Here is a 55,981-nt window from a genome sequence, read left to right on the forward strand (position 1 = left end):
TGTAAGTATCCCGCATAATCGTGCCATTCACATTTAGAGCTCATCCGGCATAATCAATCTGCCAACGAAGGAGAGCGCTATGCGTAAAGCCCGTTTTACTGAGCATCAGATCATCGCTGTGATTAAGTCGGTTGAAGCCGGACGAACCGTTAAAGATGTCTGCCGGGAGGCCGGTATCTCTGAAGCCACCTACTACAACTGGAAATCCAGATACGGCGGCATGGAGGCTTCTGATATTAAAAAGATCAAGGATCTTGAGGACGAGAATCGGCGTCTCAAACAGATGTTTGCCGACCTGAGCCTTGAGAACCGGGCGCTGAAAGACGTTATCGAAAAAAAGCTTTAAAACCAGCCTTTAAGCGTGAGCTGGTCACTCATCTGATAACGACATTTGGACTCAGTATCCGTCAGGCCTGCCGGAGTCTGAACCTGAGCAGAACGGTTTACCATTACCGTCCGGATACCACGCGTGACGAACCTGTTATTGTCGCGTTGCAGGCAGTGGCAGAGCGATACCCACGATACGGTTTTCCAAAACTTTTCCAGGTTCTGCGGCGGCAGGGATACCCGTGGAATCACAAAAGGATCCATCGTATTTATTGTCTGCTGAAGCTGAATTTTCGCCGTAAAGGCAAACAACGGTTGCCGGTGCGTAATCCCTCGCCACTGGCCACACCGGAAGCGCTGAACCAGAGCTGGTCTGTCGATTTTATGCATGATGCTCTGGTCTGTGGCCGTCGTTTTCGCACGTTCAATGTCGTTGATGACTTTAACCGTGAGGCATTGTCGATTGAAATCGATCTGAATCTGCCAGCTTTGCGCGTGGTCCGTGTACTCGACAGGATTGCGGCAAATCGCGGCTATCCGGTCATGCTACGCATGGATAATGGTCCGGAATTTATCTCTCTGGCACTGGCTGAATGGGCAGAGCAACATGCAGTAAAACTGGAATTTATTCAGCCGGGTAAGCCGACGCAGAACGCTTTTATTGAGCGCTTTAACCGGACATACCGTACAGAAATACTCGATTTTTATCTGTTCAGAACGCTGAGTGAAGTGCGGGAAATTACGGAGAAATGGTTGTCAGAATATAACTGTGAACGCCCGCATGAATCACTGAACAATATGACACCGGAGGAATACCGACAGCACCATTATTTGGCCGGGATCTCAAAAAATGCATGGAACTAAAACGGGTCTATTTACACAGGAACCACGTTAGCTGGTTGCGGTGTATCAGCAAAGGCATACGCCGAAACAGCTAAAACAGCAAAAGAGGTGTCCTGGATGTTGGCCGACAGAATTGCAGGATTAAGCCTGAGTGACTGGGCAATCATTGTCGGTATCGCATGTACCGTTATCACCTGTGCAGTGAACTGGTATTTCCGCTGGAAAGAACGGGAGGATCGGCGCAATGGTTATGCCAGCAAAGTTGAAGAATAAACTGAGCGCAGCGGTCGTTGGTTTGATTCTTGCGGGGGCTTCCGCGCCCGTGATTCTCGATCAGTTTCTGGATGAAAAAGAGGGTAACAGCCTGACAGCATATCGCGACGGCGGCGGAATCTGGACTATTTGCCGTGGCGCCACGATAGTTGATGGTAAGCCAGTAGTTCAGGGCATGAAGCTGTCTGCTGAGAAATGCACCCAGGTAAACGCCATTGAGCGCGACAAGGCGCTGGCATGGGTTGAGCGAAATATCAAGGTACCACTGACAGAACCACAGAAAGCCGGGCTCGCATCTTTCTGCCCATATAACATCGGTCCCGGAAAATGCTTCCCGTCTACTTTCTATAAGCGAATTAATACAGGCGACCGTAAAGGTGCCTGTGAAGCGATCCGCTGGTGGATTAAAGACGGTGGCCGCGATTGTCGCCTGACCAAAGGCCAGAAGAATGGCTGCTACGGGCAGGTAGAACGGAGGGACCAGGAAAGCGTGCTGGCGTGCTGGGGGATAGACCCGTGAACAGAACCCTGATTTTTGTTGGGATTGTAGCGGTGACTATTATCGCGGTTCTCAGTGTATTACTGGCGCGCAGTAGCATAGCGCTGGAAAAGACTCAGAGTGATAACCGGGTTTTGCGCAGTGATAACGCGCTGCAAGCGACGGTAATAACCACTCAGGCTTTCAACTTCAACCGGTTTAATCAGGTTGCGGAAAACGCCAGTCGCTTAAATTCGCTCATTGATGCGGGTATCGAAAAGACCGTCATCGAATACCGGGAGATCCTTCGATATGAAAAAAACTGTGATCTACCTGTTCCTGCTGATGTCGCTGGCGGGCTGCTCAACTACGCGAACCGTTTACGTGCCAGCTCAATGTACTCCGATTCCGGGGACGCTGACGCAACCGGTGATAGTCCCGTTGCCTCCCGCGCGCTGACGTACTGCCAGGCCGTACTCTGGATTAAACCTCTTCTTGCAGCAATAGAGAAGGCAAACAACCAACTTGCAGGGATTAGAGAAATTGAAGAGATAAAAAGGCAGAGGCCGGTTGTAAGCGATGCGGTAATTAGAAAACATAAAAATAATTTTGCCCTATAGGATTATGTAAATTAATTGTAAGTATGTTTTTTAATTTCTCATTAATTAATGACATGGATGTGTTTGCGCGAAATAATAACCGCCTCGTTAATTTTTATGGTTTTTTTTAACTATACTATAACCACAGCGACTTGCTGGAGAATAAATTGGAGTTTTCCATGAACTTTTACTCAATGAACATATCTCCTGATCAATCTAAGAACAAGGATAGAAAAAATGATGATGAGGAAAAGAATAAAACTAAAAAAACACAAAAGTAAACATAATGCTTTGTTGTTTTCTTAGTAATTTAAAGGTGGTTTTATGACAGATCGTCCTGATATAGTTGATCCGATGCCTGAAGATTTACCCTTCCCTGGAGAAGATAAACCTATTTATCCAGATGACGGAGAACCCTCAGAGCCAAATGATCCCGAAATTGAAAGGGATTCTCCTAAATGATACGCATCATAATAAACCGTCGTAATCTAGGCGGTTTTTTATGTGTTGAGAATTCGATTAGAACTTCGTATAAATGAAATTTAAAAAATAAGCAATGTTGTTTATTTTTGCTACTTATGTGTTCTACGGTTTAAATGGCTCGGTGTGAGCCATTTATTATTTAACGCCGCCCAATCAAAAAACCAATTATAAACGCGGTTGTCGCAGCTACGGCGACGCACGTTATTGGATTGGACTCTATCTGACTCTTGATGTTATCTGTACTTGTTCGCACTGCATCCCCTGCTCTGGATGCGTATTTTCTTGCTGTATCATTAAATTTATGGTCAGGTGACTCCAGAGCCTCACCATAACTTTCCTCCAGCTCACCATGAATAATATGGTTTTTATCTTTTTTTATACCAAACATAAACTAAATCTCCAATAATTAGTGATCTATAAAGTATAGCAGTTAGAATAAATGCACATGGAAAACGCTGATAATGATTTGATATATATTGAAATGTTCTAATAATTTTATTTGATATATTTTCAGGAGCTATAGGAGATATGCTATGTGATATCTAACCTATAATCAAAGTGAATCGATTCCTTAAATTACCGGCATAATAGTTATGACTATTTTTTTGAGTAGTACTGTAAAAGGAAAAATCGTGACACAGGATGAATGGTTACATTCGTTAAATGAGTGGGAAGATGAAGGCGGTTCATATTCTCATACTGATGAATTTATTGAAGTTGTAAAGGACAGGAAAGGTGACTGGGTTGTGAAGAATCCCGATGATTATTCCAGCGCCTAATGAAGTGCTGTTACAATTACGGTGAAAAAGGAAATAATTTTCATTGCTAATCTTCGGGCTAATTCAGGGTATTGCTGTAGGTATGCATGACTATGATAAATAGTTATAATGTCAAATATACGAGAATAGTTGGTTAATAAATGAACTGATTGTGATATGGTGAACCACACTCATTTAAAGGTTAACCATCATGTCATATTTTGATAACGCAATGCGTCGCGTTGGCCTTGTAGCCAGCATGACTGTTATGTGTCCGATATGTGGGCATAATTCCACACAGTCCACCACGAAAGTACGACAGCAACAGGCGTTGCTTTGTCCTAAATGTAAATCGCTATTTGTCATTCACAACAAGTAGTTCGCAAGAGAAATAAACTCAAGCCTCGCAATTGCGGGGCTTTTCTATGCATATTGCACGCGTACATCAAAGAGATGTATTTCAGTTGGTGGGCCAGGGAAAACCGTTTACTCCTCGAGGTTCTGCCGTGCGACGAACTCACTCGTGAAAGGAATTGAAAATTAACGACACTCACCTGAGGCTGATTGCCCGGAAGGGCAGATGTCTGAATTTGCTGGTGTTATACCCCAATAGGATCCTGCTGGGCCTGCACATCCAGACAGTAGAAGAGCTGAAATTAAAGCGAAATATTTCACGATACTTTTCCTTAGAAATGAATAAATGCCGTTTTAAACCCTATCTATAACTATCTGATTACGTTTATATCATCAGAGGGTGCTGGATGGAAACTAAGAGTGAAGAAGGTACTCCCGAACAGACTGCCAGTCACTGGGCTAGGGGCAATGGCACAGAGTTTGGCGCATTTTGTTCATATAATTTGATAATCATTATAATTTTCGGGTCCTTTCTGGCAATCAGAGCTGTTACGGGGCGGCGACCGCGCAGATTCTCGCTATTTATGAAAATTTTCAGGCATTTGCCGTTTCCGTTCTTCTTCTCGCTAATTCATTGTTTTAACTGTAAACACCCCCTGAAAAGAAAGGAAATGATAAGCCTAAAAAACGGCTAAATAGCCAGAGGGCGTTTCCTTTCTCTGTTTTTGTGTATGGAGTGAGCTATGGAGGTCAACAAAAAGCGTCTTTCTGAAATATTTGGGGTCAGCGTGCGAACCATTCAGAACTGGCAGGATCAGGGAATGCCTGTAGCACGTGGCGGTGGAAAAGGTAATGAGGTCCTCTATGAATCTTCCGCGGCTATCGAATGGTTTTCCGCACGCGACGCGGCGATTGAGAATGAGAAATTACGGAAGGAGGTGGAAGACCTTCGTCTTGCATCGGAATCCGACCTTCAGCCAGGTACGATTGACTATGAGCGTCACCGCCTCACCCGAGCGCAGGCAGATGCCCAGGAACTAAAAAATGCAAAAGATTCCGCTGAGGTGGTGGAAACCGCATTCTGTACGTTCGTGCTGTCGCGGATGGCCGGAGAAGTAGCCAGCATTCTTGATGGAGTTCCTCTGTCGGTTCAGCGGCGCTTCCCGGAGCTGGAAAACCGACATATTGATTTCCTCAAGAAGGACATCATTAAAGCCATGAACAAAGCAGCTGCGCTGGATGAAATAATACCGGGGTTGCTGAGTGAATATATCGAACAGTCAGGTTAAGGGGCTGCAGCACTCTGCGCGCACGGGTCTACTTTCGCTGTACCGACCTGAGCCGCAAACGGCGGTTGAATGGGCAGACGATAATTACTATCTCCCCAAAGAGTCGGCCTACCAGGAAGGGCGCTGGGAAACGTTGCCGTTTCAGCGCGCGATCATGAATGCGATGGGTAACGACTACATTCGTGAAGTTAACGTTGTTAAGTCTGCCCGTGTTGGCTATTCAAAAATGTTGCTGGGTGTTTATGCGTATTTTATACAGCACAAGCAGCGAAATTCCCTTATCTGGCTGCCCACGGATGGTGACGCCGAAAACTTCATGAAGTCGCATGTTGAGCCGACGATTCGCGATATTCCGTCACTTCTGGCGCTGGCCCCCTGGTATGGCAAAAAGCACCGGGATAATACGCTCAGTATGAAACGTTTCTCCAACGGTCGCGGGTTCTGGTGTCTGGGTGGTAAGGCGGCGAAAAACTATCGTGAAAAGTCAGTGGATGTTGCCGGCTATGACGAACTCGCTGCTTTTGATGAGGATATTGAGAAAGAGGGTTCCCCGACGTTTCTCGGTGACAAACGTATTGAGGGCTCTGTCTGGCCCAAATCTATTCGCGGATCAACGCCAAAAACAAAGGGAACCTGCCAGATTGAGCGTGCTGCCAGCGAATCCGGGCATTTCATGCGTTTTCATGTTGCCTGTCCGCACTGTGGTGAAGAGCAGTACCTTAAATTCGGCGACAAAGAGACCCCGTTCGGGCTGAAATGGACACCGGGCGAACCCTCCAGCGTCTTTTACCTGTGTGAACATAATGCCTGCGTCATTAAGCAGCAGGAGCTGGATTTCACTGAAGCACGTTACATCTGCGACACCACCGGGATCTGGACGCGCGACGGTTTATCCTGGTTTTCATCAACAGGCACCGAAATCGACCCGCCAGACAGCGTGACGTTTCACATCTGGACGGCATACAGCCCGTTTACCACTTGGATACAGATCGTCAAAGACTGGCTAAAAACGAAAGGGGATACCGGAAAGCGTAAAACCTTCGTGAACACCACTCTGGGCGAAACATGGGAGCCTAAAATTGGTGAACGGCCTGATGCGGAGCTCATGGCCGAACGCAAAGAGTTCTTCGGCGCATCCGTACCGGAGCGTGTTGCTTATCTGACAGCCGGGATCGACTCCCAACTGGATCGATATGAAATGCGCGTCTGGGGATGGGGACCCGGTGAGGAAAGCTGGCTGATTGACCGGCAGATCATTATGGGCCGTCATGATGATGAAGCGACCCTCGTCAGGGTGGACGAGGCGATTAACCGAACCTATTCCCGAAAGAATGGCGTGGAAATGTCGGTATCCCGTATCTGCTGGGATATCGGCGGTATTGACCCCACCATTGTCTACAATCGCTCAAAAAAGCATGGTCTGTTTCGCGTGATCCCGATTAAAGGGGCTTCCGTTTACGGTAAGCCCGTCGCGAATATGCCGCGTAAACGCAACAAGAACGGCGTTTATCTGACGGAAGTGGGGACTGATACCGCAAAGGAGCAGATTTATAACCGCTTCACACTTCAGCCGGAAGGGAGTGAACCTCTTGCCGGTGCCGTGCATTTTCCCAATAACCCCGAAATTTACGATCTGGCTGAGGCACAGCAACTGACTGCTGAGGAGCAGGTTGAAAAATGGGTGGACGGGCGTAAGAAAATCGTCTGGGACAGCAAAAAGCGACGAAATGAAGCGCTGGACTGCTTCGTTTATGCGCTGGCGGCCCTGCGGATCAGTATTTCGCGATGGCAACTGAATCTTGATTCACTGCTCGCGAGCCTGCTGGAGGAAGAGGGGGGGCGGACCAATAACAAAACCCTGGCTGATTATGCCCGGGCATTATCTGGAGATGAATAATGGCGACACAGACTGATCTGGATGCCGCCCGTGCTGCGTTGCATGACCTCATGATGGGAAAGCGGGTGGCAACGGTGCAAAAAGACGGCCGGCGGGTTGAGTTCACTGCGACTTCAGTCAGTGACCTGAAGAAATACATTGCCGAACTTGAGTCACAGGTTGGCACCACTCCACGACGCCGGGGACCGGCAGGATTTTACGCATGAAAACACCTGCTTTGTTAGGACCGGACGGCAAAACCGCTCTGCGGGATTATGCCGGATATCACGGCGGTGCTGGTGGCTTTGGTGGTCAGCTCCGCGCCTGGAATCCACCGAGTGAAAGCGCAGATGCTGCGTTATTGCCTAATTTTTCCCGTGGTAACGCGCGCGCTGACGATCTGGTCCGCAATAACGGCTATGCGGCAAACGCGGTACAGCTCCATCAGGACCACATTGTCGGGTCGTTTTTCCGGCTCAGTTATCGCCCCAGCTGGCGTTTTCTGGGCATTGGGGAGGAAGAGGCCCGGGCGTTCTCCCGTGAAGTTGAGGCGGCCTGGAAAGAATTTGCGGAGGATGATTGCTGCTGCATTGATGCGGAACGTAAGCGTACATTCACCATGATGATCCGCGAAGGTGTTTCCATGCATGCGTTTAACGGTGAGTTATGTGCACAGGCCACCTGGGACAGTGATTCCACGCGTCTTTTCCGCACACAGTTCAAGATGGTGAGCCCAAAACGCATCAGCAACCCCAATAATGCCGGAGACACGCGAAACTGTCGGGCAGGTGTCAGAACAAATGACAGTGGCGCCGCGCTGGGATATTACGTCAGCGAGGATGGCTATCCGGGGTGGATGGCGCAGAAGTGGACCTACATACCGCGTGAACTGCCCGGCGGGCGGCCTTCCTTTATCCACGTATTTGAACCCCTGGAAGATGGGCAGACACGCGGTGCCAACGTGTTTTACAGCGTCATGGAGCAAATGAAAATGCTCGATACGCTGCAGAATACGCAGCTCCAGAGCGCAATTGTCAAGGCGATGTATGCCGCCACGATTGAAAGTGAGCTGGATACGCAAACCGCGATGGACTTTATTCTCGGCTCAGACAGTAAAGAGCAGCAAAGCAAGATGACCGGCTGGCTGGGGGAGATGGCCTCGTACTATACCGCGGCGCCGGTTCGTCTCGGCGGCGCGAAGGTGCCGCATCTGATGCCGGGCGACTCCCTGAATCTCCAGTCAGCGCAGGATACTGATAACGGCTATTCGACGTTTGAACAATCTTTGCTGCGCTACATTGCTGCAGGGCTGGGTGTGTCGTATGAGCAACTCTCTCGCAACTATTCGCAGATGAGTTATTCCACCGCCCGCGCGAGTGCTAACGAGTCATGGGCGTACTTTATGGGGCGTCGCAAATTTGTTGCCTCCCGCCAGGCCTGTCAGATGTTTTTATGCTGGCTGGAAGAGGCCATTGTTCGCCGGGTGGTGACATTACCTTCTAAAGCCCGGTTCAGTTTTCAGGAGGCGAGAAGCGCCTGGGGAAATGCTGACTGGATCGGCTCCGGGCGAATGGCCATTGACGGACTGAAGGAGGTGCAGGAGGCCGTCATGCTCATTGAGGCGGGGCTGAGCACCTATGAGAAGGAATGCGCCAAACGCGGGGAAGACTATCAGGAAATCTTTGCCCAGCAGGTTCGTGAAACGATGGAGCGCCGTGCTGCGGGACTTAAACCGCCAGCGTGGGCGGCTTCGGCCTTTGAGTCTGGACTGAAAAAATCGAATGAGGAGGGGACCGATGACGCCAGAGCTGCGTAATCTCCCGCACATTGCCAGTATGGCTTTCAATGAGCCGCTTTTACTTGAACCCGCCTATGCGCGGGTTTTCTTTTGCGCGCTCGCTGGTCAGTTAGGTATCACCCGTCTGACCGACACCGTGTCGGGCGTGACGCTTGGCGCAGAGCAGATGGCTGAACCGCTGGCACTCTTTGGTGATGATGAGGAAATGGGGCCAAAGCCGGCGCGAAGCTACCAGATCACTGATGGTATCGCGGTGCTGCCTGTTTCCGGGACGCTGGTCAGTAAAACCCGCTCACTCCAGCCGTATTCGGGGATGACGGGGTACAACGGCATCATCGCGCGCCTCCAGCAGGCCATCAGTGACCCGGGTGTAGACGGCATTCTTCTGGATATGGATACGCCAGGTGGAATGGTGGCGGGTGCTTTTGACTGTGCGGACATCATCGCCCGCATGCGGGATATCAAACCCATATGGGCGTTAGCCAACGATATGAACTGCAGCGCTGGCCAGTTGATTGCCAGTGCGGCATCGCGTCGGCTTGTGACGCAGACGGCCAGAACGGGATCCATCGGGGTCATGATGGCCCACAGCAATTACGGCGCCGCCCTTAAAACCAGCGGCGTTGAGGTCACGTTGATTTACAGCGGCGATCACAAGGTGGACGGGAACCCCTACGAGAAATTACCCAAAGAGGTACGTGCAGATTTTCAGGCGCGTATCGACGCTACCCGGCAGATGTTCGCTGAAAAGGTGGCAGGTTATACCGGCATGTCGATTCAGGCCGTTCTTGATACTGAAGCAGCTGTGTTTTCAGGCCAGGAATCAGTAGACAACGGCCTGGCGGAGCAGCTGGTCAACAACATGGATGCGCTGAACGTTATGCGCGATGCAATTAATAAACGAACGATGATTTCCCGAGGAGGAAGCATGAAAGGTACTACTGCATCCGCAGATACCACTCAACCAGCAGCATCTGCTGACCAGACCGTGACCACCGTTGACGCGCCTGCTGTGGTCGTTACTGACCCTGCCGCGGGCGCAACTGTTGATATCAGCAGCCAGGTGGCAGCGGCGGTCGCAGCCGAAAACGGCCGCATTATGGGGATCCTGAACTGTGAAGAAGCGAAAGGGCGTGAATCACAGGCGCGTGCGCTGGCAGAAACGCCGGGAATGACCGTGGAAAGTGCCCAGCGCATTCTTGCCGCAGCACCTCAGAGTGCTCTGGCGCGCACGGATACCGCGCTGGATCGTCTGATGGAAACCGCACCCGGCACCGTAACGGCAGGTAACGCTTCTGCTGAGGCGGGTGACGATTTGTTAAATACGCCTGTTTAAGAGGTCAACATGTCTAACACTGAACAATTTACTCACAATCAGCCCCTCGGGAACAGTGATCCGGCGCATACCGGTTATGCACCCGGTGAACTGACGAAAGCAGTACCGGCGATGACGCCTCTGATGCTGGATGCCACTTCCGGCAAGCTGAACGTCTGGGATGGCCAGCATGCTGGGGCTGCCTGTGGCATTCTGGCTGTTTCCGCGGACCAGAGCAGCACTGAGCTGGCATTCTATAAGTCCGGCTCTTTCCGTATTGAAGATGTGCTCTGGCCGGATGCGGTGACGGATGAACACATCAAACGCAACGCATTCGCAGGTACAGCCATCAGTATCGTCTGACATCCGACTTAACACTAACCATCATCCACAGAAGCCGCCATCGCGGCTTTTTTTACGGGAAAAATCTATGTCAATTTACACAACGGCCCAACTGCTGGCGGTCAATGAGAAGAAATTCAAATTCGATCCGCTTTTCCTGCGTATCTTCTTCCGTGAAAGCTACCCCTTCAGCACCGAGAAGGTGTATCTGTCGCAAATCCCGGGCATGGTCAACATGGCGCTGTACGTCTCGCCTGTTATTTCCGGCAAGGTTATCCGCTCCCGTGGTGGCGCAACGTCAGAGTTTACGCCGGGTTACGTCAAGCCCAAGCACGAGGTAAACCCGCAGATGACGCTGCGCCGCCTGCCGGATGAAGACCCGCAAAATCTGGCTGACCCGGCCTACCGCCGCCGTCGCATTATCCTGCAGAACATGAAGGATGAAGAACTGGCGATTGCTCAGGTGGAAGAGAAACAGGCTGTGGCTGCTGTTCTCAACGGTAAATACACCATGACCGGCGAAGCGTTTGAACCGGTTGAGGTGGATATGGGACGCAGTGCCGGAAACAACATCATCCAGGCAGGTGCTGCGGCATGGAGCACCCGCGACAAAGAAACCTATGATCCCACTGACGATATTGAAACCTATGCGCTGAACGCCAGCGGCGTGGTCAATATTATCGTCTTTGATCCGAAGGGCTGGGCGTTGTTCCGTTCATTCAAAGCGGTAAAAGAGAAGCTCGACACCCGTCGCGGTTCTAACTCTGAACTGGAAACGGCGCTGAAAGATCTGGGTGAAGCGGTCTCCTATAAGGGAATGTATGGCGATGTGGCCATTGTCGTTTACTCCGGGCAATACATTGAAGACGACACCAAAAAGAACTACCTGCCGGATTTGAGCATGGTGCTGGGTAATACCCAGGCGCGCGGTTTGCGCACCTACGGCTGCATTCAGGATGTTGATGCCCAGCGTGAAGGCATTAACGCTTCCACGCGTTATCCGAAAAACTGGGTACAGACAGGCGATCCGGCGCGTGAGTTCACCATGATTCAGTCTGCACCGCTGATGCTGCTGGCTGACCCGGATGCGTTCGTGTCTGTCAAACTCGCCTGATATTCATCTGTGGTCCTGCGGGGCCCTGTTCTGGAGTTGTTCTTATGACTGAAAAAGAAAAGTTGATTGCGCGGCTTAATGAGCTTGGCGCGCAGCTTGGTCGGGAAGTGAATACCAGTGGCACCATTCAGGAGCTCTCTATGCGCATTGCGGAGCTGGAGGAAGAACTGGATGAAGGCACGGATACCGATAGTGTTGAAAATGGTGGCGTGAGTGATGGTAGTGCATCCACCGGCGCCGTAGACCCCGTGCCGCCAGTGGATACTGTATTAAGCGATAGAACAGATGACGCGCTGACGGCAGTCGAAACGCTGGTCACGCTTCACATTGATGCGCTGCACGCGACCCGCGATGAACGGGTATCTATTGTGGAGGCGGGGACCGTGATCCGCGTGACAGAAGCGGATGCGGACAGCCTGGTTGCACTTGGGCTGGTCCGCGAGCACTAACAGGGGGCTGTGTGGCTGATTTCGATAACCTTTTTGATGCTGCAATAACACAGGCCGATGACACTATTCGGCAGGTTATGGGGACTTCTGCAACAGTAACGTCCGGCGCTATTTCTGGCGTCACGTTGAGTGGTGTTTTCGATGATCCGGAAAATATCGGTTACGCCACACCCGGCATCCGTGTCGAGGGGACCAGCCCGTCGCTGTTTGTGAAATCAGCAACGATTGGGCAGCTTGCACGGCTGGACTCGCTGGATATTAACGGAAAGCCTTTCTGGGTTGATCGTATTGGTCCTGATGACTGTGGCTCCTGCCATATCTGGCTTGGTACGGGTTCTCCTCCCGCAGCGACCCGGCGCCGTTAAGGGGGAACTATGTCTTTAAAAGGGCTTGAACAGGCTATAGCAAACCTGAACAGCATCAGCAATACGGCGGTTCCGCGGGCCTCGGCGCAGGCTGTTAACCGTGTCGCCACCCGGGCAGTCAGCCGAAGCGTTGCCGTTGTTTCGAAAGATACGCGGGTGCCACGCAAGCTGGTAAAACAACGCGCTAGGATAAAACGCGCCACGGCGAAAAAGCCGATGGCAATGATCCGCGTGAACCGGGGCAACCTGCCCGCGATAAAGCTCGGTACCGCCAGCGTACGGTTATCCCGCAGAAAACGGGACAAAAAAGGGGCCAATAGTGTGTTGCGTATTGGCCCTTTTCGTTTCCCCGGGGCCTTTATTCAACAACTGGAAAATGGTCGCTGGCATGTGATGCGACGGACATCCAGACCCCGCTATCCGATCGAAGTGGTCAGCATTCCACTGGCAGCGCCACTGACGACCGCATTTAAAGATGAGCTGCCGAAGCTCATGGAATCGGATATGCCTAAAGAACTTCGGGCATCCCTTAAAAACCAACTCAGGCTGATTCTGAAACGATGAAACACACTGATATTAGAAAGACGATTATTGATGCGCTGGAGAGCCATATTGGTAAAGACGCGCTCTATTTTGACGGACGTCCAGCAGTACTGGAGGAGGGGGATTTTCCGGCGGTCGCTGTCTTCCTGACGGATGCCGGGTATACCGGCGAAGAACTGGATGCTGATATCTGGCAGGCCACGCTGCATATCGAAATCTTTTTACCGGCGCAGGTACCCGATTCCGAGCTCGATGACTGGATGGAGTCACGTATTTATCCGGTGCTTGGCAATGTGCCAGGACTTTCTCTGCTGATCAATAACATGGTGCAGCAGGGGTATGACTACCAGCGCGATGACGATCTTGGGCTGTGGAGTTCGGCTGATCTGAAATATTCCATTACTTACGAAATGTGAGGACGTAATGACTACACCAAACCCACTGGCGCCGGTAAAGGGTGCCACCACCACGCTCTGGATTTATTCCGGATCGGGTAACCCCTTCGCCAACCCATTATCGGATGTTGACTGGACGCGCCTGGCAAAGATTAAAGACCTGCAGCCCGGTGAACTGACTGCCGAATCAAACGACGACACCTATCTGGACGACGAAGATGCCGACTGGACTGCTACCGCGCAGGGGCAGAAATCGGCGGGGGAGGCCAGTTTTACGCTGGCCTGGAAACCTGCCGAGAGCGGGCAGCAGGATCTGGTTCGCTGGTTTGATGACGGTACCGTGCTGGCGTACAAAATCAAATACCCGAATGGCGCCATCGATGTGTTCCGTGGCTGGGTAAGCAGCCTGGGTAAAACGGTGACGGCAAAAGACACCATTACCCGTTCTGTCAAAATCAGCAACAACGGCAAACCAGGTCTTGCTGAAGACAGCGCTGCTGCAGCGATTGCCGTAACCGGCGTCAGCCTGGATAAATCGACCACCACCGTTGCGGTTGCTGCCACCACCACGCTGAATGTCACCGTGGCGCCAGCCAGCGCAAGCGATCAATCTTTCCGGGCCACCACCACGGATGCAGGTAAAGCCACAGTGACTGTCGCCGGTACGGTTCTGACAGTAACCGGCATTGCCGCCGGAACCGCCGACATTATCGTGATGACCAACGACGGGCTTTTTGTCGCGACCTGTAAAGTCACCGTTTCCTGACTTCCGGGGCTGTGGCCCCGCTTTCTGGAGTAACCCATGTTTTTAAAAAGTGAGCCGTTCGAACGCAACGGTAAGACCGTCACGCTCTACGAACTGTCGGCGCTGCAGCGTATTGAGCATCTTGAACACCTGAAGACGCTGGAAAGTATCACCGATGCCGACATGCAGGCGGCGATGGATATGACGATTAAATCCGGCGCACTGCTGGTGGCCATGTCTTTATGGCATGGACATCCCCTGAAAGGGACGCACAAAACACCGAAAGAAGACGTTGAGCAGATCCAGAATGAAGTGCTGATGACCTGGCCACTGGAGATTATTTCCGCTGCAGAGTACAGCGTGAAGCTGCTGTCCGGCATGGTGCCGCTGCAGGAAGCGAATGATCCAGAGGATATCGCTGTGACTGAGCCGGTCAGTCTGGAAAAGTCCTCGCCAGCGAGCTGACATTCGTCCTGAAACTGGCGCGTGAATTTCGCCGCCCGGACTGGCGCGCCATGCTTGCTGGTATGTCGTCAACGGAATACGCCGACTGGCGAACGTTCTACCAGGACAATTTTTTTAATGATGCGCAACTGGATGCACATTTTTCCTCGCTGATGCATATCGTCATTACCGCGCTTGACCCCAAAACCACATCAACCCCTGCCAGCTTCAGCCTGCTTTCACCTTCTGCGGAGGATATTGCCGATGATGAACCTGGTGACGCTGTGCTGATGGCAAAGGCCGAGGGCATTTCAGGAGGTGTTCGCTATGGCCCAGACGGCAGTGGGTGACCTGGTCGTTAACCTTGACGTTAATTCGTCAAAGTTCAACGAGCAGATGGAGTACGTAAAAAGGCAGTTTAAGCAGACGGGTGACGCAGCGAATGACTCTGTTCTGAAGGTGCAGCAGTCATTTACCCGCCAGGAGAGCGCGGCGAAGAAGGCCGGTATTTCAGTCGGCCAGTACAACGCGGCGATGCGTATGCTGCCTGCGCAGTTTACGGATATCGCCACTCAGCTGGCCGGTGGGCAGAGTCCGTGGCTTATCCTGCTGCAGCAGGGCGGTCAGGTGAAAGACTCCTTCGGCGGTATTATTCCGACCTTTCGGGCGCTGCTGGGCACCATATCGCCGGTGATGGTAGGCGTTGGCGCGCTGGCTGCCGCCACTGGCGCGGTGGTTTACGCCTGGTATCAGGGCTCGTCCACGCTGTCTGATTTCAACAAAACGCTGGTTCTGTCCGGTAATACTGCCGGGCTGACCTCAAACCGCATGCTGGTGCTGGCGAAATCCGGCGAGCAGGCGGGACTCACGTTTAACCAGACCAGCAGCGCGCTGACGGAGCTGGTTAACGCCGGAGTGCGTGCCGGTGCCCGGTTCGATGAGATGAGTCAGGCGGTAGCGAAATTTACCGATGCGTCGGGTGTGCCGGTCGATAAGGTGGCGGCGGCATTCGGCAAACTGACGAACGATCCGACCTCTGGTCTGATTGCCATGGCGCAGCAGTTCCACAACGTTACCGCGGAACAGATTGCTTATGTGGCGCAACTGCAACGCGCCGGTGATGAAGCAGGGGCGCTGCAGGCAGCTAATGATGCGGCGACGAACGGTTTTCGTGAGCAGACAAAGAGCCTGCGCGACAATATGGGGTCGATTGAGTCTGCTGCCGACAGCCTGAAGCGTGCCTTTAAATCGATGTGGGATGCGGCGCTCGATATCGGGCGGCCTGACACCACGCAGGAGATGGTTGCCAAAGCGGAAGCGGCCTTTAAGCGGGCGGATGAAATCTGGAATCTGCGTAAAGGTGATGGTTATGTCAATGATGATGCGCGTGCCAGCTACTGGAACGATCGGGAGTCTGCCCGCCTTGCACTGGAAATGGCGCAGCAGCAGGCCAGCGTGGCAAAGGCCACTGAGGATAACGCCGCCCGCGAGGCGGTGATTGAATCTGACCGCCAGAAGTATGCCGCGCAAGCGCAGTCGAATTATGCAAAGACGCAGACTGCGCTGGAGAAGTACACGGCCCGTCAGAATGAACTGAACAAGGCGCTTAAAGACGGACGGATCCTCCAGGCTGACTACAACATCAATCTGGAAGCTGCGAAAAAAGAATACGACGACTCGCTGAAGAAACCCAAAGCCCCTTCAGCGGTAAAAACACCTGCAGGTGTAAAAAGTGTCGATACTGCCAGCGCGCAGACGCTGGAGCTGGAGGCGCAGTTACGCACTCTGCAGGAGCACAAGAGCATCACGGATACCATCAGCCAGCAGCGGCAGGAATTGTGGAAACAACAATCCCGCTTTTCGGTGCTGGAAGAGGCCGCCAAAAAGCGCGCGCTGACCGCCGATGAAAAATCGGTGCTGGCGAACAAAGACGAGGTACTGGCGCGGGCCGAAGTGAATGCCCGGTTGGGCGATCAGATTGTTGCCCAGGAACGGTTAAACCGCCTGCAGGACAGCTCGCAGAAGTACGTTACCCAGATTGGGGAGAAAACCCGGGCGCTTGTGGCCGGGGGCAGCATGAGCAGTCGCGGCGCGCAGCGGCAAAACGAAGAGGCACAGCTGCGGCAGGGCTGGATGAATGCCGGCGGTACGGACACCGATCAGGGTTATCAGAACGAACTGGATGCACTGAAGAAATATTATGCCGCACAGGACGAGCTCCGCGGCAACTGGCAGGCCGGGGCGAAATCAGCGTGGGCTGACTATGCCGATTCAGCAGCTGATGCCTATGGCTCGATGAAGTCTGCTGCTTCAGCCACATTCGATGGTATCAGCCAGAATATGGCCGATATGCTGACGACAGGGAAAGCAAACTGGGCAGATTTCACCCGTTCCACGTTGTCGATGCTGACGCAGATCCTAATGAAGCAGGCCATGACCGGCCTGGTCAGTTCTGCCACGTCAGCGCTGGGTTTTGCTGGTGGTGGTTATACCGGGTCCGGCGGCAAGTATGAGCCTGCAGGTGTGGTGCACCGTGGAGAGTTTGTCTTTACGCAGGAAGCCACCAACCGAATCGGTGTCGGCAACCTTTATCGCATGATGCGCGGCTATGCGACTGGTGGTCTGGTCGGGGGGAGTGGCGGTGGCGTTGCTTCTCCTTTTGGTGTCAGCGTGTATGCGCCGGTTTCGGTTACAACAGGCCAGGGGGATTCCGGTCAGCAGAAAGGAAACGGCGATGCGCTGGGGAAAGCCTATCAGCAGGTGATCAACAGTTCCATCAGGGAAGGTATCACCAGAGAAGTCCGACCCGGAGGCCTTATCTGGAATGCAACAAAACAGAGGTAAGCAATGGCGATTGAGCATTTTGCATGGCGGATTAAAGCATCCAGCCAGCCGACCCTGAAAAGTAAGGATATCGTCCGTACGGCGCAGTTTGGTGATGGCTATAAGCAGGTGTCAGGTGCCGGGATGAATGATGAAACGCTCAGTTATGAGTTTTCATTTACCGGCGAACCGCAAACCGTCCGGGATATTTATGCGTTCCTGCGGCGCCATAAGACGAAATCCTTTTCGTTTACCCCGCCAGGCGGTGATCTTGCGCTGTGGCGCGTTGAGGCAGACAGCCTGCAGCGCGTCACCAAAAGTAAAACGGTGGAAGCCGTATCAGCCACCTTTGAACAGGCGTTTGCACCATGAGCTTAAACAGTGATTATCAGAAACTTGAGCCGGGCAATGTTGTCCGGCTTTTTGAAGTCGATGGCACCGCATTTGGTGTTTCCGACGTTCTCCGCTTCCACGCCCACAATATTGCCCACACTCCCGATGAAATTGCTGCTGCTGGTGGAGATGACAATAAGCTCCCGGCGAAATCGATCTGGTGGCAGGGGCAGGAATATAAAGCCTGGCCCTGCCAGATCGAGGGTATTGAGACAGCGACCGACGGGACCAGCGCGCAGCCGACGCTGTCGGTCGCTAACCTTGACAGTTCCATGACGGCGCTGTGTCTTGCTTATGATGACCTGCTGCAGGCAAAGGTCACGATTCATGACACGCTGGCGCAGTATCTGGATGCGAAAAACTATCCGGAGGGCAACCCGTCAGCGGATCCGCAGCAGGAAAAGCTGAAGGTGTTTTACATTGACGCCAAGAGCACTGAAACCAACGAGGTGGTGGCGTTTACGTTGTCCAGTCCAATGGACCTGCAGGGGCTGATGATCCCGACGCGCCAGCTACATTCGCTTTGTACCTGGTGTATCCGTAACAAATATCGCTCAGGTGATGGATGTGACTATGCCGGAACGCGTTATTTCGACAAGCACAACAACCCGGTTAACGATCCGTCACTCGATGAATGCCCCGGTACGCTCACTGCGTGCAAGTTGAGGCATGGCGAGGGGAACGAGTTGCCGTTCGGTGGCTTCCCTGGCACATCCCTGATCAGGAGCTGATATGCGTCAGAAAATTATCGACGCTATTATGGCGCATGCTGCTGCTGAATATCCGCGCGAATGCTGCGGCGTAGTGGTGCAAAAAAGCAGGGTGCAGCGGTACATTCCCTGCCGTAATCTGGCAACCGATCCGACAGAGCATTTCCACCTGTCGCTGGAAGATTACGCCGCTGCCGAAGACTGGGGAACAGTGATTGCCATTGTCCACAGCCACCCGGATGCCACGACGCAGGCGAGCGAACTGGATAAGGCACAGTGTGACGCTACGTTACTTCCCTGGCATATCGTCAGCTGGCCGGAGGGAGATGTACGTACTATCCAGCCGCGGGGCGAGCTGCCGCTACTGGAGCGACCATTTGTGCTCGGTCACTTCGATTGCTGGGGGCTGGTGATGAGCTATTTCCGGCAAACGCATGGCATTGAGCTGACGGATTACCGCGTGGATTATCCCTGGTGGGAAGACAGTTATCCCGAAAACTTCTACCACGATTGCTGGTATGAATGCGGATTCCGTGAATTCAGCGGCGCACCGCAGCCAGGTGATATGGTTATCATGCAGGTCCAGGCTAATAAGTGGAACCATGCCGGGATCCTGCTCGAAGGTAATATGTTACTCCACCATCTTTATGGCCATTTGAGTCAGCGAGTGCCTTACGGTGGCTACTGGCAGGAACGGACGATGAAGGTTCTACGGCATAAGTCTCTGTGCTAATCTTTTGCATTATCAAAAGGGGATAGGGATATGAAAAAAAACATATTATTGATTTCACTACTGGGTTTATTTGGTTGTAGTGCATCTTCCTTACAGGAAGGACAGCCTATTTATTCTGGTCATACCTCAAAGAGTGCTGCACAACTCAACAAATGCATGTCACCTAAGTGGCAGGAACTGCATCCACAGGCTACAAGTATAGAAACTGAAACTGGATATAGAATATCAGCCGCTGATGATTTATTTGGTGTTCTTTCGATGGCTATTATTCAAGATGACTCTGAGAGAGGGGCCGATGTGAAAGTCTATGCTGCAAATAAAGGTATCGGTGACCCGTGGGGTAAAATAGCGCGATCATGCATTTAATTTATTTCTGTTTTTCAAAGCCACGTTAGTGGCTTTTTTATTGGAGTAAATATGCAAGAAATAATGACTCGGATTGAACTAGGTGGCGCGTTAGGTAAAACATTTGGTAGAACCCATGACAGACTAATACGAACAACAGCAGAGGCTATCAATGCATTATCAAAAACAATTTGTGGATTTGAACAATATTTAAATACGAGTAAAAATCGTGGTCTAACGTATGCTGTATTTAAAGGGAAAAGAAATATTGGAAAAGATGATTTAGGTTTTCCAGTTACAGGAGAGGTGATAAGAATTATCCCTGTTGTAATTGGCAGTAAAAAGGCAGGCCTACTTCAAACAGTTTTAGGGGCTGTACTTGTTGTTGTTGGTGCTTTGGGGGCTACTATCGGCCAAGCATGGGGCGGTGCAGCTTGGGGCCCTGCCGCTATGAAAATAGGCGCTGCAATGATGCTTGGTGGTGTTGTTCAAATGCTTTCGCCACAGCCAGCAGGACTTGCCAGCAAACAGGATGCCGAAAATCGGGCATCGTATGCATTCGGTGGTGTAACTAACACTGCTGCTCAGGGTAATCCAGTTCCGCTTCTATACGGACGCAGGCGTATTGGTGGGGCGATCATCTCTGCTGGTATATACGTCGAAGACCAGCAATAACAAAATAATCTTCCTTTCAGGCTACCTTATGGTGGCTTTTTTTATGGGCGCAATATGGCTACAGCAACCCCGATTAAAGGCCGCAAGGGCGGCAGTTCCAGTTCACGAACCCCTACCGAACAGCCTGATGATCTGCAATCTGTAGCGAAGGCCAAAATCCTCGTTGCGCTTGGGGAAGGGGAATTTGCAGGGCAATTAACCGGAAAAAATATCTACCTGGACGGCACGGCGTTGGAAAACGCCGATGGCACCCAAAACTTTAGCGGCGTGACGTGGGAATTTCGCGCGGGAACGCAGGTACAAAATTACATTCAGGGCATTCCCGGTACCGAAAACGAAATCAACGTTGGAACTGAAGTATCAAGCGCAACAGCCTGGACGCGTACCTTCACCAACACCCAACTATCAGCCGTTCGCCTGCGACTGAAATGGCCTTCACTGTTTAAGCAGGAGGACAACGGCGATCTGGTTGGGTATTCCGTCAATTATGCGATAGACCTGCAGACTAATGGTGGGACCTGGCAAACCGTTCTTAATACGAGCGTAACCGGCAAAACGACGTCTGGTTATGAGCGCAGCCACCGTATTGATTTACCGCAGGCTGGCAGCACTTGGACAATCCGACTGCGTAAGATTACCGCTGACGCAAACAGCGCCAAGATCGGCGACACAATGACGCTGCAAAGCTTCACGGAAGTGATTGATGCCAAGCTGCGCTATCCGAACACCGCGCTGCTGTACATCGAATTCGACTCAAGTCAGTTCAATGGTTCGATTCCACAGATATCCTGTGAACCACGTGGCCGAGTGATCCGCGTGCCTGATAACTATGACCCCGATACGCGAACTTATAGTGGTACATGGCAGGGCGCGTTTAAGTGGGCCTGGACCGATAACCCGGCGTGGATATTTTACGATCTGGTTATTACCGATCGCTTTGGTCTGGGTAATCGCCTGACTGCAGCCAACATCGATAAATGGACGTTGTACCAGGTATCGCAGTATTGCGATCAGCCGGTACCGGATGGAAAGGGTGGAAGCGGGACAGAACCACGCTATACCTGTAACGTCTATGTTCAGGAGAGGAATGACGCTTACACTGTGCTGCGTGACTTTGCGGCTATATTCCGGGGTATGACGTACTGGGGCGGTGATCAGATTGTTGCGCTTGCCGATATGCCGAGAGATGTGGATTACGCTTACACCCGCGCTAACGTTATCGACGGACGCTTTACCTATTCCAGCAGCACAACAAAAACGCGGTATACCACAGCGCTGGTTTCCTGGTCTGATCCGGGTAACGCCTATGCGGATGCGATGGAGCCGGTATTTGAGCAGCCTCTGGTGGCCCGGTACGGATTTAATCAGCTGGAAATGACAGCCATCGGCTGTACCCGTCAATCAGAAGCGAACCGAAAGGGGCGCTGGGGTATTCTCACCAACAATAAGGATCGCGTTGTTTCGTTTGATGTTGGCCTGGACGGAAACATTCCGCAGCCGGGATACATCATCGCCGTGTCAGACGAGCTTCTGTCTGGCAAAGTTATGGGCGGCCGCATCAGTGCTGTTAACGGTCGCGTGATTAAACTTGACCGCGTAGCTGATGCTGCAGCAGGCGATCGCCTTATTCTCAATCTTCCCTCCGGTGCGTCACAGAGCAGGACTATTCAGGCGATTAACAGGGAATCAGTCACAGTCACCACGGCATACAGTGAGACACCACAGTCCGAAGCTGTATGGGTGGTTGAGTCAGATGAACTCTACGCCCAGCAGTATCGTGTTGTCAGCGTCTCCGATAACAATGATGGTACCTTCTCGATTACCGGCGCATGGCACGACCCGGATAAATATGCCCGTATCGATACCGGAGCCATCATTGACCAGCGGCCGGTGAGTGTGATCCCGCCGGGTAACCAGTCGCCGCCAGCCAACATTGTGATCAGTTCGTTTTCAGTGGTGCAGCAGAATATCAGCGTCGAAACCATGCGGGTGAGCTGGGACCAGGCGCAGAATGCTATCGCCTACGAGGCACAGTGGCGCCGCAATGATGGTAACTGGGTAAACGTGCCGCGCAGCTCCACCACATCCTTCGATGTTCCGGGGATTTATGCCGGGCGTTACCTCGTGCGCGTGCGCGCCATTAACGCTTCTGAAATATCCTCCGGCTGGGGCTACTCCGAAGAAAAAACGCTGACGGGTAAGGTGGGAAATCCGCCGAAACCTGTTGGATTTGCGACAACACCGATTAACTGGGGCATTCGTCTGAACTGGGGATTCCCTGCTAATACCGGGGACACACTGAAAACGGAAATTCAGTACACCGCGAACAGTGATTTCTCAAATCCTCTTTTGCTGTCGGATGTGCCTTATCCTTCAGCCGAATACATCCAACTGGGGCTGAAGGCGGGGCAGGAATTCTGGTACCGTGCGCAGCTGGTAGACAGAACGGGTAATGAATCAGGCTGGACCGACTGGGTTCGTGGCGAATCCAATGCAAATGCAGATGATTACCTGGGCGATATTGCTGATGACTTCCTGACGTCTGCCGACGGTGACCGCCTGACAAGCGACATTGATACCAACCTGGAAGCCGCATTACAGAACGCGCTGGCCAACCACGCAACGGCTGAACATCAGTGGGCGCAGTATGGTGAAGTACGCGCGGATATTCTGGTGGTTAAAACGACCATTGCACAGGTCGATAAGGCCATGGCTGAAATGTCGACGCAGGTGCAGGCACAGTTCAATAATGTAACTGCCGCACTGGAGGACAAGCTTACTGCCGTGGTTGATGCTACCGGAGCCTCTGCGATTTACACCCTTAAAACCGGGGTTCGAATAAACGGTGTGATGTATAACGCCGGGATGTCGATTGCGGTGCTGGCGGAAGCGGGTAAGCCGGTAATCACCCGCGTCGGGTTTAACGCTAATCAGTTCGTCCTGATGAGTGGCAGTGGCAATACACAATATTCACCCTTTGCGGTGGTCAATGGTCAGGTCTTTATCAGTGATGCATTTATCCAGTATAGCCAAATCACGCTGGCAAAAATTAAAGAACTGCGATCAGAAAATTACGTTCAGGGGCAAACTGGCACCATTATGAAATCAGACGGAACGTTTGAAATGAATGGAGCAGTTGCCGGGGAGGGGGCAATGAAAATCACCAACACAACCCAGAGCGTTAAGGACGGGAATGGCGTTCTTCGCGTGCAGATTGGGAAATTAACAGGAGTGTTTTGATGGAATGGGGGATACAGACATGGGATGCGGACGGCGTCCCAAATAACTATGGCATTAAACCTGTAACCGTGGTGGGCATCATCGATCTTGCTTTAGGTCAGAAAACGGGAAGCTACCAGTTCAACCTTGAGCCTGGCTTAAAGGTTGGGTTTGCAGTTGGTACTCTGGAGGATAAAGGGACAATAAGTTACACAGATAAAAGAAATATTATTGCATCTGGAAACACCATAACAATACAGCCTTCAGGTAGTGATGGGATTAATGATTACCCGGCAATCAAAGTGCAGTTAATCGTTTTTGCGGAGACTGCGTAGATGGCTAAATATGGCGCATTGATTTCATTACCTAACGGGAACCCTTTTATCACGCCTGATTCCACACCAATGACGCTTTACCGAAAAGTAACGGTAAACTCAACTTTTGGGGGGAATTTTATCAGTGCTTCGGCGTCCGTGACTATCGACGGTCAGAAGGGAGGGATTGCATTTGCACGAACCAGCGCCCCGGCGAAGATATCAGCTTCAAAAAGTGGCAATACGTTCAGTGTTGATGCGTCTAATTACAGGGGATCGGCTTTTGTCCTTGAGGCCTATTTTTTTGCCATATATCCGCTTACGCTTCCGGCCTGGGGGGTGGCTATATGGGATGCCGAAGGGACACTGGTACTTACGAATGAGTCCCGGGTATTAAGCGACCTTACAACTATTGGCTCACCAGGTGCTGTAAGTGGTGGGCTTAACATTGATACATACATGGCAGGCAAATGGGCCATAAATCCGATGGGGCTGGGATCTGTTCTCCTTCATGCTGGTTCGGCACCCGGTGGACAGCCAATCATTCAGTCTGTGGATGTGGGTACAGGTTGCTTCAATGAAGGGGCGAGAACGAGAATAAAAGGACTTACATCAACAACAGCAAGCGGCTCTTCAATCGGTACTACAAATAGTGGAATTGTGATAACGGCGATAAACACAGCTGCATATGATTAAACTGATCGATTTAAACGATCAATTTTAGAATATTGATCTATTAAAACTATTTTTATTATTCAGTGCCATTGGTTATTTTTTGTTTAAATAATTAACTCTGGTGTCGAAATGAAAAATATAATTATTCCCGTTATTGTTTGTCTGGCGCTTTCAGCATGCTCAGGTCATGTTCTGGAGAAACAGAAACCGGTTTGTCAGGCTGAGTCTGTACTTGGCGGACAGCCCCAGTCAGTACAGATTTATGGTGTGCGAAAAATTGCTAATCAGACTGAGTACAGGGCCGGTTATCCATTTAACTGGCGATGGGTGAATAAAAATAATTTCACCCGTTCGAATTGCCCATAATGAATCACCAAAAAATAACCCGCTCCGGCGGGTTTTTTATTATCTGAATTCAGGAGATATCCATGTCAGCAGGAACCTTAACCCTGACGAATAATTCTGCTGCGGTCGCTGGCAGCGGGACCGCGTTTACTACCGAGGTGGCGGCAGGAGATTTTATTGTTGTCACTGTCGGAGGCGTTCCCTATACGCTCCCGGTTAAATCAGTGGAAAGCGGTACAGCGTTGACGCTTGTCAGCAATTTTACCGGGCCAACACAATCTGGCGCGGCCTGGTCAGCTGTTCCTCGTGTCGCGCTGAATATGGTCACCGCAGCGCTGGTGGCACAGAGTGCGGAAGCCCTGCGAGGCCTGAACTACGACAAACAGAACTGGCAACTTTTATTCTCTGTCAACGGCAATATTACGGTCAGGCTTCCTGACAATTCGGAGTTTACTGGACCATCATGGAATAGCATTATTGAGCGGGTCAATAATGCTTTGTTGAAAAGTGAGGCCCTGGCCGATCTGCCTGATAAAAATGCAGCCCGCGATAATCTCACTTTGGGAAACTCTCAGGATGTTACGTTCGGTAGTGTTCTTGGCTCCCGTGGCGTCAATTCGGTGGCGGGTGGGTCGGGTACAGGCGTCAAAAGCACTGCAGGCGTCAAGAAGGATATTTTACTGACGTCGAATAACGTTGATGGTGAACAGGGCTGGATGATGAACCAGCTGCAGGGGTGGATGGGGAATTCGTTCTATCAGTTTGGCGGGATACGAGGTGCGGGTAATTATCTGGATGCCATTGCTCTAATCGCGAATAGTTTTGGAGCAGGAGCGAACACATACCGTTTCAACTTTCTCTCTGGTTATGGTGGGGCCATACAGTCTCCCCGTGGTTTTTGGGGAGAGTGTCGACAAGGTGGCTGGGGAAGTGTTGACGGCCCTGCATCAACCCCTTACTGGTCATCCATTATTGGTGGAAATGATGGTGGCTGGGCTCCAATCGTTTCTGGTGGCTCTTCATCGTCTGGCGGATGGAGTACTCGTCTGTCACTGGGACTCATTTCTAATGGCAATAATTGGCCTCATGGTGTCTTACATTTTATGGGCGATGCCAGATATCACAGGATGTTCAGATTTAGTCCTCAGTCTGGTGATATCACTACCGATGTATGGAACGAATCAGGGTCAAACTGGCAGGGAGCGTACGTGTTCGCAAAGAATGCGACCTCAGATCGTGACCTCAAAGAAGATATCCGGTACCGGGATGGGAAAGACAGTTTTGACCGTGTTATGCAGTGGTTACCAACCATGTTTAAGTATAAGGGGTCGGATACGCAGCGCTTTGGCCTTATTGCCCAGGATCTGACTAAAGTGGATCCGCAGTACGTAAAGATAGTGCCTGGTGGACCTGTTTTTGAGGACGTTATTGGGGTGGATGAGTCCGGCAACGAATATGTTGACCATCAGATTGAGGTTGGTCTCAAAGACGATACCCTTGCCCTTGATAACAATGTCATTATGGCCGATATGGCCTGCGCTATGGTTTATATGGGCAGAGCTATGAAGGAACAAATGTCCGAGCTCAATTCTCTGAAGAATGTCATTGAGACGCTGAAAGGTAACCTACAAAATTGATGGTTGCCGCAACCACGCCGTATGCAAGAGCATGATTGCGGCCGACTGGCGAACGTTCGATAGTGCGAGTATTGAATGATTGCCAGTCACGGCGGATTGTACTTAAGCAATATGACGGTTCAAGGCGTTTAATCTGAAACCAGCCACATATCAGCCTCTTCAAACATTTCCTGAACAGTACGGCTTATCTGTTCCTTCTCATGCTTGCTGGCGTCAGTGTTGATCGCCGGCAGTGTCATCATCGGTTTAACCCAAGTACCAGTATCGGGAAAAGGCGCGGTTTCACACTTATTTCCCTTAGAATTACATCCTTTACATTAGACCTATGAATACAAGATGAAGTGCCACTTATTTGGCTAAAATGCAAACACAAATCTAACTTGGATGTGGTTTTGCGTTATTTTATAACGTTCTTTTCTAATAAAAAACATAAAGAAATATTTGTTTTAGCCGATAATCTGTTTTAACTGTATGTATTTGATTCACGACAGATAGTAGAATGTATGTTGTTACATAGGGTCAGGCATATAAAGAGGTCGGCGTGAAGAATAACCACAATTTAAAACGAATTAAGCCTTATGTGATATCAATCACGTTTTCATTTTTTATTTTTTTCTCATTGTCTGAGATTTCAATGTATTATATATACAAGGAGAGGATTGCATCATATACAGAACGAGTTTTGAATAGAAGCGTTAGTCTCATTCAACAGATTGATAAAATAAATGATAGTTATGAAATATTTAATGCTTATAGTCCTTGTAGTGAACTACAACTTCATGCTCTAAGAGTGGCCTTATGGCCCTATGCTCTTATAAAAGATATATCATTTATTTCAAATGGTGCAGTCATATGTAGTGCTTTATGGGGAGTGTTGCCAGCACCATTGCTTCTCAATATCTATGATAGAAAAGTTGAAAAGGACAATGTAACTTGGTTTTTTGGTGTGTTACTGGAAAATAATGTAAAAGCTGATTTGCTAAGCAATCAAAAATTAGCCATAACGATTTCACCATTTGCATTTAATAGATTTGTTACAGACCATGAAGAGAAGGGGTTTTCTGCAATTGTAGGTGACAGAGATCATTCGCTTCATTTGTTCAAACTTGGTGAGCAGGTCGATCTTCTTGAAGAGGCTCAGCATGATAAATCCTACCAACTAGGACTTATTACCACGCAAAGCTGTAATAAAAATAATAATATCTGTGTCATGGGGGGAGTTAAATTTCCGTGGATGAGTTTCGATAGTTGGTTAACGATGTTGTTGATTTCCTTTACATCTATTGTAACCGGTGTTCTTCTGGGTGGTTTTTATAATCAAAGAGTTGCACGTAAGCAATCATTAGTTTCAAGATTAAAAAATGCGATAAGAAGCGAATCATTATATCTTGTGTATCAACCTATTTATAAAATAAAAACCGGAAAAATTATTGGTGTGGAAGCACTAATTAGATGGGATGATCATGATATTGGTAGCATTCCTCCTGATATTTTTATCCCTATTGCAGAGAAGCATGGTTTAATCCAGGGAATAAGTGATTTTGTATTTCGAATGGTAGTAAAGCAAACCATGTCTCTTTCTGAGGAATTTGATATTTTTATAAGCATTAATGTTAGTTCTCAAGACCTTCTGTCGGAATCATTTCAAGAAAAAGTGTTTCAGATGATTGATGAATCAAATATAAAACCTGGTATGATAATGATGGAGTTAACAGAAAGGCAGAGCGCGGAAATAAATTCCCTCCAAAAGGTTGTTTCTTTATTTAATAATAAAGGTATATCAATAGCTATTGATGATTTCGGGACTGGTCATTCAAATTTAAACTGGCTATCAAATTTACAAATAGATGAAATTAAAATTGATAAGTCAATTACAGATTCTATTGGTGAACCCTCTGTAAATAATAATATCGTATCAGGATTGGTGGAGATTTTTAAAGATATAACTAACAAAGTCGTTTTCGAAGGTGTCGAGACATCAACTCAGGTGAAATATTTAACTGAAATGTTCCCTGAGTGCGGTGTCCAAGGATGGTATTACTCACAGCCACTATCTATAGATAAATTGACAAAGTTAGTAAATGATATTAATGGGGTTTAATATGTATTGCATTGTTTTTATTGTTTAATTTTATATAAGATACGTGTAACCGTGTACCATATAAATTTAACAGCTGAACTTTAATATCTCGTGCCGAATATAGTTGACTAGTTGGTTCGAGATTGAGTGAAATGTCGCGTTCTGATTCATCAGCGAGCAGGGCAAGATAATCTTCACGTGTCATTGACTGTGAAAAGCGTCCACACATAGAAACCTCCAGCCAACTGTCAGACTGAAAGTATAGGATATTGAGTAGAACGATAGGATTTGAAGCTCCACACCACCAATATTCCATTATGGCTTTTAGCTTCTCGAGGTTGCTAAATGGCAGATAGACCACTACCCATTTTTACTTTTTTGGGGGCAAATTTGGGGGCAAAAATTAGCTTGGGGCATGATTTGGGGCGATGAAATGACTCATATTGCCCGCAATTGTCTAAGATGGTTTTTTATTAACTAATTGATTTTATGATAATTAACTGTATTTGCTAATTTTACAAAATCAATTTTATAGTCTAACGCTGATTATGTGGCTGTGGGGATAAACATTTAATAAACCGCGGGAAGGGATAATGTTCCGGGCGATAAAAAGCCGGAGGCGCTGACGCTTTTCCGGCTTGCATACGACATAAACTGATGGCCGGAACAGGCGCAATTGCCCTCCGGCGTATTACAAATTACTTAAGTTCATCAACCATTGTGATGGCGCGACCAATGTAATTGGCTGGCGTCATTGCTTTCAGGCGCGTTTTCTCGTCTTCCGGCAAAGCCAGACCGTCGATAAACTGCTTCATACCTTCGGCGTCAACGCGTTTGCCGCGGGTCAGTTCTTTCAGTTTCTCGTATGGTTTTTCAATACCATAGCGACGCATCACGGTCTGGATTGGCTCAGCCAGAACTTCCCAGTTATGGTCCAGTTCATCCAGCAGATGATCGCGGTTCACTTCCAGTTTGCTCACACCCTTCAGCGTGGACTGATAGGCGATCAGCGCATAGCCAATACCGACGCCCAGGTTGCGCAAAACGGTAGAGTCCGTCAGGTCACGCTGCCAGCGGGAAACCGGCAGTTTGCTCGCCAGATGCTGCAGTACCGCGTTAGACAGCCCCAGATTTCCTTCGGAGTTTTCGAAATCGATTGGGTTCACCTTGTGCGGCATAGTGGAGGAACCAATTTCACCCGCGATGGTTTTCTGTTTGAAGTGGTTCAGCGCCACGTAACCCCAGACATCGCGGTCGAAGTCGATCAGGATAGTGTTGAAACGGGCGATGCAATCAAACAGCTCGGCAATGTAGTCGTGCGGCTCGATCTGAGTCGTGTATGGGTTCCACTGGATACCCAGCGAGGTGACAAACTCCTCGCTGAACTGATGCCAGTCTACTTCCGGGTAAGCGGCAATGTGGGCGTTATAGTTACCCACGGCACCGTTGATTTTACCAAGAATTTCAACCTGGTTGAGCTGGCGATACTGGCGCTCCATACGGTAAGCCACGTTAGCCATTTCTTTGCCCAGCGTTGACGGGGTGGCTGGCTGACCATGGGTACGGGAGAGCAGGGGAATATCGCGATATTGTACGGACAGATCTTTCACCGCGTCGATAAGCTTACGCCAGTACGGCAGAACCACTTCGTCACGGGCAGTTTTCAGCATCAGCGCGTGAGACAGATTGTTGATGTCTTCTGAGGTACACGCGAAGTGGATGAACTCGGAAACGGCGTGCAGTTCCGGTATATCAGCCACTTTCTCTTTCAGGAAATACTCAACTGCCTTCACGTCATGGTTAGTCGTACGCTCAATGGTTTTGATGCGCGCTGCATCTTCTTCATTGAAGTTAGCGACGATCGCATCAAGGAAACCGATTGCGTCGGCAGCAAAAGCAGGAACTTCCTTGATCGCTGCGTGCGCGGCCAGTTTTTGCAGCCAGCGTACTTCAACCTGTACACGGAATTTCAGCAAACCGTATTCGCTGAAAATCCCGCGCAGCGCGCTGACTTTATCGCCGTAGCGTCCATCGACAGGGGAAACGGCGGTCAGTGAGGATAATTCCATAGATCACAACTCCGGGGTTAAATGAGCAAGAATTTGTTTTGCCTGAGTCGTCAGGCGATTACGAGAAAACATGAGTTGCAGACGGCCTCCACCAACCTGATGCCAGAGCACGGCAGCACGGATGCCAGCCAGCAGCGAAGCGCGTACTTTAGCCTGAACCTGTGGGCTCTGAAGGATTGCCGGGGAGCCCGTAACCTGAATACGCGGGCCGAGTGGGCTGATGACGTCAACATAAATGCCTGCCATCGCACTCATCAACGTTTCAGACTGCAAGTCAAAATGGTCCAGCTGGCGCTGCAAACCGTTGATACGGTCTCCCAGCGTGTCCATAGCGCCTTTAGCGGCTGAGAGCTTACGCTCCAGCACCATCAGGCTTAACGTGTAGCGGGTGAGTTCCGCGTTCAGCCCCTGACGACTACTGGCATTGAGCACGCCGAGCATCGTTTCCAGACCTAAACGCAGGTTGGCCTCGCTACCGCCAAACACGCCCAGCGTAGAGCTGGGATTCATGTCGATGACACTGTTCAGTGAAACGTGTAATGCATCGGCATCACAATGCCCCTGGTGCGCCAGTTCTTGTACCAGGCGTGCCGACTGGCAAATACCTGCCAGGGCGAGGGTGATGTCATAATAATTCTTTGCCACGTTCACTGCTTCCTTGTATCAGATGTGTAAGTAATTATACCGGCAGAGGCAATCGTTGTTCGATAATGCCGCCGCCGAGGCACACTTCACCATTGTAAAAGACAGCCGACTGACCCGGCGTTACCGCCGCGACTGGCTCGTCGAAAATGACTTCAATACGCTCAGCATCCAGCGCTTTAACGGTGCACGGAATATCGGTCTGACGATAGCGGGTTTTCACCGTGCAGCGCATTGTGCCGGTGAACGCTTCGCGATCAACCCAATGCAGCTGTTGTGCCACCAGGCCAACGGACATCAGGCGCGGGTGTTCATGACCCTGAGCGACAACCAGAATGTTGTTCTCAACGTCTTTATCCACCACATACCATGGATCTTCTGTCCCTTCTTTCGTTCCGCCAATACCCAGACCTTTACGCTGACCCAAAGTGTGGTACATCAGCCCCTGATGCTGGCCAATCTCTTCGCCATCAACGGTGATGATTTTGCCTGGCTGAGCAGGCAGGTAACGACCAAGAAACTCGCGGAACTTACGTTCGCCAATGAAGCAGATGCCGGTGGAGTCTTTTTTCTTGGCCGTAATCAGACCGAGGTCTTCGGCAATTTTACGCACCTGTGGTTTTTCCAGTTCACCTACCGGGAACAGGCTTTGCGCGATTTGCTCATGGCCGAGCGTGTAGAGGAAATAGCTCTGGTCCTTGTTGCCATCCAGCCCACGCAGCAGGCGGCTTTTGCCGTCGACGTCGGCGCGGCGCACGTAGTGACCGGTGGCGATGTAATCGGCACCTAAATCTTCGGCGGCAAACTCGAGGAAGGCTTTAAACTTGATTTCTTTATTGCACAGAATATCCGGGTTCGGCGTACGGCCCGCTTTGTACTCTTCAAGGAACAGTTCAAAGACGTTGTCCCAGTATTCTGCGGCAAAGTTAACGGTATGCAGTTCAATGCCGAGTTTGTCACAGACCGCCTGCGCATCCGCAAGATCGGCAGCTGCTGTGCAATATTCCTCGCCATCGTCCTCTTCCCAGTTCTTCATGAACAGGCCTTCTACCTGATAACCCTGTTGTTGCAACAGCCAGGCAGAAACGGAGGAATCGACACCGCCGGACATGCCGACGATCACTTTTTTTGGGCTTTCAGACATAGGAATACTCACGACATTGAACTTCAAGGCGGCATATTCTAGCACGCAGCCCTTTACTTGACACCCTCTGTAAACGGCCAGTTAAATTCGCCAATCATTGCCAGTGGATAGCGCTGTCCGCTCTGATAACAGAGAATGCTCTCGGCAACCAGCGGCGAGCGCAGGTTTGGTGCTGAAAGAATCTCTTCCGCGCTGACCCAGCGACAGCAATCTATATCGTTGTCATGAGGTTCAGTAGCGCACATATTGGCAAGCTCGATAGAAAACAGAAAACGTAAAAAGGGCGTTTTGTCTGGTGCAATCCATTGATGCATTCGAATGAAATGTTGTGGCTGTGCTTTGATACCTGTCTCTTCCCACAGCTCGCGAGCGGCGGCTTGCACTAAAGTTTCATCCGCTTCCAGGTGCCCGGCAGGTTGATTCCACAGGGCTTTGCCATTGATTGTTTCCTCAACGACTAAAAATTTGTCTTCTGCATGCACAATGCAGGCGACCGTAACGTGTGGTTTGAACATACCTGTTCCTTATTCAGTTAGTTGCATCCCGCCACTCGCCATTGGCGAGATTGTCCAGCGTGTAATCTCCCATGGCATAGCGGATAAGGCGCAGCGTAGGAAATCCAACATGTGCTGTCATACGACGTACCTGGCGATTGCGGCCTTCATATAAAGTCACTTTCAGCCAACGGGTGGGGATATTTTTCCTCTCCCGAATAGGCGGGTTTCTCGGCCATAGCCATGTGGGTTCTTCTACCACCTCAATGCCAGCAGGCAGCGTGGGGCCATCATTGAGCGTAACGCCAGTGCGCAGGGCTTCCAGCGCTTCGGGCGTAGGTTCTCCCTCAACCTGAACGTAATAAATCTTCCCCGTGCGCTTGCCGGGTTGCGTTAACCGCGCCTGCAGCGCGCCGTCATTGGTCAGCACCAAAAGACCTTCACTGTCTCGATCGAGTCGGCCAGCGGCATAGATTCCTGGTACGGGAATAAAATCTTTTAACGTGCTTCTGCCTGCCTCGTCAGTAAATTGTGGCAAAACATCGTAGGGTTTATTGAACAAAACCACGCGTTTTGGCTGGTTTTCTCTACGCTGCTTAGTGACTTGTCGTGAGCTGAATCGCTCAACCCGGTGATTTCTAAAAGAAGTTTTTTGCATGGTATTTTCAGATTATATCAATTGCCGCATTATAGCCTAAGAACGAGTGTCTTTCATGGCGGCGAACAATAGGGTAGTATTGACACGCTCATTACAAATCATTAACAAAAAGTTGCTCTAACGCATCCGTGTAGCAGGACGCAAACGCACATGCAGCGTGATGACAGACGAGCAGAACCAGAAGCGCTCGAAGGAGAGGTGAATGGAAAGCAAAGTAGTTGTTCCGGCGGAAGGTAAGAAGATCACCCTGCAAAACGGCAAACTCAACGTTCCTGAAAATCCGATTATCCCGTTCATTGAAGGCGACGGTATCGGCGTTGATGTAACCCCACCGATGATCAAAGTTGTCGATGCTGCTGTCGAGAAAGCCTATAAAGGCGAGCGTAAAATCTCCTGGATGGAAATCTACACCGGCGAGAAATCCACTCAGGTTTATGGCCAGGATGTCTGGCTGCCTGCTGAAACCTTAGATCTGATTCGTGAATATCGTGTTGCCATCAAAGGCCCCCTGACCACACCAGTTGGCGGCGGTATTCGCTCTCTGAACGTTGCCCTGCGTCAGGAACTTGACCTGTATGTCTGCCTGCGCCCGGTGCGTTATTACCAGGGTACGCCTAGCCCGGTTAAACACCCTGAACTGACCGACATGGTCATCTTCCGTGAAAACTCCGAAGATATCTACGCGGGTATCGAGTGGAAAGCGGACTCTGCCGATGCCGAGAAAGTGATTAAATTCCTGCGCGAAGAGATGGGCGTGAAGAAAATCCGCTTCCCGGAACACTGCGGTATCGGTATTAAACCGTGTTCTGAAGAAGGGACTAAACGTCTGGTTCGTGCAGCGATCGAATACGCCATCGCTAACGATCGTGATTCTGTTACCCTGGTACACAAAGGTAACATTATGAAGTTCACCGAAGGCGCGTTCAAAGACTGGGGTTACCAGTTAGCGCGTGAAGAATTCGGTGGTGAACTGATCGACGGCGGTCCATGGGTGAAAATCAAGAACCCGAAAACCGGTAAAGAGATCGTAGTGAAGGACGTTATCGCAGATGCGTTCCTGCAACAGATCCTGCTGCGTCCGGCTGAATATGACGTGATTGCCTGTATGAACCTGAACGGCGACTACATCTCCGATGCGCTGGCCGCACAGGTTGGTGGTATTGGTATCGCACCGGGTGCGAACATCGGTGACGAATGCGCACTGTTCGAAGCAACCCACGGTACTGCACCGAAGTATGCAGGCCAGGATAAAGTGAACCCAGGTTCCATCATTCTGTCCGCTGAAATGATGCTGCGTCACATGGGTTGGGTCGAAGCGGCTGACCTGATCGTTAAAGGTATGGAAGGCGCGATTAACGCCAAGACCGTAACTTACGATTTCGAACGTCTGATGGACGGCGCTAAGCTGCTGAAATGTTCAGAGTTTGGTGACGCGATCATCGAAAACATGTAATCCAGATTCTGGGTTGTATGAGAACGGGAGCCGAGAGGTTCCCGTTTTTTTTAATAGTATTCGAACAGTTATCAAAAATTTATCAAAACGATTTATCAAAATAGGCTCACTTTGCCTCAGTTTTGAAACTTTTTTTAACCACCAAGATCATGCAGCTAATCACTTCTGCAATGAGGTTAAGAGATAGCACGACAGAAAAAAGTTCTAAAGCAGTGAATAGCTTGCTTTTGGAAGGGATAAATTCGTGCTGAGGATAACTTATTAGTGGTATGTCATAATTACGTAAATAAGGAAGGAAAATTGTTGCTGCCAGACATAGAACAAGTAATTTCAGATCTGATTCTAAACTTTCTAAATAGCCCGTAAAGTCTGTAGTTTTCTCGCCCTTGTTAATGACAGCCAAAATTCCGAAGATAACGGAGATACCCGCGGTTATCCCTCCGAGTATTGAACCAATTACTCCAGCAGAAGCCTGCTCAAGCAAGGTATAAATTTGTTTATCAGTAGACGATAATGCTAAGCACAAAAAGAAAGTAACTATAGCTTTAATCCAGACGGTTAGAATTTTCATTTTTGAACGTATACCTGTTTTGATGTAAGGCAATGATTTCTTTAACATCACTTGCTGAGTAACCATCAAGTTCAATTTCTGATATCTCACCTTCGATCAGCACGATTTTGGCTGTCTGATTACTGGATACAGTCGTAGATTTTGACTTGAGCGTCTTACGTCCTTTAATCAACCATGACCCGCCACCATCTTTGACCCAGTCAACAAGAGTCGAAGCCCAATGAGAACCTTTGAGTTTCAAATTGCCATCTTTGTTTTCAAAAGTAGTGGTTACAGCATTTGCATTGGTATCTTCTTCAAGCTTCCGTAAATCTTTGGTTAAAGCTTGCTTACTGCTTCCGAAAATATTCGGAGTAATCAGCGTAAAGCTGACTTTATCGATAAATGGAAGTCTATGATACTCTGACCAAAAATCTTCCATTTCAAGACAAGGCTCAATAAATATTCTAAGTCCTAACTGAGCCAAATAGTCGTTATTGGTTAGATCTTCGAACGCTTTAGCAACTTGATGCGCATCCTTGAAAACCGCAGTTTTCCTCTCAACCAGTAACACTTGCTCTTCTCTGTCCCACATCCATACGATAGGTGGATAGTTGTCTACATCGTACTCACGAAAATCTTTATCATGACCCTTGATCTTTTGCTGCTTTGATATGACTCCTGCCATAACACCATCAGTAGGTTTTATGCTCAATTTCAGGGTATAACTAGTTTTCTTATAAACGGAGGGTGTTGATGAAGTCATATGTAACTTTTTTGCAGCGAGAACCATGGCATTTTCAAAATGAGAGATATCTTTCTGAACAGATCCTTTCGAAAAGAGGTCTGGATCGCGCGGTCTCATTAACACACGTAAGGCATACAACAGCATAAGAAAACTCCTGTAAATTATTTGGTTTCATTATTCCATAAAACCAAGCACCTTCAAGAGCTTAAATTCTTTTGTTGCTGTATGTATATACAGTAGCATTGAATGTTGGAAAATTCAAACCTTGATTTTTGCCCATTCCTTACCACGATCATCATGGTATCGGGCTGTCTGATTAGGCGACTTATGTCCCAGAAGCTTTTGGGTATCGATACCCTGAACTTCGTAAAGCCGCTCAGATAATGACCTTTGTTCGTGGAATGTTGCGGGTGAGCCATCCCCCCAGTCAATCCCAGCCAGATCTCTCGCCTTACTAAAATTCATTGTTAATGTGTTTGATTTAACTTGTGCGCCGCGTTCAGCCTGTGAAGTCGTACGAAAAAAATGTACAAGGTATGGGCTGACTGCATAGTCACGGCAGCGAGCTACAACATCGCGCAGGCTCCAGTTGATTGCATTCAAACGCAGGGAAAGAGGAATAGCTATTTTGCTGCCGGTTTTTTCCTGTTCGATATGCAGATGATCATCCCATATATCGCTAAATTTCATTTTGGATATGTCACCAAGACGTTGCCCTGTCACAAGGGCAAGCAGCATTGCATTCCCCATATACTGTTGTTTCTTATCTGCGATATCGAAAATCTTCTGCCACTCCTCGAGACTAAGTCGTTGTCTGGTAATCTTGCGCCTGGGCTGTTTAGTAGCAAGGGCAGGGTTGTGACCAGGCGGCACTTCACCGTAGTGTTGGGCCTCTTTGAATACATCGATCAGCACTGAACGAACAACTTGTGCCATTCTTGGTTGGCCTGCAGATAGATACTCTTCAAGAATTTGAGCAATATCCCTGACATCAACAGAAGATATGAGCTTCATTCCCGCACGTTCCTTAAGAAGTGCAACTGGCTTGGCTTTTTGTTTATACGTATTCTCCTTGATATCACCTGACGCGAATCTTTCCTCCTGAATTTTCCAGTATCGCTCAAGCCAGGTAATAGTCGTAATTGCTTTACCCTTGCTGGTAGCGATTCGATCGCTAATAGCAAGTACCTGTCTTGAACGCTGCTCAGCAAGTCTTGCGTTTGCCTCAGTAGCAATTGCTCTAGCCTCAGCTTCATCAGTACCCAGGCTGTGAAATTTCCCAGTCACAGGATGCTTGTACCGCCAATACACTTTATTGACCTTACGACTGTATAGTGGATAGAGGTTAGGTATTGATACATTATTTTTACGTGGTCTCGCAGCCATCGCTGAGGATCCTTTGCAATTTTGGTGAATCAGATTTCTTGATAACAGGCGCAGCAAGTTCTCCAACCAATTCCGCGTCCTCCCTCACTCTCCAGAGCCTACCTTGTTTCATGGCTGGTGGAGAAAAGAGGTTTTGCTTAGCGTAACGGCGCAATGTCGAGACGCTAGGTGGATTACTTCTGTATTTATCAGTTGCCCATTCTTCAAGAGTTAACATCTGAATCATGCGTTATTCTCCATATAACCCAGCTGCACCCGGGTTTTAATATCAAATATTCGTACGGTTCTGAGCTGCCGCGTATACCGCTACATTCAGTAGATTAATTTTCCTACGACCCACGGCTTAGAAGTCCGTTACTCTCTTTAAGCTAACATCGCAACTGGAAGCGCGCTCCGGTTACTTTGGATTAACGACTGACCTTAAAGGTTAAGGGACAGAACGCGCTTTCATGTTGAACCCTGAAAAAGGCTGGCGGTTACCGGACAAACGGGAAAACACCGGGCCGCCAGAACAGGGAAGTACTTGTTATTGCTTTGGCCTGCTTTTAACCACATCAGGCGCGGTGGTATCTTGGTGTTCTCACACAGCCAAGAAGGAAATAGCATGCGCGGAGTCGTCGTTCATCATGAGCACCGTATCGGTTATATCGTTATCCGTGACCCTATGGGGGAGTTCACAGTTGCAGAGCTGCTCGGCGGATATGATGTTGAGAAAGGGCACGTCATATCCGGTGATCTCCATAGCCTCGGAGGCGAAACATTTCTGAATGAGACTGAGGATGAAGATATTGATGTTTTCGTTCAGGGTTATGGCATGTCTGAACAGCAATCAATTCTTATGATCCGACGTACTCGCTAAACCACTTACGAAACAGAGCACAGCTTTTTAACGTTGCGTTGCAGTAATCAACGGATATGACCTGTCCTTCAGCTAATGGCTGTTGGAGCCCTTCGTTAATCTGCAACCCTCGTTTTGCAGCTTGTTCTAAGCCCGCAATCTTCTCTAAAAGCGCTTTCGCATTCTTATCCACTGACTATCTCCACACTTAGGCGAATCATCCGGTTATTCATATGCCACCGACGGCTACTTCGTGGGCGTCCTGCCTGTTCGCTGTTGATGAATGAAATCTAACTTAACTTAGCTTTTAGATCAAGGAAAAACGCCAAACTATTCTTAGCTTGATGTTAAGAGAAAGGTTAGAGGTGGGTTAAAGTTCGTACTGAACGCCTTTGACAACTCCGATAATCAGGCAATTACCGTTTATTGAAATGTTTGGATAGCGTGGATTCAAGGGAACTAAGAACTTTTGAGGCCCATCGATGACGAGTTTTTTTACAGTAGCCTCGTTTGTCCCATCAAGCCTGGCTACGACTATCTTTCCATTAAGTGGCTCTGCATCAGGATCTACTATGACCGTTGCCCCTTCAGGGATTGTGGGGAGCCCATTAGGGTTTGTCATCGAATCACCTTTGACCTCCAATGCAAAGGAGCTATCACCTATCCTGAGTGATGTTTCTACCCACTTATCTACTTCACTGAAAACTTCTGCTGCTTTACATTCTGTAAACTGTCCAGCCTGAACCCAAGATATCACCGGAATCCTTCGCATCTTGGTTATCAGATTTCCTTCGAATTCAGTGCCATAAAGTATGTAATCAATTGATGTGTTGAAATACTTTGCAAGTTTCGCAAGTGACTCACCGCCTGGCACATTAATGTCTTTTTCCCAATACCCAACCGCCACATCGCTAACACCACAGAACTTACCCAGTTCTTTCTGCGAAGTTTTAGTTATGCGCCTGAGAGCTTTGATGCGCTGACCGACAGTTTCCATTTGAACACCATAAAAAATTAAAAGGCTAAGCAATCTTAGTTTTTATTGACCAAAGTTAGATTGGTTATTAATATCTAATCAAACTTAGCTAAGGAGGCATTATGACAACCGATGATATTGAAAACTACTTCGGCAGTACTGAGAAAGTTGCCGAGTTTTTTGGAATCACAAGCGAGGCCGTTTACCAGTGGCGTAATAGAACTGGTCGCCTAATCCCGAAAGGACGTGCAGCAGAAGCAGCCTATCGGACTGGGGGAAAATTGGTTTTCCATCCCGACCTTTACGAAAAGCGTAGCGAAGCTTCAGTAAAACTCAAACCACAGGAATAAGGGGGGAACCGTGGGTAACGAACCTATTTGGAAAGTCGAACGTCAGCCTTCTTGGCTGGTGGTAGCGATTAAAAAAACGATTACCGATCTGCATGGTGGATATGCTGAGGCGGCGGAATGGTTGGGTGTGACAGAGAACGCATTGTTTAACCGCCTTCGCGTTGATGGTGACCAGATCTTCCCACTGGGCTGGGCAATGGTTTTACAACGTGCTGGTGGTTCAACTCATATCGCTGATGCCGTTGCGCGCCATTCTCAGGGCGTATTTGTACCACTTGCAGATGTTGATGATCTGGATAACGCCGATATCAACCAGCGCCTGATGGAGTCCATCGAATGGATAGGTCGTCATTCTAATTTTGTGCGTAAAGCCACGGCTGATGGGGTAATTGACGCAGATGAGCGTGCTCAGATTGAGGAAAACAGCTATCAGGTTATCGCGAAGTTCCAGGAGCACGTAGCGCTTCTTTATCGAGTTTTTTGTGTCGCTGAAAAGAGTGACGCCCGCGAGTGTGCAGCTCCGGGCGCCTTGGCGAACAACTCTTCGAGTATGGAGAAATAATCCGCATGAGCAGTTTAACGGCTTTTAACCGTCTACCGCAACTCAGGATGATCCCGGTTTCGGGTACTCCGTTGTTTCGGTATGAACGCAGATTATCAAACCGCTGGGTTCCGTGTAACCACAGTAGGGCGGTTTCAATTGTGGGGGTCTACAACCGGAGGGCAAAACGCCTGTGCGCGAACTTAACCGAAGGTTCAAAGACCACCGTGGAGTGCCAGTCCGTGTTATCCGCTGGGAGCCAGAAACACAGCGCGTTATCTATCTGCGTGATGGCTACCCGCACGAATGTTTCAGCCCACTTGAGCAATTCAGGCAGAAGTTCAGGGAGATAACAGACGATCATGAGCACTAAATTAACCGGCTACGTATGGGATGGTTGCGCGGCGTCGGGCATGAAGTTGTCTAGTGTCGCGATCATGGCTCGCCTGGCTGATTTCAGCAGCGATGAGGGTGTGTGCTGGCCGTCCATTGAAACTATTGCTCGCCAGCTTGGCGCAGGGCCGAGCACTATCAGAACGGCAATCGCTAGGCTTGAAAAAGATGGCTGGCTCACGCGTACACAGCGCCGTAATGGTAACCGTAATGCATCGAACGTGTACCGCCTGAATGTGGCGAAACTTCAGGCTGCCGCATTTTCTCAACTGTCAGATTCTGACACGTCAAAATCTGACGCATCAAAATTTGACGCCTCAAAAACTGACCCGTCAAAATCTGGAAAAAACAGCGGTTTTGACCCGTCAGAATCTGGCGGGGATCCGTCAGTAAAATCAAAACAAGATCCACAAGTAACTTCAAAACCCTCTTGTCCGGTTGCTGCGCAACCTGACCCTGAGGTTGTGATTACTGATCAGGCCAGACAGGTCTTGTCTTACCTGAACCAGACAACTGGCTCACGCTACCAGGTATGCAGTACGTCGCTGGAGAATATTCGCGCCCGTCTTCGGGAACAATTTACGGTTGATGACCTGTGCCTGGTAGTGGATTACAAAAATGCCGATTGGCGTGATAGCGAGCAGGCGCAATATCTCCGCCCGGCAACTCTGTTTATTCCAAAAAACTTCCCTGGTTACCTGCAAAGCGCGACCAAATGGTCTGCCGCTGGGCGACCTGAGCGCGTTAACGGTAAATGGGCGGCTAACTCAGCCAGCCGCGCAAGCTTCCAAAATGTTGACTACTCACTTCCAGAAAATTCGGGGTTCCGCTCATGATGCCAAATAAATATTGCCAGGCGCTGTCGGCACTGCGTAGCCAACCAGCTCACGAATTGAAAGAAGTTGGCGATCAGTGGCGAACACCGGATCTGCTGTTTTGGGGGATCAACGCGCTATTTGGTCCATTAGTTCTGGACTTGTTTGCTGACGACGACAACGCGAAATGCCCGGTATGGTACACCGCCGAAGATAACGCGCTGGTGCAGGATTGGGCGGAAATGCTGGAGTCAATCGGCGGGGCCGCATTCGGTAATCCACCCTATAGCCGCTCTCAGTACCACGAGAAACAGGCGATCACCGGCATGACCCACATCATGGATCACACAATGGAGATGCGTGAAAAGGGTGGGCGTTACGTGTTCCTCATTAAAGCGGCGACAAGTGAAACATGGTGGCCGGAAGACGCCGATCACATCATGTTTATTCGCGGTCGCATTGGTTTCGATCTCCCTGTGTGGTTTGTTCCTGCCGACGATAAGCAGAAACCCACAGGTGCTTTCTTTGCTGGTGCAATCGCTTTGTTCGACAAGACCTGGCGCGGCGAGCGTTTCAGCTACATCAGCCGTACCGATCTGGAGGAAAAAGGGAAGGCGTTTATGTCACTGGTCGAATTTGCCGCGGGAAAGGTTCAGCCACCAGCCACCATGGTGCCAGAGCAAGAAGAACCTATTGTAGCGCCAGCAGCATTACCTGGTGTGGATTCGCGTATCTGGCCGCTTGAGGTTGGTCTGGTGTTCAACCAGGTTGAGGGGGCTGATTCTCTGGACGCATCGCAGCAGAATAAGCTGAAAGCGAACATTAACCAGCTGTGGCTTGAGCGCATGCCAACCAGCGAAATCATTACTACTGCTGGTGGACTGGTCAGCAGCATGCAGGGGGTAACCCATGCGTGAGATTATCGTTGATAACTTTGCTGGTGGCGGTGGCGCATCAACGGGTATTGAACTGGCGATCGGGCGCAGCGTGGATATTGCGATCAACCACGACGAAAACGCCATTGCGATGCACAAGACGAACCACCCGGACACACTGCATTATTGTGAATCCGTATTTGACGTGGATCCGGTAGCTGCCACTGGCGGTAATCCTGTCGGCCTGGCATGGTTTAGCCCGGACTGCCGACACTTCTCGAAGGCAAAAGGCGCAAAGCCAGTGAAAAAAGAGATACGCGGTCTGGCCTGGATTGTTCTGCGTTGGGCACTGGCGAAACGACCGCGCGTGATGATGCTGGAGAACGTGGAAGAGTTCAAAACGTGGGGACCGCTACTGGCCGATGAAATGCGTCCGGATCCTGCCCGTACTGGCGAAACATTCAATGCATTTGTCGGCATGCTGTCCACTGGCATTCCTGCTGACCACCCGGCACTGTCAGAGGTTTGTGAGTTTCTGTCTATTGAAAGAGGTAGCGAGCAGGCGCAACAGCTGGTGGATGGGCTTGGATATGATGTTGATTATCGCGAACTACGCGCGTGTGATTACGGCGCGCCGACGATCCGCAAACGCTTCTTCATGGTTATGCGCTGCGATGGCTGCCCAATCCAGTGGCCTGCTGTCACCCATGGGGATCCTAAGTCTCTGGAGGTGCAGAGCGGCAGGCTGATGCCATGGCGTACCGCTGCGGAATGTATCGACTGGAATGTTCCGGCCCTGTCCATCTTCGACCGCAAAAAACCGCTGGCGGAGAACACTCTGAAGCGGATCGCACGCGGCATACAGCGCTTTGTTATCGAAAGTGCGTCGCCGTTTATCGTGAAGTGTAACCACACAAGCTCAAAAAATGCGTATGACGCTTTTCGCGGGCAGTCGCTGAATGAGCCATTACAGACCATTACTAAAAAACTCGGCTATGCGTTAGCCGTTCCACACCTGACAAAATTCCGCACTGGCGCAACCGGGCAGCCCGTTACCGAACCTGTCCCGACGGTAACCGCTGGCACATCAAAACGTCCAGGTGGGAATGGGCATGCACTCGGGATTGTTGAGGCTGCACTGACGCCATTCCTGGCGGGTAATGGTGGTAGTGAATACCAGGCTAAACCGCGCCCGCTGGATAAACCTGCTCATACCATTCTGAAGCAATCCCGCGCCTGTCTTGTTGCGCCAGTGATAGCCCGCCAGTTTGGGGCCAGCGTCGGCCACCGGGCAGACGAACCGAGCGCAACCATCACCGCTGGCGGTGGCGGTAAATCTCAACTGGTAACGCCTACGCTGATCCAGATGGGTTATGGCGAACGACCTGGACAAGAACCGCGTGTGCTGCGGCTGGATAACCCGCTGGGGACCGTTACTGCAGGTGGAAATAAATTCGCGACGGTGAGCGCGTTCCTGGCTAAACACTACGGCGGTAACTATACGGGGCCGGGTGTCAGTATGGATGAACCCGCGCACTCAGTGACCACTGTCGACCATCATGCAGTAGTTGCCTCTCATCTGGTGAAACTGCGTGGAACATGCCGCGACGGGCAACGCCTAGATGTGCCCATGCCAACAATCACCGCTGGTGGCCAACACGTGGGTGAGGTACGCACATTTCTCGAGACGTATTGCGGGGAAAGTGACGATGAATGGCTGGTAACTATCGATGGGGTGAAATACCAGATCGTTGATATCGGAATGCGCATGTTGCAGCCGCATGAACTCTACAAAGCGCAGGGCTTCCCCGATGGATACGTTATTGATCAGGACTACCGTGGAAATCGCTATGCAAAAGATAAGCAGGTAGCCCGCTGCGGTAATGCGGTACCACCACCATTTGCTAGGGCGCTGGTGGAGGCAAATCTTCCGGAACTGTGTGCAGTGCAACAACAGGAGGTGGCATGAAACTTGTGCTCCCGTTCCCTCCGAGCGTGAACACTTACTGGCGCGCCCCTAACAAGGGGCCGCTGGCCGGTCGTCACCTCATTAGCGCTGATGGTCGTAAATACCAGAGCGCAGCCTGCATGGCGATCATTGAGCAATTACGACGTCTCCCGAAGCCATCGACTGAACTGGCAGCGGTAGAAATCACTCTGTACCCGCCGGATGCGCGCCGCCGGGATATCGATAATTACAACAAAGCCCTGTTTGACGCGCTGACGCATGCGGGTGTCTGGGAAGATGACAGCCAGATTAAGCGCATGCTGGTGGAATGGGGACCCGTAGTGCCGAAAGGTCGGGTAGAGATAACGATCAGCAGATATGAACCGGCGGGTGCAGCCGCCTGATATGGAGAAAAGTATGAGCCAGTTAATCGTGAATGGTGTTGTAACAATGTCCAGCCGTGATATTGCGGATCTGGTTCAGAGTAAACACAGTGACGTGAAACGCTCGGCTGAGCGTCTTGTTGCTGCGGGAATTTTAACCGCGCCGTTGGCGCAGTTCGATTTTGAGCATAACGGTAATGTTTACCAGGAGTATCGTTTTAACAAACGCGACTCTCTGGTGATTGTTGCCAGACTGTCACCTGAATTTACCGCCGCGGTTGTCGATCGCTGGCAGGAACTGGAAGAAGGGCAGAGTGTCAGTGTTCCCCGCTCATTGCCGGAAGCGCTTCGCCTGGCTGCTGATTTAGCCGAGCAGAAAGAGCAACTGACCATCCAGCTGGCAGCCGCGGCGCCAAAAGTGGAGTTTGTTGATCGTTATTGCTCTGCAAAAGGCTCCATGTCATTCCGGCAGGTAGCCAAATTGCTCAACGCAAAAGAAACTGAGTTCCGCCTGTTCCTTATTGAACGCAATATCCTGTATCGCCTCGGCGGCACACTTACCCCTATGGCGCAGCACATTTCCGCGGGAAGATTTGAAGTTAAGACGGGAACATCGAGCACATCCAATCACGCATTCAGCCAGACGCGTTTCACTGCCAAGGGAGTACGCTGGATTGGTGGTTTGTGGGCTGAACATATTGCAGGGGGACAGGCGGCGTGAGGGCTTTGTTAACTCCTGAAGTCGCCCATCGTATGGGGATTGTGTTGTTTCGTCCCGGCGCGGAACTGATGCACCTCTTCATGCGTGGTCGAGTTCTGCTCGAGCCTGAACCAGAAGAAATGGCGTCATTCAGTACCGGGGCTGTTCCGGCAGCCATTCAGCCGCTGGCTGATGATCCGGTAATGCGGCAGGTCTTCGGGAATGAGCGGGTTATTCAGCGTGCCGGTGGGCTTCCTTCCCTTGAGCAGTGGCTGAGTTCTCGGTTTGAATGCCAGTGGCCACATTCATCGTGGCACGACAAGAACTTCACAACAATGCGGCACTCACCAGGAAGCATTCGCCTGTGCTGGCATTGTGATCACACTTTGTCCGGGCAGCATACCGAACAGCTTGCAGGTATAGCGGTCGGTAACCTGGTATCCTGGATTCTGGAAGTCATTCGGCGTGATTCTGGTTTTCCCGAGTCGCATGTACTGACGCTTCCTGAACTGTGCTGGTGGATGGTCAGGAACGACCTGGCTGATGTAATACCGGAAAGCGTTGCGCACAAGGGGCTACGCCTTCCGGATGAAAACATCCGCTCTGTCATGAGGGAAAGCGACATTGTGCCTTCTGCGTCTGCAACCAGCCTCGTGCAGGAGAAGGCGAAGAAGATCCTCACGCTCTCTGTTGATCCAGAGTCGCCAGAGTCTTTCATGCTCAGACCAAAACGTCGCCGCTGGGTAAATGAGACGTACACCCGCTGGGTTAAAACACAACCCTGTGAGTGTTGCCGACGGCCAGCAGATGATCCGCACCATATCGTAGGGCACGGTATGGGGGGGACAGCAACAAAAGCCCATGATCTCTTCGTGATCCCTCTGTGCAGAGAGTGCCACGACGAGTTACACGCCGATGTACCGGCATTCGAGCAGAAGCATGGTACGCAGCTTGAGTTGCTACTGCGTTTTATGGATCGGGCGCTGGCGATCGGCGTAATTGCGAAAGCTTAAGTGTATGGAGCGCAAAGAAGCATGAATCAACAAGACCTGAATTTTGTAAGAATAGAATTGCGCCGCGCGCTAACTGACCTCTCTGGGGGAACAAAAGGGCAGCTTGAGGCTTTCAGTGAACACCCACCAGCAGACAAAAATGCCACCCCGCGCCGTGGAATTCATCTCGTCGAACTCGAAGGAGAGAAGGGACCACGCTTTGTTAACTCGCTTTCCGCGCCACTGTATGTGCTGGAAACACGCAGCCGCCGCAGGCCAATGCCGCCGATAAAAGATGCGGAATTTGAGTCCGCGCCGTGGCGTAGGGCAGTGTCCGCGCTTAGTGGATACCAGCAGGCCTGGTTGCGGTACTGCTACGGTTTTGACCTTAGCTATAAGCACCAGGTGATGATGTGTGAATACGTCTGGAAAACTTATCAGAAATGCCTGGGTGATAACTCCCTTCAGGAGCGCGTAGTAAAGAAACTGATAGGCCTGGTATGGCTGGCAGGGCAGGAAATTGCCGCAACCAGAAATAATGAAACCTATAAAGACTATGCTGGTGCAGCGTTGGCCCGCATGGTTAGCGTTGACCGTTCGACATGGTTGCGTGTCTATTCAGGGCACTGGGCCGGGTTAAAGGCCGCTTTTACCCAGCTTGATGAATCTGCGTTGGCAATGGCTCTTGAATACTATGAGGAAGAAGAAGCCCTCAAAGTGGCAGAAATGTGAAGTAAATTTCACTATCTCCTTCAAACGCGCTTGAAAAATGCAACAAAATAAGCCATATTTGAAGCATGTTTGATATGTTGCCAAAGTTTTATAAACCCGCCAGTGAGCGGGTTTTTTTATGGCAATTTAGCCATGCGCGGCGCATAAAGGCGCTGGTGGTCGCAGAATGGAATTCTTCTCTTGCTGGTGTCCCCAACCAGAGTTATCTGTATGTCACGCAAATAATTTTAGGTAAAAGACATGCTAAATCAGGAAGATATGACAGAAACCGCGAAGGCTGTTTTCAATGAGTTAAGCGATAAACCAGCAACGGCTGGGGAGATTGCACAGAATACCCACCTTAGCCGAGAACGTTGCCAGCTCATACTCACACAGCTGGTGATGGCGGGTTTATCTGATTACCAGTTTGGATGTTATAAACGCCTCCAGTAATGGGGGCTTTCTGCTGTGGAAATGGGCGGCTGGTGGGTGTTAGCGCACTCGGCCAGCCATCAGCTCATGCTTTCAGGTCACAAGCTAACCAAGGCCCACTGCTTTAGCGCAAAAGCAACGTGAGCCTATCAGAGTTACGCTTACTGATCTATGAAAAATACTGTAAAAATAAACAGTGTTGAGTTAATCAACGCTGATAGCCTGCATTACGTCGCCACCCTCCCGGATAACTCTATTGATCTGATAGTTACGGATCCGCCGTACTTCAAAGTGAAGCCCAACGGCTGGGACAACCAATGGAAGGGGGACGAGGACTACTTACGCTGGCTTGATAGCTGTCTGGCTGAGTATGCTCGCGTTCTTAAACCTGCTGGCAGCATTTACCTGTTTTGCGGTCACCGACTGGCCTCAGATATAGAGATTATGATGCGTGCCCGGTTCAACGTTTTGAATCACATCATTTGGGCAAAACCATCGGGCCGTTGGAATGGCTGTAATAAAGAAAGCCTGCGTGCGTACTTTCCATCTACGGAACGGATTTTGTTTGCTGAGCACTATCTTGGGCCGTACACAGGTAAAGAGGATGTTTACGAAAGGAAAAGCACAGAGCTAAAGCAGCACATTATGACGCCGCTGATTGATTACTTCCGTAATGCCCGTGAATCACTGGGTGTCAGCTCGAAAGAAATAGCTGTGGCAACCGGAAAGAAAAACATGGCGTCACACTGGTTTGGTGCAAGCCAATGGCAACTACCAAATGAAGTGGACTATAGAAAATTGCAGGAACTGTTCACGCGGATCGCTATCGATAAGCACATTCAGCAGAAGCTTGAACATCCTCACCACCAGCTGGTAGCTACCTATCAGTCATTAAACCGCAAGTATTCAGAATTGCTGGAGGAATACAAAACCCTCCGGCGCTGCTTCTCTGTTTCCGCTCTTGTTCCGTATACCGACGTATGGACGCATAAGCCTGTTCAGTTTTATCCGGGCAAACATCCATGCGAAAAACCTGCCGACATGCTGAAGCAGATCATTAGCGCCAGCAGCAGACCAGGGGATATCGTTGCTGATTTTTTTATGGGCTCTGGTTCAACTGTGAAAGCTGCAATAGAACTTGGTCGTCGGGCGATCGGGGTAGAACTGGAAGCTGACAGATTTATTCAGACCACCGAAGAGGTGGAAAAACTGAGCAAAACATAATGATCATCACGCCCCTGTGGATGTGGTGATCACCATTTTCAGGCACCGGGAATCATCCTTACTTTTATTTGAACAAAAGAGCCCGGTTGCCTGATTTCACATCCCCTCATTTCTGAGAGGAATCACAGCAATTAAGAGGGGGCTAAATGTCCGATCCGATTTCCGGTACTGGGCTGGCTGGCGGTGTCCTGACGGGTGCCAGCGTCTATGGATTTCTGTCCGGAACTGATTACGGCGTGGTGTTTGGCGCTTTTGCCGGAGCGGTGTTTTACATTGCAACCACTGCTGACCTGAGTGCAGCGCGCCGTCTGGCATATTTCCTGGTGTCGTATATCGCGGGGATCCTTTGTTCCGGGCTGGTGGGTTCAAAGCTGGCTCAGGTTACTGGCTACAGTGATAAACCACTGGATGCCATTGGCGCCGTAATCGTTTCTGCATTAGCCGTCAAAATCCTGACGTTCCTGAATAATCAGGATGTCGGCTCGCTGGTGGCGCTGATAACGCGCCGGGGAGGTTCAGGTGGTACAAAATGACCCATCGGCAACTTTAAATGCATTGCTTTGCGCTGGGGTAGTGCTGACCCTGATGTTTTATCGTCGAGGCGATTCGCGACATCGACCATGGATGTCTCGCCTGGCGTGGCTGCTTACGGTCATCTATAGCGCTGTTCCGCTGGCATATCTGTGCGGTATCTACCCTTATTCATCGTGGGCCACTATCGGGGCCAACATTATTTTCCTGTCTGTGCTGGTCGCCGTCAGAGGCAACGTGGCACGCCTGGTTGATCATCTGAGGCAATAATGAACCAATCACAATTTCAGCAGGCGGCTGGTATCAGCGCCGGGCTTTCTGCACGCTGGTTTCCGCACATTGATGCGGCAATGAAAGAGTTTGGAATCACAGCAGTTAACGATCAGGCCATGTTCATTGCGCAAGTTGGGCATGAATCTGCTGGTTTTACCTCGCTGGTCGAGAGCTTCAACTACTCGGTAGACGGGCTAAAGAAAACCTTTGGTAAACGCCTGACACCGTATCAGTGTGAAATGCTGGGGCGAGTAGATGGTAAGCAGGTGGCCCACCAGCCACAAATAGCCAATCTGGTTTATGGTGACCGCATGGGGAATAACAGCCAGGGTGATGGCTGGAAATATCGTGGTCGTGGCCTGCTTCAAATCACCGGCCGCGAGAACTACGCCAAATGCGGTGCGGCGCTGAAGCTTGATCTGATCAGCACACCAGAGTTGCTGACACAGGATAAGCATGCAGCCCGTTCTGCTGCATGGTATTTCACATTACGTGGTTGCATGATGTATTCAGGTGATGTTGTCCGTGTAACGCAGATCATTAACGGTGGTCAGAATGGACTGGCTGACAGAAATAGTCGTTATAACAAAGCGCGGGCGGCGTTGCTGGTATGACAGCGGTTTTTGCTTTTGTTAAGGCGCGGTGGAAAACAATCATTGTTTTGCTGATGTTGGCTGGTGCATTTCTTGCCGGGAATATCTGGAGTGAGCGGGGCTGGCAAAAGAAGTGGGCTGACCGTAATAGCATGGAATCTTCACAGGAAGCGAACGCGCAAACTGCCGCACGCTGGATTGAACAAGGGCGCATAATTGCCCGTGATGAGGCTGTAAAAGATGCACAAGCACAAGCCGCTAAATCTGCTGCCACTGCTGCTGGCCTGTCTGCCACTGTTAGCCAGTTGCGCACCGAAGCAACAAAGCTTGCCGCCCACCTGGACGCCGCAAAGCACACCTCAGATCTTGCCGCTGCCGTCAGAAGCAAAACAGCCGGAGCCGACGCCGCAGTGCTCGCCGACATGCTCGGACGCCTTGCAGAAGAAGCTCGATATTATGCTGAGCGATCTGACGAAAGCTACCGGGCTGGAATGACATGTGAGCGTGTTTACGACTCAGTGAGAGAGTCAAACAATAGCAGGTAATCTCCGAGAGTAAGGGACAATGCTATGTGATACGTCGTGATTATTCGTTAGACTTCTCTTACCGTTAGGGATGAGGTCACCAAATGAAAATCAGATATGTAATTGCGTTAACATTATCATTGCTCGTTGCCGGTTGTGATAACGCGCCAAAGTTTGATGGTTCAAGCCAGGAGTCACTTCGATACTCAGCAGAGAAGGTATTCGAACCTTTGTCTGAAGAGAAGAAAGCTGAACTAAAGACAGCTATTATCGATACGCTGAATTACTACGACACCCAGGCAGAGCTAACCAACGACAAAAGCTATTCGTCGAATAATATGCGGCTGGTTGTATTAGATGGGAAGACTGCCGATCAGGTTGTTTCTGAGGCAGCCAGCTATCGAGATAAAAAAGAGAAACTCGAGAAGAAATATTTACATAATCAATGATAAGAGGCCGCATTTAGCGGCCTTTTTCATACCTATTAATTGATAATCACTATCATTTGCGCGGGTCCTCCTGGCGATTCTGAACACCGAGGGGGCGAGGACACGCGGAAAACGGCTGGTTTTTTGCATTTTATCGGCATCATCATCATTTCATTAACTTGTTGATATTTCAGTCGTGAAATTATTCACGATGTCGAAATGGTTAAATATTGTTCATCATCATGGATAACGAACTGAAAAACCTTCGCCTCAACATCAATCAGCTGGCAGCAGTGACCGATCTTCATCGCCAGACGATCTCCAGCAGGCTGAATAACGTTGAGCCTGCTCCAGGCAGTAATTCTCGTCTCAAGCTTTATTCTGTTGTCGATATTCTCCGGGAACTGCTGGGCCGAACCACGGCACCCGAGCTGGTGGATATCGATAAGATGTTACCGCCGGATCGTAAGGCATGGTTTCAGTCTGAACGCGAGAGGCTTAAATTCCAGCAGGAAACAGGTGAGTTAATCCCGGCATCGACAGTGACCCGAGAATTTTCATCGATGGCAAAAGCCGTCGTTCAGGTACTGGAAACGCTGCCGGATATTCTTGAACGTGATTGCGCGATGACGCCTGCAGCTGTCGTTCGGGTTCAAAAAGTCATTGATGACCTGCGGGATCAGATAGCCCTGAAGGTTGAGCAGGCAGATACGCCGGAACAGGAGGACAGTTCGCCAGAAGAGGAGTAAGCCATGCGACAGGCCACGGCGGCGGAGCTAAGAAAAAACACTGCCGGGATCATCAGAGCACCGCGCCGAATGCCTGTAGCCGAAGCCGTACATAAATATATGCGTGTTCCGGTCGGCGTGGGTAACTCCGTTGAGTGGGATCCTAATCTTGCCCCTTATGTTGTGGAGCCGATGAACTGCCTGGCATCACGCGAATATGATGCTGTCATTTTTGTTGGCCCTGCCCGAACGGGTAAAACCATTGGTCTGATTGATGGCTGGGTGGTGTACAACGTTGTCTGCGATCCGTCTGACATGCTCATCATTCAGATGACGGAAGAGAAAGCGCGCGAACACTCAAAAAAACGTCTGGCCCGAACATTTCGTGTCAGCCCGGAGGTGGCATGCCGGCTGAGTCCCTCACGCAATGACAACAACGTGCATGACCGGACTTTCCTTGCCGGGAACTACCTGAAGATAGGCTGGCCGTCTATCAACATTATGTCATCCTCAGATTTTAAGTGTGTGGCGCTGACGGATTACGATCGCTTCCCGGAAGATATCGACGGGGAAGGGGACGGATTTTCGCTTGCTTCAAAACGTACCACTACCTTTATGTCGGCGGGGATGACGCTGGTCGAGAGTTCACCGGGCAGGGAAATCACCAATACGAAGTGGCGGAGAAAGTCACCTCACGAAGCCCCTCCCACGACCGGGATCCTTTCTTTGTATAACCGCGGCGATCGTCGCCGCTGGTACTGGCCATGTCCACATTGCGGGGAATACTTTCAACCGGCCATGGAGGCGATGACAGGCTACCGGGAAACGTCTGACCCGGTAAAGGCCAGTGAAGCGGCGCATATTGATTGTCCGCATTGTAGCGGCATGATTACCGCCGACAGGAAGCGGGAACTGAACGGAAAGGGGGTCTGGTTGAGAGAGGGACAGACTATCGACCGTGAGGGCAACATAACCGGAGAAGCCCGACGCTCGCGCATTGCCTCGTTCTGGATGGAGGGACCGGCGGCGGCATACCAGACATGGGCGCAACTGGTTTACAAATTACTGACGGCGGAACAGGACTATGAAGCCACCGGCAGCGAAGAAACGCTCAAAACGGTAATTAATACTGACTGGGGGCTGCCTTATCTTCCCCGTGCAGCCAGTGAGCAGCGACGTGCTGACGTGCTGATGCTGCGGGCAGAAGACTATGGCAAGCGACTTGTGCCGCCGAAAGTCCGTTTTCTTCTGGCGTCGGTGGATGTGCAGGGCGGGAAGAAGCGCCGTTTTGTCGTCCAGATCATCGGGTACGGTGAAAACGGCGAACGCTGGCTGGTGGACCGCTATAACATCCGTCAGTCCCTGCGTTGTGATGAATATGGTGAGGCGCAGCAGGTGCATCCCGGATCCTATCCGGAAGACTGGCAACTGCTCATCACAGATGTTCTCGAAAAAACTTATGCGTTGCAGTCAGACCCTTCGCGACGGATGCCCATACTTGCCATGGCTGTCGACAGCGGCGGGGAAGATGGGGTAACGGATAACGCCTATAAATTCTGGCGCCAGTGTCGTCGTGACGGACTCGGTAAACGGGTTTACCTGATAAAAGGTGACAGCACCCGACGCCAGAAAATCATTACCAAAACGCACCCTGACAACACAGGCCGAAGCGATCGCCGGTCGGATGCGCGTGGTGAGGTTCCGGTTTATCTGTTGCAGACGGACCTGCTAAAAGATCAGCTCAGTAACAACCTTGAACGTGAAACCCCCGGTGCCGGGTTTATCCATTTTCCTGACTGGCTGGGGGAGTGGTTCTACGAAGAACTGACCTATGAAGAACGTGGCACGGACGGAAAATGGCGCAAGCCCGGAAAAGGCAATAACGAAGCCTTTGACCTTTTCTGTTATGCCCACGCCGTCGCTGTCCTGCGTGGTTATGAAAAAATCCGGGACTGGGAACAGCCCCCGGCATGGGCTGCCGCTCAGGAGTGTAATTCAAACATCATTGACGGGGAGCGCCCCAGGGAGATTGCTGTGAAAAAAGCGGTACCTGTACGTTCATCTTCTGTATCTGTAACTGAACCGTCCAGCCCGCTTTCTGGTGGCTGGCTGGGTGTCAGTGATAACGGAGGCTGGCTGTGACGAAATCAGAAATTCAGCAGATGCTGATAACAGTACGCCAGGCATACCGTGATTCCCTGGACGGTAAAAGCGTGTCATTCACGGGGGTTAATGGCCGGGCAATTACCAACCATGACCCTAAAGCCCTGCGTGACGAGCTTGAATACTGGGAAAGGCGCTGGCGCGCTGTTTCAAACCGCAACGGCTCGTTCAAACTCGCTAACTTTCTGTAAGGCAAATCATGGGATTTTTTGAAAAGGCACTGGGCGCAATATCGCCCGGGTGGGCGGCATCACGCGCACAAAACCGACTCAGACTCAGAGCCTATGAGGCAGCAAATCCGACTCGTCTGCATAAGGGGAAACGTGAATCCCGGTCAGCGGACACCGCTGTATTTGCAGCCGGTACTTCATTACGAGAGCAGGCCCGCTGGCTTGATGAAAACCATGATCTGGTGATTGGTCTTTTTGACAAGATGGAGGATCGGGTTATCGGTGCTCACGGGATCCACGTTGAACCGCAGCCGCTTGATCTTGAGGGTAATCTTCACTCTGAGTTTGCTGGTCAGTTATCCGCGCTCTGGGCGGAATGGTCGGTTCGTCCGGAAGTGACCGGGATGTTTACCCGTCCGGAAGCAGAGCGGCTTTTGTTACGTTCAGCACTGCGTGATGGTGAAGTGTTTACACAGATGGTGCGGGGAAATGTAGCCGGGTTGCAGCATTCAACCCAGGTACCATTTTCTCTTGAACTGCTGGAGGCGGATTTTGTTCCGTTTAACCTGAACAGTACCTCCGGGCAGCAGATCCGCCAGGGGATTATTGTCAATGCCTGGGGGCGACCGACGGGCTACAGAGTTTATAAGAACCATCCTGCCAGTTTTGCCGGACTCAAGGCTGATTTAAAAACTGTTTCGGCTGACAGCATGCTGCACCTGGCTATGCGTAAACGGCTTCACCAGTTAAGGGGGATCAGCCTCATCCATGGCGTGATCACCCGGCTCTCCGATATTAAGGATTATGAAGAGAGTGAGCGCGTGGCGGCACGTATTGCGGCGGCGCTGGGTTTCTATATCAAACGTGGGGATGCTCAGTCTCTTGATACAGAAACCGAGTTTTCAACACCGGGTGGACAGCGCCATTACGATATTGCGCCGGGGATGATTTATGACGAGCTAAAGCCAGGCGAGGATCTGGGCATGGTGGAGTCGAATCGCCCGAATGTTCATCTGTATGAGTTCAGGAACGGTCAGATGCGCGCTGTGGCGGCGGGGACACGTGGCAGTTATTCCAGCATCGCGCGGGATTACAACGGTACCTACAGTTCACAGCGGCAGGAGCTGGTAGAGAGTTTTGAAGGTTACAACGTGCTGCAGCAGTGGTTTGTTGGGCAGCAAAGCCGTCCTGTATACCGAAACTGGCTGGCAATGGCGTTGCTCAGCGGCGTTACCATCCCCAAAGATGTCGACAAAAAATCCCTTTTCAACGCGCTCTATCTTGGGCCAGTCATGCCATGGATTGATCCGGGAAAAGAGGCTGCTGCCTGGAAGGCAATTGTCCGTGGAGGGGCAGGAACAGAAGCAGAATGGACGCGCGCACGTGGTCAGAATCCGCAGGAGGTGAAACGTCAGCGTCTCCGGGAAACCCAATTTAACCGAGAAAACGGGCTGGTGTTCGACTCAGACGCCGCCAACGATAAAGGAGTGCTCCCTGATGCAGCAAATGA

The 55,981-nt window shown here is 50.4% G+C and carries 69 protein-coding genes and 1 pseudogene (2 of these 70 running past the window's edge); 58 read left to right on the plus strand and 12 right to left on the minus strand.

Annotated elements, in window-relative coordinates; all coding sequences use genetic code 11:
- Window positions 1-79 precede the first annotated feature (79 nt).
- The 5 genes from OGW16_RS02630 (at window position 80) to OGW16_RS02650 (ending at window position 2,982) form a co-directional block, all read left to right on the plus strand.
- Window positions 80-1,191, plus strand: a protein-coding gene (locus tag OGW16_RS02630; RefSeq protein WP_218710987.1) for an IS3 family transposase whose coding sequence is annotated in 2 segments (ribosomal slippage) — window positions 80-341 and window positions 341-1,191 — 1,113 coding nt in all. Because the reading frame shifts where the segments join, the coding sequence is not laid out codon by codon here.
- Window positions 1,192-1,200: 9 nt separating this feature from the next.
- Window positions 1,201-1,443 carry a phage holin gene (locus OGW16_RS02635; RefSeq protein WP_286517823.1) on the plus strand — a complete coding sequence of 81 codons (243 nt, stop codon included), beginning with the start codon at window positions 1,201-1,203 and terminating at the stop codon, window positions 1,441-1,443.
- Window positions 1,415-1,963 carry a lysozyme gene (locus OGW16_RS02640; RefSeq protein ID WP_286517733.1) on the plus strand — a complete coding sequence of 183 codons (549 nt, stop codon included), beginning with the start codon at window positions 1,415-1,417 and terminating at the stop codon, window positions 1,961-1,963. Before OGW16_RS02635 ends, OGW16_RS02640 begins: the two co-directional genes overlap by 29 nt.
- Entirely contained in the window at window positions 1,960-2,541 is a 582-nt protein-coding gene (locus tag OGW16_RS02645) for a hypothetical protein (protein WP_286517736.1), read from the plus strand. Before OGW16_RS02640 ends, OGW16_RS02645 begins: the two co-directional genes overlap by 4 nt.
- A gap of 303 nt (window positions 2,542-2,844) precedes the next feature.
- Complete coding sequence (locus OGW16_RS02650; RefSeq protein WP_286517737.1) at window positions 2,845-2,982, plus strand: hypothetical protein; 138 nt, start codon at window positions 2,845-2,847, stop codon at window positions 2,980-2,982.
- Window positions 2,983-3,142: 160 nt separating this feature from the next.
- On the opposite strand, the gene OGW16_RS02655 is transcribed toward OGW16_RS02650, so the two are convergent.
- Window positions 3,143-3,391 carry a hypothetical protein gene (locus OGW16_RS02655; RefSeq protein WP_047499049.1) on the minus strand — a complete coding sequence of 83 codons (249 nt, stop codon included), beginning with the start codon at window positions 3,389-3,391 and terminating at the stop codon, window positions 3,143-3,145.
- Between the two features lie 244 nt (window positions 3,392-3,635).
- On the opposite strand from OGW16_RS02655, the gene OGW16_RS02660 reads away from it, so the two are divergent.
- The 27 genes from OGW16_RS02660 (at window position 3,636) to OGW16_RS02790 (ending at window position 26,659) form a co-directional block, all read left to right on the plus strand.
- The gene (locus OGW16_RS02660) at window positions 3,636-3,782 is read left to right on the plus strand and encodes a hypothetical protein (protein WP_286517739.1); all 147 of its coding nucleotides are present in this window, start codon (window positions 3,636-3,638) and stop codon (window positions 3,780-3,782) included.
- Between the two features lie 190 nt (window positions 3,783-3,972).
- Window positions 3,973-4,140, plus strand: a complete 168-nt coding sequence (locus tag OGW16_RS02665) for a YnfU family zinc-binding protein (RefSeq protein WP_219816768.1) — start codon at window positions 3,973-3,975, stop codon at window positions 4,138-4,140.
- Between the two features lie 718 nt (window positions 4,141-4,858).
- Window positions 4,859-5,404, plus strand: coding sequence for a terminase small subunit (locus OGW16_RS02670; protein WP_181219498.1), 546 nt, complete (start codon window positions 4,859-4,861; stop codon window positions 5,402-5,404).
- Complete coding sequence (locus tag OGW16_RS02675; protein ID WP_286517743.1) at window positions 5,379-7,301, plus strand: phage terminase large subunit family protein; 1,923 nt, start codon at window positions 5,379-5,381, stop codon at window positions 7,299-7,301. Before OGW16_RS02670 ends, OGW16_RS02675 begins: the two co-directional genes overlap by 26 nt.
- Window positions 7,301-7,507: a phage head-tail joining protein gene (locus tag OGW16_RS02680; RefSeq protein ID WP_003034782.1), complete on the plus strand. Its 207-nt coding sequence runs from the start codon at window positions 7,301-7,303 to the stop codon at window positions 7,505-7,507. Before OGW16_RS02675 ends, OGW16_RS02680 begins: the two co-directional genes overlap by 1 nt.
- Window positions 7,504-9,096 (plus strand): phage portal protein, encoded by a 1,593-nt coding sequence (locus OGW16_RS02685; protein WP_003826190.1) that lies wholly within the window; start codon window positions 7,504-7,506, stop codon window positions 9,094-9,096. Before OGW16_RS02680 ends, OGW16_RS02685 begins: the two co-directional genes overlap by 4 nt.
- Window positions 9,077-10,414, plus strand: coding sequence for a S49 family peptidase (locus OGW16_RS02690; RefSeq protein ID WP_286517745.1), 1,338 nt, complete (start codon window positions 9,077-9,079; stop codon window positions 10,412-10,414). Before OGW16_RS02685 ends, OGW16_RS02690 begins: the two co-directional genes overlap by 20 nt.
- A 9-nt stretch (window positions 10,415-10,423) precedes the next feature.
- A complete protein-coding gene (locus OGW16_RS02695; RefSeq protein WP_286517747.1) occupies window positions 10,424-10,756 on the plus strand; it encodes a head decoration protein in 333 nt (110 codons plus the stop codon).
- A 67-nt stretch (window positions 10,757-10,823) separates the two neighbouring features.
- On the plus strand, window positions 10,824-11,849 hold the full coding sequence (locus OGW16_RS02700) for a major capsid protein (RefSeq protein ID WP_003034798.1): 1,026 nt from the start codon (window positions 10,824-10,826) through the stop codon (window positions 11,847-11,849).
- A 44-nt stretch (window positions 11,850-11,893) separates the two neighbouring features.
- On the plus strand, window positions 11,894-12,298 hold the full coding sequence (gpFI, locus tag OGW16_RS02705; RefSeq protein WP_181219509.1) for a DNA-packaging protein FI: 405 nt from the start codon (window positions 11,894-11,896) through the stop codon (window positions 12,296-12,298).
- An 11-nt stretch (window positions 12,299-12,309) separates the two neighbouring features.
- Window positions 12,310-12,663, plus strand: a complete 354-nt coding sequence (locus OGW16_RS02710) for a head-tail joining protein (RefSeq protein WP_003826199.1) — start codon at window positions 12,310-12,312, stop codon at window positions 12,661-12,663.
- Between the two features lie 9 nt (window positions 12,664-12,672).
- Complete coding sequence (locus tag OGW16_RS02715; RefSeq protein ID WP_003826200.1) at window positions 12,673-13,227, plus strand: phage tail protein; 555 nt, start codon at window positions 12,673-12,675, stop codon at window positions 13,225-13,227.
- Complete coding sequence (locus tag OGW16_RS02720) at window positions 13,224-13,622, plus strand: phage minor tail U family protein (protein WP_286517751.1); 399 nt, start codon at window positions 13,224-13,226, stop codon at window positions 13,620-13,622. Before OGW16_RS02715 ends, OGW16_RS02720 begins: the two co-directional genes overlap by 4 nt.
- A 7-nt stretch (window positions 13,623-13,629) precedes the next feature.
- Window positions 13,630-14,367, plus strand: a complete 738-nt coding sequence (locus OGW16_RS02725; RefSeq protein ID WP_048216152.1) for a phage tail protein — start codon at window positions 13,630-13,632, stop codon at window positions 14,365-14,367.
- Window positions 14,368-14,403: 36 nt separating this feature from the next.
- A complete protein-coding gene (gene gpG, locus OGW16_RS02730) occupies window positions 14,404-14,811 on the plus strand; it encodes a phage tail assembly chaperone G (protein WP_286517753.1) in 408 nt (135 codons plus the stop codon).
- 50 nt (window positions 14,812-14,861) lie between these two features.
- Window positions 14,862-15,140 (plus strand): phage tail assembly protein T, encoded by a 279-nt coding sequence (locus tag OGW16_RS02735; protein ID WP_003034817.1) that lies wholly within the window; start codon window positions 14,862-14,864, stop codon window positions 15,138-15,140.
- Window positions 15,118-17,634, plus strand: coding sequence for a phage tail tape measure protein (locus OGW16_RS02740; protein WP_286517754.1), 2,517 nt, complete (start codon window positions 15,118-15,120; stop codon window positions 17,632-17,634). Before OGW16_RS02735 ends, OGW16_RS02740 begins: the two co-directional genes overlap by 23 nt.
- 3 nt (window positions 17,635-17,637) lie before the next feature.
- Window positions 17,638-17,985 (plus strand): phage tail protein, encoded by a 348-nt coding sequence (locus tag OGW16_RS02745; RefSeq protein WP_286517757.1) that lies wholly within the window; start codon window positions 17,638-17,640, stop codon window positions 17,983-17,985.
- On the plus strand, window positions 17,982-18,737 hold the full coding sequence (locus OGW16_RS02750) for a phage minor tail protein L (protein ID WP_286517758.1): 756 nt from the start codon (window positions 17,982-17,984) through the stop codon (window positions 18,735-18,737). Before OGW16_RS02745 ends, OGW16_RS02750 begins: the two co-directional genes overlap by 4 nt.
- Window position 18,738: 1 nt before the next feature.
- The gene (locus OGW16_RS02755; protein ID WP_286517760.1) at window positions 18,739-19,449 is read left to right on the plus strand and encodes a C40 family peptidase; all 711 of its coding nucleotides are present in this window, start codon (window positions 18,739-18,741) and stop codon (window positions 19,447-19,449) included.
- A gap of 30 nt (window positions 19,450-19,479) precedes the next feature.
- Complete coding sequence (locus tag OGW16_RS02760; RefSeq protein WP_286517762.1) at window positions 19,480-19,815, plus strand: hypothetical protein; 336 nt, start codon at window positions 19,480-19,482, stop codon at window positions 19,813-19,815.
- 51 nt (window positions 19,816-19,866) lie between these two features.
- A complete protein-coding gene (locus OGW16_RS02765) occupies window positions 19,867-20,469 on the plus strand; it encodes a tail assembly protein (RefSeq protein ID WP_137348426.1) in 603 nt (200 codons plus the stop codon).
- Between the two features lie 54 nt (window positions 20,470-20,523).
- Window positions 20,524-23,709 (plus strand): TipJ family phage tail tip protein, encoded by a 3,186-nt coding sequence (locus OGW16_RS02770; RefSeq protein WP_286517765.1) that lies wholly within the window; start codon window positions 20,524-20,526, stop codon window positions 23,707-23,709.
- Window positions 23,709-24,023, plus strand: coding sequence for a hypothetical protein (locus OGW16_RS02775; RefSeq protein WP_286517766.1), 315 nt, complete (start codon window positions 23,709-23,711; stop codon window positions 24,021-24,023). The genes OGW16_RS02770 and OGW16_RS02775 overlap by 1 nt, the downstream gene beginning before the upstream one ends.
- Complete coding sequence (locus OGW16_RS02780) at window positions 24,024-24,698, plus strand: hypothetical protein (RefSeq protein ID WP_286517767.1); 675 nt, start codon at window positions 24,024-24,026, stop codon at window positions 24,696-24,698.
- Window positions 24,699-24,806: 108 nt separating this feature from the next.
- The gene (gene cor, locus OGW16_RS02785; RefSeq protein WP_071685654.1) at window positions 24,807-25,043 is read left to right on the plus strand and encodes a phage exclusion lipoprotein Cor; all 237 of its coding nucleotides are present in this window, start codon (window positions 24,807-24,809) and stop codon (window positions 25,041-25,043) included.
- A 62-nt stretch (window positions 25,044-25,105) separates the two neighbouring features.
- A complete protein-coding gene (locus OGW16_RS02790; RefSeq protein ID WP_286517769.1) occupies window positions 25,106-26,659 on the plus strand; it encodes a tail fiber domain-containing protein in 1,554 nt (517 codons plus the stop codon).
- A gap of 128 nt (window positions 26,660-26,787) precedes the next feature.
- On the opposite strand, the pseudogene OGW16_RS02795 reads toward OGW16_RS02790, so the two are convergent.
- Window positions 26,788-26,931: pseudogene (locus OGW16_RS02795) on the minus strand (DinI-like family protein); the annotation flags it as partial.
- 269 nt (window positions 26,932-27,200) lie between these two features.
- On the opposite strand from OGW16_RS02795, the gene OGW16_RS02800 reads away from it, so the two are divergent.
- The gene (locus tag OGW16_RS02800; protein WP_286517771.1) at window positions 27,201-28,760 is read left to right on the plus strand and encodes an EAL domain-containing protein; all 1,560 of its coding nucleotides are present in this window, start codon (window positions 27,201-27,203) and stop codon (window positions 28,758-28,760) included.
- Window positions 28,761-29,437: 677 nt separating this feature from the next.
- On the opposite strand, the gene purB is transcribed toward OGW16_RS02800, so the two are convergent.
- From purB to rluE, 5 genes are read right to left on the minus strand one after another with little or no spacing between them, the layout of a single operon-like run.
- Window positions 29,438-30,808: an adenylosuccinate lyase gene (purB, locus tag OGW16_RS02805; RefSeq protein WP_200006708.1), complete on the minus strand. Its 1,371-nt coding sequence runs from the start codon at window positions 30,806-30,808 to the stop codon at window positions 29,438-29,440.
- 3 nt (window positions 30,809-30,811) lie between these two features.
- On the minus strand, window positions 30,812-31,453 hold the full coding sequence (gene hflD / locus OGW16_RS02810; protein ID WP_016153409.1) for a high frequency lysogenization protein HflD: 642 nt from the start codon (window positions 31,451-31,453) through the stop codon (window positions 30,812-30,814).
- Window positions 31,454-31,487: 34 nt separating this feature from the next.
- Complete coding sequence (gene mnmA, locus OGW16_RS02815) at window positions 31,488-32,594, minus strand: tRNA 2-thiouridine(34) synthase MnmA (RefSeq protein ID WP_100194261.1); 1,107 nt, start codon at window positions 32,592-32,594, stop codon at window positions 31,488-31,490.
- A 53-nt stretch (window positions 32,595-32,647) separates the two neighbouring features.
- Window positions 32,648-33,109, minus strand: a complete 462-nt coding sequence (locus tag OGW16_RS02820; RefSeq protein ID WP_047411995.1) for an NUDIX hydrolase — start codon at window positions 33,107-33,109, stop codon at window positions 32,648-32,650.
- Between the two features lie 13 nt (window positions 33,110-33,122).
- Window positions 33,123-33,746, minus strand: coding sequence for a 23S rRNA pseudouridine(2457) synthase RluE (gene rluE, locus OGW16_RS02825; protein WP_286517775.1), 624 nt, complete (start codon window positions 33,744-33,746; stop codon window positions 33,123-33,125).
- 202 nt (window positions 33,747-33,948) lie between these two features.
- Between rluE and icd the strand changes: the two genes are divergently transcribed.
- Window positions 33,949-35,199: an NADP-dependent isocitrate dehydrogenase gene (gene icd / locus OGW16_RS02830; protein WP_003030769.1), complete on the plus strand. Its 1,251-nt coding sequence runs from the start codon at window positions 33,949-33,951 to the stop codon at window positions 35,197-35,199.
- 106 nt (window positions 35,200-35,305) lie between these two features.
- Here icd and OGW16_RS02835 read toward each other — a convergent pair whose 3' ends face one another.
- From OGW16_RS02835 to OGW16_RS02850, 4 genes are all read right to left on the minus strand, one after another.
- Window positions 35,306-35,770: a hypothetical protein gene (locus OGW16_RS02835; RefSeq protein ID WP_275220349.1), complete on the minus strand. Its 465-nt coding sequence runs from the start codon at window positions 35,768-35,770 to the stop codon at window positions 35,306-35,308.
- A complete protein-coding gene (locus OGW16_RS02840; protein WP_286517781.1) occupies window positions 35,745-36,641 on the minus strand; it encodes a hypothetical protein in 897 nt (298 codons plus the stop codon). The genes OGW16_RS02835 and OGW16_RS02840 overlap by 26 nt, the downstream gene beginning before the upstream one ends.
- 114 nt (window positions 36,642-36,755) lie before the next feature.
- On the minus strand, window positions 36,756-37,883 hold the full coding sequence (locus OGW16_RS02845; protein WP_275220353.1) for a site-specific integrase: 1,128 nt from the start codon (window positions 37,881-37,883) through the stop codon (window positions 36,756-36,758).
- Window positions 37,864-38,109, minus strand: coding sequence for an excisionase (locus tag OGW16_RS02850; protein WP_008784452.1), 246 nt, complete (start codon window positions 38,107-38,109; stop codon window positions 37,864-37,866). Before OGW16_RS02850 ends, OGW16_RS02845 begins: the two co-directional genes overlap by 20 nt.
- 378 nt (window positions 38,110-38,487) lie before the next feature.
- Between OGW16_RS02850 and OGW16_RS02855 the strand changes: the two genes are divergently transcribed.
- Complete coding sequence (locus tag OGW16_RS02855) at window positions 38,488-38,742, plus strand: hypothetical protein (RefSeq protein ID WP_079902980.1); 255 nt, start codon at window positions 38,488-38,490, stop codon at window positions 38,740-38,742.
- Window positions 38,743-39,091: 349 nt separating this feature from the next.
- Here the strand turns inward: OGW16_RS02855 and OGW16_RS02860 are convergent, their stop codons facing one another.
- A complete protein-coding gene (locus OGW16_RS02860; RefSeq protein WP_046669973.1) occupies window positions 39,092-39,718 on the minus strand; it encodes a LexA family protein in 627 nt (208 codons plus the stop codon).
- 101 nt (window positions 39,719-39,819) lie between these two features.
- Here OGW16_RS02860 and OGW16_RS02865 point away from each other — a divergent pair, with 101 nt between their 5' ends.
- Entirely contained in the window at window positions 39,820-40,047 is a 228-nt protein-coding gene (locus OGW16_RS02865) for a Cro/CI family transcriptional regulator (protein WP_046669972.1), read from the plus strand.
- Between the two features lie 10 nt (window positions 40,048-40,057).
- Entirely contained in the window at window positions 40,058-40,609 is a 552-nt protein-coding gene (locus tag OGW16_RS02870) for a YmfL family putative regulatory protein (protein ID WP_046669971.1), read from the plus strand.
- Window positions 40,610-40,781: 172 nt separating this feature from the next.
- Window positions 40,782-40,961 carry a DUF4222 domain-containing protein gene (locus tag OGW16_RS02875; RefSeq protein WP_071846966.1) on the plus strand — a complete coding sequence of 60 codons (180 nt, stop codon included), beginning with the start codon at window positions 40,782-40,784 and terminating at the stop codon, window positions 40,959-40,961.
- Window positions 40,951-41,817: a conserved phage C-terminal domain-containing protein gene (locus OGW16_RS02880; RefSeq protein WP_286517794.1), complete on the plus strand. Its 867-nt coding sequence runs from the start codon at window positions 40,951-40,953 to the stop codon at window positions 41,815-41,817. Before OGW16_RS02875 ends, OGW16_RS02880 begins: the two co-directional genes overlap by 11 nt.
- Window positions 41,817-42,713 carry a phage N-6-adenine-methyltransferase gene (locus OGW16_RS02885; RefSeq protein ID WP_286517824.1) on the plus strand — a complete coding sequence of 299 codons (897 nt, stop codon included), beginning with the start codon at window positions 41,817-41,819 and terminating at the stop codon, window positions 42,711-42,713. Before OGW16_RS02880 ends, OGW16_RS02885 begins: the two co-directional genes overlap by 1 nt.
- Window positions 42,706-44,640 carry a DNA cytosine methyltransferase gene (locus OGW16_RS02890; RefSeq protein ID WP_049280213.1) on the plus strand — a complete coding sequence of 645 codons (1,935 nt, stop codon included), beginning with the start codon at window positions 42,706-42,708 and terminating at the stop codon, window positions 44,638-44,640. Before OGW16_RS02885 ends, OGW16_RS02890 begins: the two co-directional genes overlap by 8 nt.
- On the plus strand, window positions 44,637-45,023 hold the full coding sequence (locus OGW16_RS02895) for a RusA family crossover junction endodeoxyribonuclease (RefSeq protein WP_103284345.1): 387 nt from the start codon (window positions 44,637-44,639) through the stop codon (window positions 45,021-45,023). The genes OGW16_RS02890 and OGW16_RS02895 overlap by 4 nt, the downstream gene beginning before the upstream one ends.
- Window positions 45,024-45,036: 13 nt before the next feature.
- Window positions 45,037-45,723 carry a phage regulatory protein/antirepressor Ant gene (locus OGW16_RS02900; protein WP_003034743.1) on the plus strand — a complete coding sequence of 229 codons (687 nt, stop codon included), beginning with the start codon at window positions 45,037-45,039 and terminating at the stop codon, window positions 45,721-45,723.
- The gene (locus OGW16_RS02905) at window positions 45,720-46,715 is read left to right on the plus strand and encodes a DUF968 domain-containing protein (RefSeq protein WP_286517797.1); all 996 of its coding nucleotides are present in this window, start codon (window positions 45,720-45,722) and stop codon (window positions 46,713-46,715) included. Before OGW16_RS02900 ends, OGW16_RS02905 begins: the two co-directional genes overlap by 4 nt.
- A 21-nt stretch (window positions 46,716-46,736) precedes the next feature.
- Window positions 46,737-47,426, plus strand: coding sequence for a bacteriophage antitermination protein Q (locus tag OGW16_RS02910; protein WP_199983205.1), 690 nt, complete (start codon window positions 46,737-46,739; stop codon window positions 47,424-47,426).
- Window positions 47,427-47,491: 65 nt separating this feature from the next.
- Window positions 47,492-47,716, plus strand: coding sequence for a hypothetical protein (locus tag OGW16_RS02915; RefSeq protein WP_180956660.1), 225 nt, complete (start codon window positions 47,492-47,494; stop codon window positions 47,714-47,716).
- Window positions 47,667-47,858, plus strand: a complete 192-nt coding sequence (locus OGW16_RS26325) for a hypothetical protein (protein ID WP_003034749.1) — start codon at window positions 47,667-47,669, stop codon at window positions 47,856-47,858. The genes OGW16_RS02915 and OGW16_RS26325 overlap by 50 nt, the downstream gene beginning before the upstream one ends.
- Window positions 47,859-48,008: 150 nt before the next feature.
- Window positions 48,009-49,061: a DNA-methyltransferase gene (locus OGW16_RS02920; RefSeq protein ID WP_103284343.1), complete on the plus strand. Its 1,053-nt coding sequence runs from the start codon at window positions 48,009-48,011 to the stop codon at window positions 49,059-49,061.
- A gap of 146 nt (window positions 49,062-49,207) precedes the next feature.
- A complete protein-coding gene (locus OGW16_RS02925) occupies window positions 49,208-49,594 on the plus strand; it encodes a phage holin family protein (RefSeq protein WP_008784467.1) in 387 nt (128 codons plus the stop codon).
- Window positions 49,581-49,862: a phage holin family protein gene (locus OGW16_RS02930; protein ID WP_103284341.1), complete on the plus strand. Its 282-nt coding sequence runs from the start codon at window positions 49,581-49,583 to the stop codon at window positions 49,860-49,862. The genes OGW16_RS02925 and OGW16_RS02930 overlap by 14 nt, the downstream gene beginning before the upstream one ends.
- A complete protein-coding gene (locus OGW16_RS02935) occupies window positions 49,862-50,479 on the plus strand; it encodes a glycoside hydrolase family 19 protein (RefSeq protein ID WP_033816615.1) in 618 nt (205 codons plus the stop codon). The genes OGW16_RS02930 and OGW16_RS02935 overlap by 1 nt, the downstream gene beginning before the upstream one ends.
- Window positions 50,476-51,003, plus strand: a complete 528-nt coding sequence (locus OGW16_RS02940) for a DUF2514 domain-containing protein (RefSeq protein WP_033816614.1) — start codon at window positions 50,476-50,478, stop codon at window positions 51,001-51,003. Before OGW16_RS02935 ends, OGW16_RS02940 begins: the two co-directional genes overlap by 4 nt.
- An 83-nt stretch (window positions 51,004-51,086) precedes the next feature.
- The gene (locus OGW16_RS02945) at window positions 51,087-51,431 is read left to right on the plus strand and encodes a DUF6694 family lipoprotein (protein ID WP_033816613.1); all 345 of its coding nucleotides are present in this window, start codon (window positions 51,087-51,089) and stop codon (window positions 51,429-51,431) included.
- Between the two features lie 221 nt (window positions 51,432-51,652).
- A complete protein-coding gene (locus OGW16_RS02950) occupies window positions 51,653-52,159 on the plus strand; it encodes a DUF1441 family protein (RefSeq protein ID WP_047358011.1) in 507 nt (168 codons plus the stop codon).
- Between the two features lie 3 nt (window positions 52,160-52,162).
- On the plus strand, window positions 52,163-54,280 hold the full coding sequence (locus OGW16_RS02955; RefSeq protein WP_286517806.1) for a phage terminase large subunit family protein: 2,118 nt from the start codon (window positions 52,163-52,165) through the stop codon (window positions 54,278-54,280).
- On the plus strand, window positions 54,277-54,492 hold the full coding sequence (locus OGW16_RS02960) for a hypothetical protein (RefSeq protein WP_101701295.1): 216 nt from the start codon (window positions 54,277-54,279) through the stop codon (window positions 54,490-54,492). The genes OGW16_RS02955 and OGW16_RS02960 overlap by 4 nt, the downstream gene beginning before the upstream one ends.
- Window positions 54,493-54,500: 8 nt before the next feature.
- A protein-coding gene (locus tag OGW16_RS02965; RefSeq protein WP_286517809.1) for a phage portal protein crosses the window boundary here: on the plus strand, window positions 54,501-55,981 show its 5' portion. The gene runs 31 nt beyond the window's last position; the window shows 1,481 of its 1,512 coding nt (coding positions 1-1,481); it begins with the start codon at window positions 54,501-54,503; its stop codon lies off the right edge, out of view.
- On the plus strand, window positions 55,969-55,981 hold the start of the coding sequence (locus OGW16_RS02970) for a ClpP-like prohead protease/major capsid protein fusion protein (RefSeq protein ID WP_286517810.1). It continues 2,090 nt past the right edge of the window; 13 of the gene's 2,103 nt are visible here — the first part of the coding sequence; its start codon is at window positions 55,969-55,971; its stop codon lies beyond the right edge, outside the window. The genes OGW16_RS02965 and OGW16_RS02970 overlap by 44 nt, the downstream gene beginning before the upstream one ends.

Source organism: Citrobacter sp. Ce104, from assembly GCF_030334595.1.
GTDB lineage: Bacteria > Pseudomonadota > Gammaproteobacteria > Enterobacterales > Enterobacteriaceae > Citrobacter > Citrobacter europaeus.

Coding starts and splice junctions, on each gene's coding strand:
- OGW16_RS02640 (WP_286517733.1), top strand. CDS start 1,415: ATGGTTATGCCAGCAAAGTTGAAGAATAAACTGAGCGCAGCGGTCGTT.
- OGW16_RS02650 (WP_286517737.1), top strand. CDS start 2,845: ATGACAGATCGTCCTGATATAGTTGATCCGATGCCTGAAGATTTACCC.
- OGW16_RS02655 (WP_047499049.1), bottom strand. CDS start 3,391: ATGTTTGGTATAAAAAAAGATAAAAACCATATTATTCATGGTGAGCTG.
- OGW16_RS02665 (WP_219816768.1), top strand. CDS start 3,973: ATGTCATATTTTGATAACGCAATGCGTCGCGTTGGCCTTGTAGCCAGC.
- OGW16_RS02670 (WP_181219498.1), top strand. CDS start 4,859: ATGGAGGTCAACAAAAAGCGTCTTTCTGAAATATTTGGGGTCAGCGTG.
- OGW16_RS02680 (WP_003034782.1), top strand. CDS start 7,301: ATGGCGACACAGACTGATCTGGATGCCGCCCGTGCTGCGTTGCATGAC.
- OGW16_RS02685 (WP_003826190.1), top strand. CDS start 7,504: ATGAAAACACCTGCTTTGTTAGGACCGGACGGCAAAACCGCTCTGCGG.
- OGW16_RS02690 (WP_286517745.1), top strand. CDS start 9,077: ATGACGCCAGAGCTGCGTAATCTCCCGCACATTGCCAGTATGGCTTTC.
- OGW16_RS02695 (WP_286517747.1), top strand. CDS start 10,424: ATGTCTAACACTGAACAATTTACTCACAATCAGCCCCTCGGGAACAGT.
- OGW16_RS02700 (WP_003034798.1), top strand. CDS start 10,824: ATGTCAATTTACACAACGGCCCAACTGCTGGCGGTCAATGAGAAGAAA.
- gpFI (WP_181219509.1), top strand. CDS start 11,894: ATGACTGAAAAAGAAAAGTTGATTGCGCGGCTTAATGAGCTTGGCGCG.
- OGW16_RS02715 (WP_003826200.1), top strand. CDS start 12,673: ATGTCTTTAAAAGGGCTTGAACAGGCTATAGCAAACCTGAACAGCATC.
- OGW16_RS02720 (WP_286517751.1), top strand. CDS start 13,224: ATGAAACACACTGATATTAGAAAGACGATTATTGATGCGCTGGAGAGC.
- OGW16_RS02725 (WP_048216152.1), top strand. CDS start 13,630: ATGACTACACCAAACCCACTGGCGCCGGTAAAGGGTGCCACCACCACG.
- gpG (WP_286517753.1), top strand. CDS start 14,404: ATGTTTTTAAAAAGTGAGCCGTTCGAACGCAACGGTAAGACCGTCACG.
- OGW16_RS02735 (WP_003034817.1), top strand. CDS start 14,862: ATGCTTGCTGGTATGTCGTCAACGGAATACGCCGACTGGCGAACGTTC.
- OGW16_RS02740 (WP_286517754.1), top strand. CDS start 15,118: ATGGCCCAGACGGCAGTGGGTGACCTGGTCGTTAACCTTGACGTTAAT.
- OGW16_RS02745 (WP_286517757.1), top strand. CDS start 17,638: ATGGCGATTGAGCATTTTGCATGGCGGATTAAAGCATCCAGCCAGCCG.
- OGW16_RS02750 (WP_286517758.1), top strand. CDS start 17,982: ATGAGCTTAAACAGTGATTATCAGAAACTTGAGCCGGGCAATGTTGTC.
- OGW16_RS02755 (WP_286517760.1), top strand. CDS start 18,739: ATGCGTCAGAAAATTATCGACGCTATTATGGCGCATGCTGCTGCTGAA.
- OGW16_RS02760 (WP_286517762.1), top strand. CDS start 19,480: ATGAAAAAAAACATATTATTGATTTCACTACTGGGTTTATTTGGTTGT.
- OGW16_RS02765 (WP_137348426.1), top strand. CDS start 19,867: ATGCAAGAAATAATGACTCGGATTGAACTAGGTGGCGCGTTAGGTAAA.
- OGW16_RS02770 (WP_286517765.1), top strand. CDS start 20,524: ATGGCTACAGCAACCCCGATTAAAGGCCGCAAGGGCGGCAGTTCCAGT.
- OGW16_RS02775 (WP_286517766.1), top strand. CDS start 23,709: ATGGAATGGGGGATACAGACATGGGATGCGGACGGCGTCCCAAATAAC.
- OGW16_RS02780 (WP_286517767.1), top strand. CDS start 24,024: ATGGCTAAATATGGCGCATTGATTTCATTACCTAACGGGAACCCTTTT.
- cor (WP_071685654.1), top strand. CDS start 24,807: ATGAAAAATATAATTATTCCCGTTATTGTTTGTCTGGCGCTTTCAGCA.
- OGW16_RS02790 (WP_286517769.1), top strand. CDS start 25,106: ATGTCAGCAGGAACCTTAACCCTGACGAATAATTCTGCTGCGGTCGCT.
- purB (WP_200006708.1), bottom strand. CDS start 30,808: ATGGAATTATCCTCACTGACCGCCGTTTCCCCTGTCGATGGACGCTAC.
- mnmA (WP_100194261.1), bottom strand. CDS start 32,594: ATGTCTGAAAGCCCAAAAAAAGTGATCGTCGGCATGTCCGGCGGTGTC.
- OGW16_RS02820 (WP_047411995.1), bottom strand. CDS start 33,109: ATGTTCAAACCACACGTTACGGTCGCCTGCATTGTGCATGCAGAAGAC.
- rluE (WP_286517775.1), bottom strand. CDS start 33,746: ATGCAAAAAACTTCTTTTAGAAATCACCGGGTTGAGCGATTCAGCTCA.
- icd (WP_003030769.1), top strand. CDS start 33,949: ATGGAAAGCAAAGTAGTTGTTCCGGCGGAAGGTAAGAAGATCACCCTG.
- OGW16_RS02835 (WP_275220349.1), bottom strand. CDS start 35,770: ATGAAAATTCTAACCGTCTGGATTAAAGCTATAGTTACTTTCTTTTTG.
- OGW16_RS02840 (WP_286517781.1), bottom strand. CDS start 36,641: ATGCTGTTGTATGCCTTACGTGTGTTAATGAGACCGCGCGATCCAGAC.
- OGW16_RS02845 (WP_275220353.1), bottom strand. CDS start 37,883: ATGGCTGCGAGACCACGTAAAAATAATGTATCAATACCTAACCTCTAT.
- OGW16_RS02850 (WP_008784452.1), bottom strand. CDS start 38,109: ATGATTCAGATGTTAACTCTTGAAGAATGGGCAACTGATAAATACAGA.
- OGW16_RS02855 (WP_079902980.1), top strand. CDS start 38,488: ATGCGCGGAGTCGTCGTTCATCATGAGCACCGTATCGGTTATATCGTT.
- OGW16_RS02860 (WP_046669973.1), bottom strand. CDS start 39,718: ATGGAAACTGTCGGTCAGCGCATCAAAGCTCTCAGGCGCATAACTAAA.
- OGW16_RS02865 (WP_046669972.1), top strand. CDS start 39,820: ATGACAACCGATGATATTGAAAACTACTTCGGCAGTACTGAGAAAGTT.
- OGW16_RS02880 (WP_286517794.1), top strand. CDS start 40,951: ATGAGCACTAAATTAACCGGCTACGTATGGGATGGTTGCGCGGCGTCG.
- OGW16_RS02885 (WP_286517824.1), top strand. CDS start 41,817: ATGCCAAATAAATATTGCCAGGCGCTGTCGGCACTGCGTAGCCAACCA.
- OGW16_RS02890 (WP_049280213.1), top strand. CDS start 42,706: ATGCGTGAGATTATCGTTGATAACTTTGCTGGTGGCGGTGGCGCATCA.
- OGW16_RS02895 (WP_103284345.1), top strand. CDS start 44,637: ATGAAACTTGTGCTCCCGTTCCCTCCGAGCGTGAACACTTACTGGCGC.
- OGW16_RS02900 (WP_003034743.1), top strand. CDS start 45,037: ATGAGCCAGTTAATCGTGAATGGTGTTGTAACAATGTCCAGCCGTGAT.
- OGW16_RS02910 (WP_199983205.1), top strand. CDS start 46,737: ATGAATCAACAAGACCTGAATTTTGTAAGAATAGAATTGCGCCGCGCG.
- OGW16_RS02915 (WP_180956660.1), top strand. CDS start 47,492: ATGTTTGATATGTTGCCAAAGTTTTATAAACCCGCCAGTGAGCGGGTT.
- OGW16_RS26325 (WP_003034749.1), top strand. CDS start 47,667: ATGCTAAATCAGGAAGATATGACAGAAACCGCGAAGGCTGTTTTCAAT.
- OGW16_RS02920 (WP_103284343.1), top strand. CDS start 48,009: ATGAAAAATACTGTAAAAATAAACAGTGTTGAGTTAATCAACGCTGAT.
- OGW16_RS02925 (WP_008784467.1), top strand. CDS start 49,208: ATGTCCGATCCGATTTCCGGTACTGGGCTGGCTGGCGGTGTCCTGACG.
- OGW16_RS02935 (WP_033816615.1), top strand. CDS start 49,862: ATGAACCAATCACAATTTCAGCAGGCGGCTGGTATCAGCGCCGGGCTT.
- OGW16_RS02940 (WP_033816614.1), top strand. CDS start 50,476: ATGACAGCGGTTTTTGCTTTTGTTAAGGCGCGGTGGAAAACAATCATT.
- OGW16_RS02945 (WP_033816613.1), top strand. CDS start 51,087: ATGAAAATCAGATATGTAATTGCGTTAACATTATCATTGCTCGTTGCC.
- OGW16_RS02950 (WP_047358011.1), top strand. CDS start 51,653: ATGGATAACGAACTGAAAAACCTTCGCCTCAACATCAATCAGCTGGCA.
- OGW16_RS02955 (WP_286517806.1), top strand. CDS start 52,163: ATGCGACAGGCCACGGCGGCGGAGCTAAGAAAAAACACTGCCGGGATC.